Source organism: Plantactinospora sp. DSM 117369 (assembly GCF_053764795.1).
The window spans coordinates 1,181,057-1,237,709 of record NZ_CM132446.1; the positions used below are offsets into that span (position 1 = coordinate 1,181,057).

The window sequence follows — 56,653 nt, forward strand, 5'->3', positions numbered from 1 at the left end:
CTCGGTGTCGTCGGTGTCGGGGTCGTCCACGAGTTGCCGTGAGGAGAGGATCCGCAGGTTGACGTACGCCTTGGTCTGCAACAGACCCGGCACGATCACCGGGCTGTACTCGCGGATCTCCGCGCAGCCGGCCTCCAGTTCGGCGTAGCCGCGCTGCCGCGGCGTCATCGTCGCGTACGAGCGCAGCCAGCCCCGGATGTCGCCGGCCTCGTTGGTGATCGCGGTCAGCTCGTCCCGCAACGGCCCGGTGACCTTGTAGAGGTCCAGCAGGTCGAGGACGTCGCGCAGGTCGGGCCGGCTGCGGCCGTTCTCCAGCCGGGACAGTTTGGACGCCGACGCCCAGCCCACCGCCTCGATGACCTGGTCGCCGGTGAGCTTGGCGGACTCCCGCAGCTTGCGCAGTTCCGTGCCGAGCCTGCGCCGCCGCAGGATCGGGCTGGGTTGAGCAGGAGGCACTGGATCCTCGCTCTCGATCGCTTCGAGCCCGTCGCCGGGCAGGTGCGGACCGTCCAGGTCGCGCCCCCGGCGGTCCAGTATGCCGCCCGTTCTTCACGGCGTGCCGTCGGACGGTGACGGCGTGTCTAAATGGAGAGGGCTTTCCGGGACGCTTCCGGCCCTGCCGTCGGATAGCCGATCGAGCCCCGCGCGCGACCAGCCACCCCCACCACCATCGACTGCGACGAATGCTCACAACGACGACCGCGCCGTACGCCACCGGAGAGAACGCGCCCCCAAACCAGTACGGCGAACAGCCGCCGCGGGCGACCCGGCGTCCGCGATCCACCCGGCGGCGATCACGTTGACCTCCGGGTGTCCGCGGTCCCCGAGCGGCTCGCCGCCACCTCGAAAGGGACCCCTCGCATGCGAACCATCCTGCGTCGCCCCGACTTCCGGCTGCTCTTCGCCGGGCTCGTGTTCAGCATGACGGCAGAGTCGATCATGCTATTGGCGCTGGCTGTCTGGGTGAAGGACCTGACCGGTTCGGACGGCATGGCCGGCGCCACCATCTTCGCCATGGTCGCGCCGATGGCCCTGGCCCCGATCGTCGGCTGGGTGGTCGACCGGTTCCGGCGACGCCCGTTCTTCCTGGTCGCCAACCTCGCCACCGCGGTGGTACTCACCCCGCTGTTCCTGGTCCGGGACCGCACCGACGTCTGGATCATCTACGTGGTGGGCGCCCTGTACGGGCTCTCCTACGTCGCCCTCGGCGCGACGCTGAACGGGCTGATCAAGCAGATCGTGCCCGAGGAGCTGATGGCCCAGGCGAACGGCGCGCTGCAGACCGTCAAGCAGGGACTCCGGCTGGTCGGCCCGCTGGCCGGGGCGGCCCTCTACACCGGGGCGGGCGGCTGGACGCTGCCGACGGTCGGCATGATCGGTTTCGTCGCCGCCGCCTGCGCGGTCTCCGCGCTGCGGATCGCCGAGCGGAGGCCCGGTCCCGGCCAACTCCGTTGGGTGACCGAGGTCGGTGCGGGACTGCGACACATGCTCGGCGAGCCGGCGTTGCGCCGGGCGGTCGTCGGCGCCGCGCTGGCCGTACTGGTGATGGGGTTCAGCGAGTCGCTGATCTTCGCGTACGTGGACCAGGGGCTGGGCCGGGAACCGGGCTTCGTGGGGGTGCTGGTCACGGTGCAGGGCATCGGCGGGGTGCTCGGCGGACTCTCCTCCCCGGCCGTGGTGCGCCGGTTCGGCGAGCTGGCCGCGCTGGCCGTCGGGGTGGCGCTCTTCGCGCCCGGTGCGCTGCTGCTGGCGTACCCGACGATCTGGCTGGCCTTCGTCGCCCTGGTGCTGCTCGGCTTCGGCCTGCCGATCGCGTTCGTCGGGTTGAACACGCTGATCCAGCGCCGCACCCCGGGTCCGCTGCTCGGCCGGGTCGCCGCCGCCTCGGAGGCGCTGATCAGCGGCCCGCAGGCGATCTCGATCGGCACCGGCGCGCTGCTGGTCGGCTTCGTCGACTACCGGCTGCTCTTCGTGGTGATCGCGGTGGTGATGACGATGGCGGCCGGATACCTCTGGGCGGGTCGGGGGCTCTCCGCGCCGCCCGCCACGGGTACGGCGGCCCGACCCGGCGGGCCAGGGGGCGTGCCGGCTCCCGATGTGATCCTGCCCGACGTTCCACCCGCCTCGGGCGTGCCCGCCGTGGCGCCGATCGGCGACGGCGTGACCGCCGACCCGGTCAGGCCGCCGGTGCTGCCGGCCGACGGCCGGTCCTCGGAGGCGTCGCCGACCCCGGGACGCCGGCCCCGCTGAGTGACGCGCGGACGGCGGTGGGCCGCGCCGGGCCCACCGCCGACCGGGTCAGCTTCCGGCGAGCGCGGCCAGGTGCTTCTTGACGTCGACGATCGACGGGTTGGTCAGCGCCGAACCGTCGTCGAAGCGCACCGTCGGTACGGTCTGGTTGCCGCCGTTGACGCTCATCACGTACTCCGCGGCGGCCAGATCCTGCTCGATGTCCACCACCGTGTAGCCGATGCCCTCCCGGTCCAGCTGTGACTTGAGCCGGTGGCAGTAGCCGCACCAGGACGTGGAATACATCGTCAACATCGTCGAGACCTCCGCGGTGCTCAATCGTTCCCAGCCAGGCCCGGCCGGTTCGGCCCCGGTCGGACGTTGGATCGGACGGGTTGTCGATCACACAGGCTAAAGGTGCAACGTCGGGAGGGGCTGCCATGATTCCTACCTGTGGCGGCTGACTCTCGCGTGGAACGGATCCTGGCCGGACTCGACCCGGAACAGCGCACCGCGGTGACCGCTCCGGCCGGGCCGGTCTGCATTCTGGCCGGCGCCGGCACTGGCAAGACCCGGGCGATCACGCACCGGATCGCGTACCGGGTGACGGCGGGAGAGGTCGCCGCCCGGCATGTGCTCGCGGTCACCTTCACCGCCCGGGCCGCCGCCGAGCTGCGGGCCCGGCTCGGCGCGCTCGGCGTACCGGGGGTGCAGGCGCGGACGTTCCACGGTGCCGCGCTGCGCCAGGTGCGGTACTTCGCGTCCCGGCTGCTCGCCGGCCGGGAGATGCCCGAGCTGCTGGACAGCAAGGTCCGGCTGGTCACCCTGGCCGCCGCCCGGGCCGGGCTGCGCACCGACCGGGCCGCCGCGCGGGACCTGGCCGGCGAGATCGAGTGGGCCAAGTCGTCCCTGGTCGAGCCGGGGGAGTACGTGGTGGCGGCGGCCAAGGCGCTGCGCGAGACGCCGCACGATCCGGCAAAGGTGGCCGAGGTCTACGCCGGCTACGAGAAGGTCAAACGCGCCAACGGTGTGATCGACTTCGAGGACATGCTCCGGGCGGCGGTGTGGGGGATCGAGGAGCACCCGGACGTCGCGGAGCAGATCCGGGCGCAGTACCGGCACTTCGTCGTCGACGAGTACCAGGACGTCAACCCGCTCCAGCAGCGCCTGCTCGACGCCTGGCTGGGCGGCCGGGACGACCTGACCGTGGTCGGCGACGCCAGCCAGACGATCTACTCGTTCACCGGTGCCACCTCGGCGTACCTGATCGACTTTCCCCGGCAGCGCCGGGACGCTGTGGTGGTCCGGCTGGTCCGGGACTACCGCTCGACCCCGCAGGTGGTCGGGCTGGCCAACGCGGTGATCAAGCAGGCCCGGGGTGCCGAGGCGCGGCTGCGGCTGGAACTGGTCGGGCAGCGACCGCCGGGTGCCGAGCCGGACCTGCGGATCTTCCCGGACGAGCCGGCCGAGGCCGCTGCGGTGGCGGTGCGCTGCCGTGACCTGATCGCCGCCGGTACGCCGGCCCGGGAGATCGCCGTGCTGTTCCGGACCAACGCGCAGTCCGAGGCGTACGAGAAGGCGCTGGCCGAGGCGGAGGTGCCGTACCAGGTCCAGGGCGCCGAACGCTTCTTCGAGCGGGCCGAGATCCGGCAGGCGCTGGTCGCGCTCCGCGCCGCGACCCGGTCGACGCCCGGGGACATGCCGCTGGTCCCGGCCGTGGTCGAGGCGCTGTCCGCGGTCGGCTGGGCGCCCGACCAGCCCCCGCCGGGCGGCGCGGCCCGGGAGAGCTGGGAGGCGCTGGCCGCCCTGGTACAGCTCGCCGAGGAGTACGCCGCCACCCCGGTCGTGCTGCCGATCGGCGAGGCGGCCAGCGTGGAGCGGCCGGTGACGCTGGCGGACTTCTGCGCCGAGCTGTCCCGGCGGGCCGCCGCGCAGCACGTGCCGACGGTCGAGGGCGTGACGCTGGCCTCCCTGCACTCGGCGAAGGGGCTGGAGTGGGACGCGGTCTTCCTGGTCGGGCTCTCCGACGGCACGCTGCCAACCAGCTACGCCAAGACCGTCGAACAGGTGGAGGAGGAGCGCCGGCTGCTCTACGTCGGGGTGACCCGGGCCCGCCAGTGGCTCTGGTTGTCGTACGCCTCGGCGCGCTCGCCCGGGGGCCGGGCCCGGCGGCCGTGCCGGTTTCTGCCCCAGTTCGACCGTTCCGGCGGTGGACGCACCGTCGAGGCGCCCGGCGGCAGTCGGAAACCCGACCGTCGACGTACCCAGGTCCTCTCCTGCCGGGTCTGCGGGGCGACCCTGCTGGCCGGCGCGGACCGCAAACTCGGCCGCTGCGCCACCTGCCCGTCCGATCTGGACTCCGAACTCCTCGACCGGCTGCGTGACTGGCGGGCCCGGGTCGCCGGGGCGCAGAAGGTGCCCGCGTACGTGGTCTTCACCGACGCCACCCTGCTCGCGCTGGCCGAACGCCGCCCCAGCCGCCCGGCGGAACTGCTGGCCATCGCCGGGATCGGCCCCCGCAAGGTCGCCCTGTACGGCGACGCCGTGCTCGCCCTGATCGACGGCGTCCGGGTCGACGACGTGCTGCTGACGGCGGAGCCGACCGAGCCGGCGCCGGGCTGAGCCGAGGGGTCATCGGCGGGCGTCAGAAGAAAGTTGCGAGATCTCGCCGTAATTCGTTTGCCCTCGTGCCCGGAGGAGGAATAGCCTCATGGCACACCTCGCGAGCGGCGGCTTTCTGGCTGCTCAAGAGGGGGATGAGTCCGATGTTGGCGACGAGCGAGAGTCAGGAGGTGGCCCCAATGGGGACGACCTATGTCACCCAGCGACCGTGGGCGCTGCCTGCTGCCCCAGCTCCGGTGTCAGAGGTCGGCTGCATGCTGATCACTGAACTCCTCCAGCACTCGCAGGCGCACCAGGCCCTGATCCAGGCCGAGCTGGTTCAGGCCCCCGCGTCCGCGCAGCGCCAGGGGACCAATGGATTCACGGGCAATGGCATCCGCGTCGGCGTCAAGCGGATGGATGTCAGCGGGGTTCCACCTCGAGGGAGACCGGTCTAACACAGACCAGCCGGCTCACCTCGAGGCCGCGGACCCCGTACACCGGGATCCGCGGCCTTAGTCATTTCCGCACTGCCGAAGTAAGTCGGAACAGCGATCTACGAGATCGAAACGAGAGAGAGGTGACCGGGCGATGAGTCTGGCGTTGGCCCCCCTCGACGCGAACGTCGAGCTGGAGGCGAACCTGCCCTGCCGGAAGTTCGACCCCGACCTGTGGTTCGCCGACTCGCCTGCCGAGCTGGAGCTGGCCAAGTCGCTCTGCGGGGACTGCCCGCTGCGCGTCGAGTGCCTCGCCGGTGCGGTGGAGCGGGAGGAGCCGTGGGGCGTCTGGGGCGGCGAGATCTTCGAGCGTGGCGCGGTCGTTCCGCGCAAGCGGCCCCGTGGTCGCCCGCGCAAGGAGGACGTCGCCCGTGACGCGGCGCTGCGGGTCGAGGCCCAGGCGCGGCTGGCGGCCAGTGGCCTTGCCGAGTCGCGCAGTGCGGTCCGGTTGGCGGCCTGACATGAACCCGATCCGTACGAACGCCGGTCTGGTATCGGCGCCGGATACCGCGATGGCCGCGGTGTCGAAAACCATCACTGCCATGCCCATCCGAGACGGAGCCACCAAGATGCATCTCATCCACGAAGCGTTGTCACGGGCTCGAATGCGCCTGCCTCAGGCCGGTCGTAGCACCACGAGCACTGAGGCAACCCGATCCGCCCGCACCATCGCGCTGGAGGCCCGTCGCCGGGCCGCCCGCGAGCTGGGCATCCTGTGAGCCGTCGGCCGAGGCCGTCGGTAGGTAACCGAATCTGACATCCACACAGCCGGGCCGGTCCCGGCGGGGGTACGCCCTCCGCCGCGACCGGCCCGGCGTTGTTATGCGACTGCCGGTCAGGCCACCGGGGCGAACCCGGGCAGCCAGCGCTCCACGATGCCCCGGTAGGGCGCCTTCGCCTCCAGCTGGCAGAGCACCCCGATCGAACCGAGCGTCACCCGGTGGATCAGCAGATACGACGGCGGCAGGTTGAGCTGCCGCGAGAGCTGGTACGCCGGGGAGCGCGGATTGGCCAGCCGGGCCGCCTCGACCCGCAGCCACGCCCGGGTGAACTGGAACTCCTCGACCGAGAGCGGTTGCAGGATCGGCATCAGGAAGTCGAGTACCGCCTGGGCGTCGATCGGGGAGTCGAGCCGGATGAAGCCCTCCTCGCGCAGCCCGGCGACCACCGCCTCGGCGTCACCGGCCAGGGCGAGCCGGACCAGCCGGCCGATCGGCTCCGGGTGCCCACCGGGCAGCCGGGCCACCGCGCCGAAGTCGATCACGCCGAGCCGCCCGTCGGGCAGCAGCCGGAAGTTGCCGGGGTGCGGGTCGGCGTGCAGCAGCCCGGCGCGCATCGGCGCCGAGAAGTGCAGGGTGGCCATCAGCCGGCCGGCCTGGTCCCGGTCGGTCTCGGATCCCGAGTCGATGATCGCTGACAGCGGGGTGCCCTCGACCCAGTCCGTGACCAGCACCCGGGGCGCGGCCGCGACCACGCCGGGGACGAAGATCTCCGGATCGTCGGCGTACGCGGCGGCGAAGACCCGCTGCGACTCCGCCTCGAGCTCGTAGTCCAACTCCTCGCTGATCCGCTCGCGCAACTCGCTGAGCAGCGGTTTGATGTCCAGGCCGGGCTGGATCGCCCGGAACATGGCACCGAGCCGGGAGAGCTGCTTCAGGTCGGAGAGCAGCGCCGGGCCGGCGCCCGGGTACTGCACCTTGACCGCGACCGGTCGACCGGCCGGGGTCGGCGTACCCGTCTTGGCCGCCGCCTTCGCGCCGCGCCGCCGGACGGCCGGCGTGCCGCCGCCCTCGACCTTCCAGATCGCCCGGTGCACCTGGCCGATGCTGGCGGCGGCAGCCGGCTTGTCGTCGAACTCCACGAACAACGACCGCCAGTCCGGCCCGAGCTGCTCGGCGAGCACCTTGTGCACGCTGGCCGCCGGCAGTGGCGGGGCCGCCTCCTGGAGTTTGGTCAACGCCTGCCGGTACGGCGCCGCGACCTCCTCGGGCAGGGCCGCCTCGAACACGGACAGCGCCTGTCCGAACTTCATCGCCCCGCCCTTGAGCTGGCCCAGCACGCTGAAGAGCTGCTCGGCGGTGCGTTGCTGGATCTCGTTGGAGATCACCTCGGAGGCGAGGCCGGTGACCCGCTTGCCCACGCCGAGGACGGTCCGGCCAGCGAAGCCGAGCGGCAGAGCGGCGAGCTTGGCGGTCCGGGAGACGGCGCGGCGCGGGATGTCGGTCACCAGATCATTGTTACCGACTCGACGAGATCCGGTCCGCCGTCAGCGGGTGGCTCAGGCCACGTCCTGGTCGCCGTCGACCGGCCACCGCCCGATCCGGGCGGCGGAATCCGCCCCACCGTCCCCCGGCGTACCCGGCTGGGCGCGGCCGTCGCGCTGGTCCGGTGTTCGTGCGACCCGGTGCAGTTCCGCCCGGCTGGGCGGTTCCGCCGCTCCGGGAGCACCGCCGGTCTCCGCGGGCGGCGGACAACGTCGGGCGGTTCAGCCGGAGAGGGATTCAGTCGGGACCCGGGTCCGGGGATCCGGGTGGGGTTTCCGGAGCACGTGGGGCGCGACGGGGCGGCGTTCCGCGCCGACGCGCGGTGCAGCCACATGCCGGGTGCGGCGGCCAGGTGCGGCGGCGCAGCCGACCGGCACCGGTCACCTCGACCGCCCCGCCGACCGTCTCCGGGGTACCGCCGTCGAGGAAGGTGAGGACCTCGCCGACCGCGTAGCCGACCGCCGTGACCAGGGTCGCGGTGAGGCAGGGCTCCTGGCCGTCACCGCCGGCCAACTGGGCGGCGAGGCCGGGCCAGCCCGGGTCGCGGTCCTGCCGGTGCAGGTCGACGCAGTTCAGGCAGGGTGATCCGGCGGCCCGGACCAGCGGGCCGACGACCGGGACGCCGTCGCGCATGGTCAGCAGCAGGTGCGCCTGCCGGTGCTGGGCGTAGCCGGCGGCGAGCAGTCCGGCGGGGCGGTCCGCCCCGACCTGGACCACCAGGTCGGCACGACCGCGCCGGACGGGTCGGGTCGCGGTGCCGGGGGCGGCCCGGGCGATCGCGTCCGCGACGGCGGCGGCGCTCGGCCGGCGTACGTCGGTGGCCAGCAGCCCGCTGCCGGTGGTGTCCGCCGGCCGGACCCGGCCCCGCAGGTCCGGGTGCACCTGTCCGACGCCGGCCTGGGCCAGGGTCACCGCCACCGGGGCGGCGAGCCGGCCCAGACCGGTCACCACGATCCGGGCCGCGGCCCGCCGCCGGAGCAGTTGGGCGGGGGTGCCGGGCGAGTCCCGGCCGTGCAGGGCGAGCGCCGCCGCCTCGGCGGAGAGTCGCTGCCGGGCCGGCTCGGGTAGGTCGGTGGGGAGCAGGGTGTGCGCGGCGACCACCAGGCCGGCGGCGCGCAGGGTGTCGATCAGGGTACGGGCGTCGTCGCGGGACACGTTGATCGTGACGGCGTGGTCCAGGACGGCACGCTCGCTGCGGCTGCCGTCGAGCAGGTCGAGCAGCCGGGCGGCGGCCGGATTGGCGACCTCGAGCAGGACCGCGCGACGGGGGTCGAGGCCGAGTTGCAGGGTGTGCCGGTCACGCCAGAGTCGGGCGAGGCCGGGCAGCAGGGTGGGGCGGGGCAGCACGGTTCTGGTCATGGGGCAACACGCTGTCACCGCCCGGGTGCGGGCAGGCGGCGGTTGTCCACAGCGGGTGGACGCTGTGCACTGCCCTATCCACAGGATCTGGGGTGTTATCCACAACCCACGGGTAACTTTTGTCGCCGCGCGGACATCACAGCGGGTGTCCGCAGCGCGACAGTGAAAGCGGGAAGGGGTGGCGTCAGGCCACCCCTTCCCGCAGTTCCGCGTACTTCTCGATGATCAGACCTTGGCCTTGCCGAGGATCCGGTTGACGGTCGTGCCACAGACCGGGCACTTGCCCTTGGCCATGTTCATGCCCGTCTTGGAAACCTCGACGTTGCCCTCGAAGTCACGCTTTTCCTTGCACTTCACGCAGTACCCGTTGTAGGTCTGGGCCTTCTCGGCCACGGTGCCCTCCTCGTCTCATCCGCCGGCTCTCGCGAGCCTGACGTGCGCCCGGCGGCGGGCGGCCACGTAGGCGCCAGCGCTGGGGTTTCTCCGCGGTCACCGATGTGACCGCCGGTCCGCGGACCCTACCCAGTTCTGGGCAGTTCCATGTCAGCGATCTGTCGACACTGTGAGGAAGCCGACGCCCAGAGTGTGCATGCCGGAATAGGTCGGATAAGTCAGTTTCGCAGGGACACGCCGGATGAACCGCGTCAGATCGCTGATCGGGGGGTGCCTGGCGGGACCGGGGGATGATCGTTTACCGTTGCCTCCGGCGCTCGGCCGTACGCCTCCGCAGAGCCCGGAACCGGCTGATCATGGGTACGCAGACGATCACCGCAATGAATTTTTTCCGGACGGTTCACCGCCAACTGGTATTTTTCCGGCGGCTATCTGCGGGTTGACTCTTGCGGTGACCTGGTCAGTACGCATTAGTTTTCCATCGTGAACGAAACCCGGGGCTGCGCGGGCCGCTAATGGCGGGGTTGCGGAAGCCGGTCGTCGAGGTACGGCGCAGTCAGCGTCGGCGCCGGACGGTGTCCGCGTACCGGGACGGCGAGCGGGTCGTGGTGCTGATCCCCGACCAGTTCTCCCGCGCCGAGGAGACCGAGTGGGTGGACCGGATGCTCGCCCGGCTCGCGGCCCGGGAGGAGCGGCTCGGACGTTCCGACGAGGAGTTGCTGCTCCGGTCCCGCCGGCTGATCGACCGCTACCTGAGCGAGCACGGCCGGATGGCGGTACCGGCCAGCGTCCGGTGGGTGACGAACCAGAACGGCCGGTGGGGCTCCTGCACCCCGGCCGACCGGACGATCCGGATCTCGCACCGGATCCAGGAGATGCCGGACTGGGTGATCGACTACGTGCTGCTGCACGAGCTGACCCACCTCGTCGTGCCCAGTCACAACGCGCGGTTCTGGGAACTGGTCGGGCGCTATCCGAAGACGGAACGGGCCCGGGGCTACCTGGAGGGCGTCGCGGCGACCGCCGGGATCGTCCTGCCGGACTGAGCCCGTACCGGTGCGGCCGCGCGGGGTGCCGGGCCCGGCAGGTCGGTAAGGTCGGCGGGTGACCCGCCGTCTGATCGTGGTGATGCTCGGCCCCGTCGCCTGGTCGCCGCCCGGGACCGATCCGGCCCGCTGGCGGGCCGCGCTCGCCGAGGACGTGGTCGACCTGGTTGCCACCCTGGCCGAGGTGGAGCCGGCGATCGCCACCACCGCGCCCGACCGCCCGCTGGCCGAGGCCGTCGCCTGGCCCGGCATGCCGGTGTACGACCTGCCGGCCAACCGGGTCGGTGCCGCGCTGGACGCGGCGGCCCGGGACGGCTACGACCAGGCCGCCGTGCTGGTCGCCGACGCGCCCGACGTGCCCGGCCTGATCCTCGGCAAGCTGCTCCGCCCGCTGACCAGCCGTCGGATCGCGGTCGCCCCGGCGACGAATCCCGGTCCCGGGCTGCTCGGCCTGGCGGCCCGGCTACCCGTGCCGGACTGGCTGCCGGAACTCGACCTGGATACCGCCGAGGTCGACCAGGTGCGTGCCGCCGCGCCGCGACCGGCCGAGGTGGCGGTGGCCCCGGGCTGGCGCCGGCTCCGTACCCCGGCCGACCTCGCGACCCTCGATCCTGCGGTCGAGGGCTGGGACACCACCCGGGTGCTGCTCGGCGGCTGACCTCACCCCCGAAGGCGTGGGCCAGCCACGTCTCACGCCCCGAGGGCCGCGTGGGTCAGTCACTCCTCGCGCCCTGGAGCGTCGGTCACTCCGGGTCGCGCCGCTCCGAGCCTGGATCGGGTTCACCGGAGTCGCCCTCGGATTCCGGTGTGCCGAAGTCGAAGTCGTCCAGGTCGCCGAGGTCGAGTTGGGACCGGGCGAAGGTGTCCGGGTCGGCGAAGTCCTCCTCGGCGGGGAGCAGGTCCGGGTGTCCCCAGAGCGCGTCCCGGCCGGCGATGCCCCGGTGCTCGCTGAGCGCCGCCCAGAGCGCGGCGGCCTCCCGCAGCCGGCGGGGTCGCAGCTCCAGTCCGACCAGCGCGGCGAAGGTCTGCTCGGCCGGACCACCGGCGGCCCGGCGCCGGCGGAACGCCTCGGCGAGCCGGTTCACGTTCGGCAGCCGCTCGGCGGCGGCGGTGTCGACGACGTGGCACACCCAGCCCTCGACCAGGGCGAGCGTGGTCTCCAGCCGAGCCAGCGAGGCCTTCTGCGCCGGAGTGTCCTCCGGGGTGAAGATGCCCTCCACGGAGAGCGCCTGCACCGACTCCGGATTCATCGGGTCGAGCCGGCCCATCGCCTCCTCGATCGCCTCCCGGTTCACCGTGATGCCGGTGGCGTACATCTCGACGGTGGTCAGGACGTGGCCGCGCAGCCACGGTACGTGCTGGAAGAGTCGCTGGTGGGCGGCCTCGCGCAGGGCGACGTAGAGGCGTACCTCGTCCTCGGGGAGTTCGAGGCCCTCGCCGTACGCCCGGATGTTTGCCGGCAGCAGCGCGGCCGTGCCGGCCGGGCCGAGCGGCAGGCCGATGTCGCCGGCCGAGAGCACCTCGGCGGCGAGCGAGCCGAGCGCCTGCCCGAGCTGGCCGCCGAAGAGCGCCCCGCCCAGCGTGGTCAGCATCGACTGCATCGGGCCGAGCTGCGACCGGGCCTCCGGCGGCACCAGGTCGCCCATCGCGGCCACCATCCGCCCGGCCACCGGGTCGCAGAGCTTCTTCCAGACGTCCAGCGTCTTGTAGATCCACTCGTTCCGGTTCCACGCGACCGAGCTGCGGATCCCGGAGGGGTGTGCCGAGGTCGGATCGAGCCACAGGTCGGCCAGCCGGAGCGCCTCCTCCACGGCGTTGCGCTCGTACGGAGTCACGGCCGGATCGCCGGCCGAGGAGAGCTGGCTGGCCGCGACCTGGCGGGCCAGGTCCCAGTTGACCGGGCCGCTGCCCGGCGCGGCGAGCAGCTGCTGCAGCTGCGCCATGAACTGCTGCATCTGCTGCGGGTCGTTGGGGTCGGGCGGCTGGCCACCCGGCAGGGCGAAGCCGAACGGAATATCAGGCACCCGTCCACGGTACGCGCGCCAGGGGGTGCGCCGCCCGCCCAGGTGTCACGCCGAGGGCGAACCTGGGGGTTCACTGACCGGCCCGGAGGTGCCTTCTGGGTACGCTTGGCGGCCATGAGACGTCGCGGTGTCACGGTTCTGCTCGGCGCGGTGATCACCGCCCTGCTCAGTGTCGGCGTGCTCGCCGCCCCGATCCCGTACGTCGTGCTCGGTCCAGGGCCGACGGTGGACACGCTGGGCCGGCAGGACGACAAAGAGGTGATCCAGGTTTCCGGCCGGGAGACCTCGACGTCGGCCGGACAACTCCGGCTGACCACGGTCGGCGTGCAGCCCGACGTCAAGCTGCTCTCCGCGATCGCCGGCTGGTTCTCCTCCGACGAGGCCGTGGTGCCGTACGAGTTGATCTACCCGCCGGGGCAGACCCAGCAGCAGGTGGAGGAGCGCAACGCGGAGGACTTCGCCGCCTCGCAGACCAGCGCCGAGACCGCGGCGCTGCGCGAGCTCGGCTATCCGGTGCAGGTCGTGGTCAAGGCCGTCACCGCGGGTGCCCCGTCGGAGGGGATCCTCAAGGTGGGTGACGTGATCACCTCGGTCGACGACAAGCCGGTGGTGGTGGCGAGCAGCCTCACCGACCTGATCCGGGCCCGCCCGGCCGGCTCGGCGCTGAAGATCGGCTATACCCGGGACGGCAAGCAGGCCACCGCGACCATCGTCAGCGCCGCCACCGACAACAACCCGCCGCGGATCGGCGTGGAGATCGAGCAGCGGCAGCCGCACCCGTTCGAGCTGAAGATCGACCTGGGGGACATCGGCGGGCCGAGTGCCGGGCTGATGTTCGCACTCGGCATCATCGACAAGATCCGGACCGAGGACCTGACCGGCGGAAAGATCATCGCTGGCACCGGCACCATCAACGACCTGGGTGAGGTCGGCCCGATCGGTGGTATCCCACAGAAGCTGGTTGGCGCGAAGAAGGCGGGCGCGAAGTATTTCCTGGTACCGGCCGGCAACTGCGAGGAGGCCGTCCGCAACGCCCAGTCGGGGCTGCCGATGGCCCGGGTCGGGACCCTCGACGAGGCGCTGAGCGCACTGGAGACGATCAGCGCCGGGGGCGAGCCGCCGAAGTGCTGAATCGTCGCGCAGCGTCAGGGTCGGGCTACTGTCCGGCGCCGATGTGACCGCTCCGGCGACCGCGAGTCCCGCCCGGTTGACCGGTCGTTGCCGGCTGCCCCGACGGGGGACCGATCGGACTCAGGAATACCCCGTAGTCTAGGTGCTCTGATCAGAGCCGGTCATTGCCGAAGGTGCGGAGCCAACAGTGGTCATGCGTAGCAGCCCCCTACCAAGAATGAGTCGACGCGGTCGCGTCACGGTCGGCGTACTCCTCGGGGTGTTCCTGCTCCTCACCCTGCTCGGCTGGGGCGTGCAGGCGTGGACCGACTGGCTCTGGTTCGACGAGGTGCAGTACACCCGGGTCTTCAGCGGAGTGCTGGTCACCCGGATCCTGCTCTTCGTCGGGATCGGTCTGGCCATGGCCCTGCTGGTCGGCGGCAACATGTGGCTGGCCTACCGACTGCGGCCGGTGCTCCGGCCGAATTCGCCGGAGCAGGTGACCCTGGAACGTTACCGTTCGGTGCTGGCGCCCCGGATCGGCACCTGGCTGGTCGCGATCGGGGTGATCGTCGGACTCTTCGCCGGTCTCTCCGCACAGACCCGTTGGGGTCAGTGGATGCTATTCCGCAACTCGCAGAGCTTCGGCATCGAGGACCCGGAATTCAAGATCGATATCGGGTTCTACGTCTTCCAGTTCCCGTTCCTGCGCTATCTGCTCGGCGTCGGCTTCACCGCCGTGGTGCTGGCCGTGATCGGCTCGCTGGCGATGCACTACATCTTCGGCGGGGTCCGGCTACAGGGCGTCGGCGACCGGATGACCAGCGCCGCCCGGGCCCACCTGACCACGCTGGTCGCGGTCTTCGTGCTGCTCAAGGCGCTGGCGTACGTGCTCGACCGGCGGGCGATGCTGCTGGAGTTCAACGAGGGCGTCAACCTGTACGGCGCCGGCTACGCCGACATCAACGCGCTGCTGCCGGCCAAGGAGATCCTGGCGTACATCTCGGTGGTGGTCGCGCTGGCGATCATCCTCTTCTCCAACGCCTTCATCCGGAACCTGGTCTGGCCCGGCATCTCGCTCGCCCTGCTCGGCATCTCGGCCGTGGCGATCGGCGGCATCTACCCGTGGGCGGTGCAGACCTTCGAGGTCAAGCCGAGTGTCAAGGACAAGGAAGCCGCGTACATCGAGCGGAGCATCACGGCCACCCGGGACTCGTTCGGGCTCGCCAACACCGTGATGGCGCCGTACAACGCGGCGAACCTGAAGCCGCCGGAGTCGCTGGCCACCGACACCTCGGTGGTGCCGAACATCCGGCTGCTGGACCCGCAACTGGTCTCCGAGACCTACACCCAGCTCCAGCAGGTGCGCGGCTTCTACGACTTCGGCCCGAAGCTCGACATCGACCGTTACCAGGTCAACGGCGAGACCCAGGACTACGTCGTCGGGATGCGGGAGATCAACTACCTGGAGCTGACCGACCAGCAGAGCAACTGGATCAACCGGCACACCGTCTTCACCCACGGGTACGGCCTGGTTGGCGCGCCCGCCAACCAGGTGGTCTGCGGCGGGCAGCCGTACTTCGTCTCCGGCTTCCTCGGTGAGCGCGCCGAGGAGGCGTGCTCCTCGTCGACCGAGACGATCCCGGCCACCCAGCCGCGGATCTACTACGGCGAGCAGATGGACGGCAGCGACTACGCGATCGTCGGGCAGACCGAGGGGAACAACCCGGTCGAGTTCGACCGGCCGACCGGCCGGGACGGTGGCGAGCAGTACTACACCTACACCGGCTCGGGCGGGGTCGAGATCGGCTCCTTCGGGCGCCGGCTGCTCTACGCGATCAAGGAGCAGGAGCCGAACTTCGTGCTCTCCGGCGCGATCAACGACAACTCCAAGCTGCTCTACGTGCGTAACCCCCGGGAGCGGGTGGAGAAGGTCGCGCCGTTCCTCACCCTGGACGGCGACCCCTACCCGGCGGTGGTCGGCGGGCGGATCCAGTGGATCATCGACGGCTACACCACGGCGGCCACCTACCCGTACGCGGAGCAGGTGAATCTCCAGGAGCAGACCGCCGACGAGCTGACCGGGCTGGGCACCTTCGAACTCGCCCGGGAGGACGTCAACTACATCCGGAACTCGGTGAAGGCGACCGTCGACGCGTACGACGGCACGGTGAACCTCTACGAGTACGACGAGACCGACCCGGTGCTGAAGGCCTGGAACAAGGCGTTCGGCGGCGACCTGGTGAAGCCGAAGTCGGAGATCCCGGCCGACCTGGCGGCACACTTCCGCTACCCGGCCGACCTGTTCAAGGTGCAGCGCAACCTGCTGGCGAAGTTCCACGTCACGGACCCGTCCGAGTTCTTCTCCGGGCAGGACTTCTGGGAGGTGCCGAACGCGCCGGACGCGCCGGACTCCGGTGAGAAGCAGCCGCCGTACTACCTCTACACCCAGTTGCCGGGGCAGGAGGCGCCACGCTTCCAGCTCACCTCGGCGGTCACCCCGGCCGGCCGGCAGAATCTCGCCGCGCTGATCAGCGGGTCGTACCTGAACGGCCAGCCCCGGTTGGAGGTGCTGGAACTGCCCGACCAGACGGCGGTCTCCGGGCCGGTCCAGGTGCACCAGAAGATGACCAACAACGCCAACATCCGGCAGGAACTCAACCTGCTCTCCTCGAACCAGGCCCAGGTGCAGTACGGCAACCTGCTCTCGCTGCCCTTCGGTGACGGCATGCTCTATGTCGAGCCGGTCTACGTGAAGAGCAACCAGACGAACGCCTATCCGCTGCTGCAACGGGTGCTGATCTCGTACGGCGACGGCGGCCAGTACGTCGTGCTGGCGAACAGCCTCGAAGAGGGCATCAAACAGCTCGTCGAGCAGGGCAAGAAGGCCGCCCCGACGACGCCGACACCACCACCGCCACCGACCGACGGCGGCACGAACCCGACGCCCAGCCCGACGGCACCACCGGCGGACACCAATCCGCAGCTCACTCCGGAACTGGCCGCCGCGGCGAGCAAGGTGCAGGCCGCGATCGTCGAGGTGAAGGCCGCCCAGACCGCCGGTGACTTCGAGCGGTACGGGCGCGCGCTGAAGGCGCTCGACGACGCGATGACCGAGTTCCAGAACGCCCAGCGGGCGGCGACCGGCAACCGGGCACCGGGCGGGTCTCCGGCCCCGGCCGGCTCACCGGGGGCGAGCGGCGGCACACCCAGCCCGCCACCGGCGTCTCCGAGCGGCTGACCAGGTCGTACGCGGCTTCCCGGCGGCGACGGTATGGTCGCCGCCGGGTAGTTCGCCCCCTGTTTTGCGGGGCGTGGGCGGTGTGCGCTAGTGTTAACGAGCCGACGCGGGGTGGAGCAGCTCGGTAGCTCGCTGGGCTCATAACCCAGAGGTCGCAGGTTCAAATCCTGTCCCCGCTACCACAGAACCATCAGTTAGAACCCGGTTCCCGACTATGGGGCCGGGTTCTTGCTTTTCCGAATGTTCTTTCCCTCCGACGCGCGGCGCTCCGGGATTGCGACATCTCGGAGGGCGGCGCCGACCGAGGGCTTTTCAAGTTGGAGTTGAGCCGCAGTTGGGCTAGGGTTCATCCGGCGACGCGGGGTGGAGCAGCTCGGTAGCTCGCTGGGCTCATAACCCAGAGGCCGCAGGTTCAAATCCTGTCCCCGCTACCAGGGAAATCGGCCCCTCGGAGATCATCCGAGGGGCCGTTTCGCGTATGGGTGCAACCAGAAACGTAACCGGCGCTGGTGTAGCTGTCCGTCGGATCAGGCCGCGTCTGTGTCGTCCGGTCGGGCAATGGCGCTGTCGAGGCATACCTGGCCGCGATGACGGAGCTGAGCGTGATACCACCGAGTCATCGTGATGACATGGTGGTATCACGCGGTCCGGGGTTGGTGGACGGGCGCGATCGGCCCGAGTGTCTGCACCGGCAAGCGCCCTGATCGGAGCGGACGGCCTGCGCTGCGAATCAGCAGCGGAGGCAGCTCGCGTTGACGCGGCGTGCCGGCGTGCTTAACTGTTGAGCGATGACGCTGAGCTCGCGCGAGGTTGATCTGTTCGAGCGCTCCAGGGGCCGCTTGGAGGCGATCGCCTACCGCCTGCTGGGCTCGGCGGCCGACGCCGAGGACGCGGTCCAGGACACGTTTCTGCGTTGGCAGGCGGCCGATCGGGAACACATCGAAACGCCCGAGGCGTGGCTGACGAAGGTACTCACCAACGTGTGCCTCAACCAGCTCACGTCGGCGCGGACCAGGCGCGAGACGTATGTCGGGCAGTGGCTACCGGAGCCGGTTCTCGCCGGAGACCGGATGCTCGGTCCGGCCGAGACCGCCGAGCAGCGTGAGCTGGTCTCGATCGCGGTGCTCACCCTCATGGAGCGGCTGTCGGCCAACGAGCGCGTGGTGTACGTGCTGCGCGAGGCATTCGGCTATTCGCACGGCGAGATCGCCCAGATCCTCGACATCACCGAGACGAACTGCCAGCAGATCTACCGGCGGGCCAAGCAACACGTCGCCACCGACCGGACGCGCGTGGAGATCGACGCTGCCGCCGCAGGAAAGATCGTCGAGGAGTTCCTCGCTGCGGCCCGGAGCGGCGACACCGAGCCACTGGTCAGGCTGCTGACCGACGACGCGCTGAGCATCGCCGACGGCGGCGGCCGGGTCCCGGCCCGTGGCACGCCGATCATCGGCGCGCTCGGTATCGCGCGATTCCTGCGGGGCGTGTTCACCCCGACCGACGCCAAGCGGGCGATCTTCCGGAGCATCGTCGGCGGCAGCTTCGCCATGTACGGCGCCGTCGTCAACGGCGGCCCCGCGGTGCTGGTGGTGGCCGGTGACCGGGTGGTCGGTGTGATGGCGCTCGACCTGACGCCCGACGGCGTGGCTGCCATCCATACCCAGGCCAACCCCGACAAGCTGGAACGCATCACGCGGCACTGGGCCGCATCCGAGCACGGGGAGCCACTCGCCACCGACTGGTGACCCAGGTTACAAGCAACTCCTGTCAGGGATCGCGGCGCTGTCCGGTTCAGGAAGCGAGCAGGCCACACCAGACAGGAGGCGGAACATGAAGCACCGCATCGTCGTCCTCGGGGCCGGATATGCCGGAGCCCACGCCGCCGGGCGTCTCGCCCGGCGACTGCACTCCGACGACACCGAGATCACCCTGGTCAACGCCGAACCGGAGTTCGTCGAGCGGATCCGGATGCACCAGCTCGCGGCCGGGCAGGACCTGCGGCGCCGGCCATTGCGGGACGTCTACGCGGGTACGGGTGTCGCGGTGCGACCGGCGTGGGTCACCGCCGTCGATGTCGACCGCAAGACCGTCGATCTCGTCGACCAGCACGGCGCCGACGGGATCGGGTACGACACCCTGGTTTACGCCCTCGGCAGTACCGCCGCCGACGACAGTGTTCCCGGGGCCGCCGAGCACGCCTACCACGTCTCCGGCGAACAGGGTGCGCTGCGGCTGCGCGAGCGGCTGCACGACCTCGCCGCGGGCGGGACCGTGCTGGTGGTCGGCGGTGGCCTTACCGGCATCGAGGCAGCCACCGAGATCGCCGAGAGCAGGCCGGACCTCGACGTCGCGATCGCCGCCCGCGGTGGCGTCGGCGACTGGCTGAGTGACAAGGCCCGGCGACACCTGCGCACGGTTTTCGACCGGCTCGGCATCACCGTCCACGAGCACACCGACATCACGCGCGTGGACGAGACCGGCGTACTCACCGGCGCCGCCGGGCGGATCCCGGCCCAGGTGACCGTGTGGACAGCGGGCTTCGCCACGCACCCGATCGCCGCCGCCACCACCCTGGAGGTCGCCGCCACCGGGCAGATCGTCGTCGACGGCACCATGCGCTCGGTCTCGCATCCCGACGTCTACGCCGTCGGCGACGCCGGGATCGCCCAGGGAGCGGGCGGCAAGCCACTGCGGATGTCCTGTGCCTCGGGGATCCCGATGGCCTGGCAGGCCGCCGACGCCATCGCCGCGCGCCTGACCGGTCGGCAGGTTCCGGAGAAGACGATCGGCTACTTCCTGCAGTGCATCAGCCTCGGCCGCCGCGACGGCATCATCCAGTTCGTGACCCCCGACGACCAGGCCAAGCCGTCCGCCATCACAGGCCGGCCGGCCGCCCGGATCAAGGAGTTCGTCTGCGCGGGCGCGGCCTGGAGCATCGCCCACCCGACGGTCATGGTGCCGACCCGCCGTCGTCATGTCAGCGCGACCGTCGAGACCGAGGTACTCCCGGTAACTGCCCGCTGAGCCACCCTGCTCGGATCGGGCGTCTTCCCCGGCCCTCCAGCGATCATCTGGAGGGCCGGCGCCGAACGCGCCGACTCGCCGAGCGGCGCGATGCCGGCCCGGTCCGGCCGGGCACGTCGCCGGGCGGTTGAGCCGGCTGGCGGACGGTTGGCCGGGCGATGACCGTAAATTGAAAGGGTCGCCTGTTCTGCTCTTCCCACACGTCCGGCCAGCGGGGAGGGGTGCGGTGCTGGGACCACCACCGGGGACGCCGGCGGAACCGACGGGAGGCGGGCGAATGTTGACCGGGCTGGTGCTGGGGGCCGCCGCGATGACCGCCGGGCTGGTGGCCGGGGTGTTCATCCTGTACGCACACACGATCATGCCCGGGCTGGGCCGCACCGACGACCGTACGTTCGTGGGCGCGTTCCAGGCCGTCGATCGGGCGATCATCAACCCGTGGTTCATGTCCTGCTTCTTCGGGGCGCTGGTCCTCACCGGTGTCTCCGCCGCCCTGCACCTGCGGGCGGACGGGCACGGCGGGCTGCCGTGGATCGCCGTCGCGTTCCTGCTCTACCTGATGGTGGTCGTGATCACGCTGACGGTGAACGTACCGCTGAACGACGCGATCAAGGCAGCCGGCGACCCGGACCGGATCGCCGACCTCGCCCGGGTACGCCGGGACTTCGGCGAGGCGAGGTGGCGGGCGTGGAACCTGGTCCGCGTCGTACTCAGCTCCACGGCGTTCGGCTGCCTGCTCGTCGCGCTCGTCATGTACGGCCGTCGGCGCTGATTCCCCGGCATCCCGGCGAGCGGGCGTCCCGATGATTGGCCGCGTTGCCGGCGGGACTTGCGAGTAGCCCCGAGGATGTAGCCATGGAGATTTTCCGGAACTGGTGGGTCCGCCTGACCGCAGTGCTCGGTACGGCGGCGTTGACAGTGTTCGTACCGGCCGTGGCCTGGGCGTCGAGCGGGCCCGGCGAGATGGTACTGGAGGCGGCCCGGGGGCGCCGGGCCCGGGGCAGCTTCGGGATCTGGGGGCTGGTCTGCTGCCTGATCGTGGTCGGCGTGATCGTCGCCGTCCTGGTCGTCGTGATGCGCAACCGCAGGTCAGGGGGGAAGGGCTGAGCAGCCCAATCGGGTGACCCGACCTGGCGCTCCGGCTGCTCGTCGATCGCCGGGCGGGTCCCTTCCCGGCGGCTCAGCTGGTCAGCGCGGCGTTCGCCTGGCTGATGAAGGACGCCGCGGCCGTACGCGGGGAAGCCCTGCCGAACTGGACGTTCTCGGCCGCCTGGATCAGCAGTTGCTTGACCGTGGCGTGCCCCTTCGGCGGCGGCACCGGAGCCGGTCCGAACTTCTCCGTCATGGTGGTCTCGAAGGCGACCGACTGCTTCATGCTCTCGTCGGTCAGCGACGCCTCCACGGCCCGCCGTACGTCCAGGTTGGCGCTCAGCCCTCGCTCGGTGCCGAGGATCTCGCCGGCCACGGCGTCGTTGACCAGGAAGTCGATGACGTGCACGACGGTCTCCGGATGGCGGGTACCCCGGAAGGCGGCCCAGTAGAGCGAGGCCCGGGCCCACTGCGCGGCCGGCTTGCCGGGATAGCTGACCACCTTGAGCCGGTCCTTGGTGAGCTTCTGCAATTCGGGGAGCTGGTTGGACCAGACGAACGAGGTCGCCGCCTGTCCGGTGGCCACCAGTTGCTTGGTCACGTCACCGCTGTTCGCCGGCTGGGTCACCTGGGCCGGCGGGGCCGCCCCGCGCTCCCGGGCATCCGCCCACAGCTCGAACCAGCGGGCCAGGTCGCTCTCGGTGAAGCCCACCTGCCGGCCCCGGTAGAGTTCCTTGCCCTGGGAGCGCAGCCAGACCCAGAGCGCCTTGTAGTCCGCGGACGGGTCCATGGTGCCGTAGACCTCGCCGTCGGTGCGCTCGGTGATCCGCTCGGCCCACTCCAGATAGTCCTCGTAGGACATCCCGATCTGCGGTTCCGGCAGGTCGTGCCGGTCGAGCAGGCTCTTGTTGTAGATCAGGCCGGGGGTGTTCTCCGCCGCCGCGGCGGCGACCGTACGGCCGGTCACCTGGCTGGACTGGGCGAGACCGGTGGGCAGCTTCCGCATGTCCAGCACGTCGGCCCGGACGTAGTCGGTCAGGTCCAGCAGGATCTTCCGCTGCGCGTACTCGGTGAGGTAGTTGTCGTCGATCTGGAAGATGTCCGGGGCGTTCCCGGCGGCGGCCTCGGTGGAGAGCCGGTCGAAGTAGCCGGCGTTGCCCTGGTAGGTGAACTTGAACGTGACGTCCGGATAGCGCTTGGTGTAGATCGCCAGCGCCTGCTTGGTCAGCTCGGCCCGGCGGTCGCCGCCCCACCAGAAGACGGAGAGTTCGACCTTGTCGTCCTGTGGTGCGGTGTTCTCGGCGGTGCAACCGGAGAGCGCGGTGACGACGACGAGCAGCGCGGCACCCAGACGCCGGCCGAGCCGGCCGGCCGGCGGTCTCTGGGCCACGGGGGAGGGGAGGGGAAGAGGCACGACAACTCCTGACGACACCGGGTCAGCTGTGACGGCAACCGGATCATTTACACAGCCGACCTCGGCGGGTGTCAACGCCCGTACGGGCAAGATCGTCCCAACCGCTGCCCGGAACGGCCCGGGTGTCGGGGTCGGGCCGGCGACCCGGGCCGACTCGGGCCGCACCCGGCCCGGCCCGGCGACCGTGATGTACTTGGGCACGTGGAACTGCTGCATTCGGGCAAGGTCAGGGACGTCTACGCCGACGGCGACGACCTGATCCTGGTCGCCTCCGACCGGGTGTCGGTCTACGACGTGGCGCTGCCGACCCCGATCCCGGACAAGGGCAAACTGCTCACCGCGCTGTCGCTCTGGTGGTTCGAGCAGCTCGCCGACCTGGTGCCCAACCACGTCATCTCGGCCACCGACGTGCCGGCCGAGTGGGCCGGGCGGGCGATCCGGGTCCGCCGGCTGGAGATGATCCCGGTCGAGTGCATCGCGCGGGGCTACCTGACCGGTTCCGGCATCAAGGAATACGACAAGACCGGCGCCGTCTGCGGCGTACCGCTGCCGCCGGGGCTGGTGGAGGCGTCGATCCTGCCCGAGCCGATCTTCACCCCGACCACCAAGGCACCGCAGGGCGAGCACGACGAGGCGATCACCTTCGCCGACGTGGTGGCCAAGGTCGGCGCCGAGACCGCCGAGCGGCTCCGCGAGGTCACCCTCGCGGTCTACCGGCGCGGCGCCGAGCTCGCCGCCGACCGGGGCATCCTGGTCGCCGACACCAAACTGGAACTCGGCTGGGCGCCGGACGGCACCATGGTGCTCGGCGACGAGGTGCTGACCTCCGACTCGTCCCGGTTCTGGCCGGCCGCCTCCTACCAGCCCGGCCGCGACCAGCTCTCCCTGAGCAAGCAGTTCGTCCGGGACTGGGCGGTCGGCACCGGCTGGGACAAGACCGGACCGGCCCCGGAGATGCCGCCGGAGGTCGTCGAGGCCGCCCGGGCCCGCTACGTCGAGGTGTACGAGCGGCTCACCGGCCGCCGCTGGTAGCCGGCACCTCGGCCGGCTGGACGCGTACCGGAAGGTCGTGTGCGGCCAGGAAGCCTGCCACCGCCGCCGACCACGGAAAGCGTTCGGCCTGCCGGCGGGCCGCCGCCCGGCGTTCCGGGCCCGGCCGGCCCGCCAGCTCCAGCACGGCGTCGGCGTAGCCCGGTCCCTCGCCCGGTGCGGCCAGCCCGGCCGGGCCGACCACCTCCGGCAGCGCGCTCTCCGCGCTCGCCACCACCGGGGTACCGCTGGCCAGCGCCTCCAGGGCGGCCAGGCCGAACGTCTCCACCGGCCCCGGCGCCAGCACCACGTCGGCGGTGGCGAGCAGCCGGGCCAGCAGGTCGCGGTCGGCGACGTAGCGCAGGAACCGGACCGGCAGGTCGTCCCGGGCGGCGGTCGCGCGCAGCCGCTCCCGGCGCGGGCCGTCGCCGACCACCACCAGCACCGCGGGTACGCCCCGGTCCCGCAACCCGGCCAGCGCGGCGAGGGACCGCTCGGGCCGCTTCTCCGGCGACAGCCGGCCGCAGTGCAGCAGGAGCAACTCGTCCGGCTCGGCGTAGCCGGCGCGCAGCCGGGGGTCGTACCGGTCCGGCCGGAAGTGGTCGAGGTCGACGCCGAGCGGTACCTGGCGGAGGTTGCCGGCGCCGATCCGCCGGAACTCCGCCGCCGCCCACGAGGTGGTGCAGACGATCTGGTCGTGCCCGGCGACGGTACGCAGGTTGAGCCGGTCGGCCACCCGGCGGAGCTGGCCACCGGGGAGCAGCCGGAGCAGCCCGTCGAGGCTCTCGTGCGACACCATCATGCTGCGTACGCCGTGTCGGCGGGCCCAGGCGCCGGTCCAGCGCAACGTCGTACGGTCGGAGATCTCCAGCCGGTCCGGGCGCAGCTCGCGCAGCAGCCGGGACAGCCGTACCCGGTCGACGATCACCCGGTAGCCGCCCATCCCGGGTACGGGCGGACTGGCCAGTGTGATCACCCGGCCCTGCTCGGTCTGCTCGTCGGTGTCGCGCCGGCCGGGCGTCACCAGCACCGGTTCGTGCCCGGCGGCGGCGTACCCGGCGCCGAGCTGGCGCAGTGCGGTACGCAGCCCGCCCGAACTCTCGGTGATGAAGTTGGCCAGCCGTACGATCCGCACGCCGTCTCCCTGCTCTGTCCGTCGGCGGCCCGAGGTTCCACACCGAAGAGATCGATCCGCTCGCCGCCCTGCCCGGAGGTCACCGGTTTCCCCGTCCAGAGGCCCGGTCACGCGGCCGCCTGCCGCAGCCGGACCAGCAGGCCCGGCCGGGGACTGCCCACCGCCGGCGCCTCGGCGAGTACCGCCGTGTAGTGCCCGATCAGCTCGTCACCGATCGCCGCCCAGGTACGCCCGCGCACCGCGGCGCGCCCCGCCCGGCCGTACTCCGCCCGGCGGTCCGGGTCGGCGACCAGCCCGGCGATCGCGGCGGTGAACGCGTCCGGATCGTCCGGCCGGACCAGGTGACCGGTCCGGCCGTCCCGCACCAGGTCGAGCGGCCCACCGGCGGCCGGGGCCACCACGGGCAGCCCGCTGGCCATCGCCTCCTGCACCGTCTGGCCGAACGTCTCGTACGGGCCGGTGTGCGCGAAGACGTCGAGGCTGGCGTAGATCCGGGCGAGCTGCCGGCCGTGCCGAGGGCCGACGAAGAGCGCCTGTGGCAGGGCGCGGCGAAGCGCCGGCCCGGCCGGACCGGCGCCGACCACCACCACCCGGACCCCGGGCAGCGTGCTCGCCCCGGCCAGCAGATCCACCCGCTTCTCCACGGCCAGCCGGCCCACGTAGCCGACCAGCACCTCCCCGCCGGGGGCGAGGGCACGGCGTAGCGCGGCGCTGCGCTGCTCCGGCCGGAACCGCTCGCTGTCCACGCCGCGCTGCCACAGCCAGATCCGCTGGATGCCGTGCTCGTCCAGCGCGCTCGCGGTGGCGCTGGACGGGGCCAGGGTGCGGTTCGCGCCGTTGTGCACCCGGCGCAGCCAGCGCCACGCCGCCGCCTCGGTCAGCCGTACCCGGTACGCCCGCGCGTACGCGGCGACGTCGGTCTGGTACACAGCCACCGAGGGCAGCCCCATCGCCCGGGCCACCGCGACGCCCCGGGCGCCGAGCACGAACGGGCTGGCCAGGTGCACCACCTCGGCGTCGTGGGCGCGCAGCGCCGCCGCCAGCTCCCGCCCGGGCAGGCCGAGCCGGAACTGCGGGTAGCCGGGCATGGGCACCGACGGCAGCCGTACCACCGGGTAGGGCAGCGCGTCGGTACCGTCCCGGGCGCCGGCCGCCGGCTGCGGTGCGATCACCAGGGGCCGGTGACCACGCCGTACCAGGTGCTCGGCGACCCGTACGACCGAGTTCGCCACCCCGTTGACATCCGGCGGAAAGGACTCCGTGACGATCGCGATCCGCATGCGCTCACCGTCGTGCAGGTCCCCACCGTCCAGGTCACGGCATCATGACCTGCCGGCGAACTGTCAGCGACGAAGCGTGGAGCCGGCTGCCGGGCGGCGGATCAGCTCGACCCCTCCGGGCTGCCGGCGCTGGCTCAGGGCTGGCCGGCTGCCGGCACGGCGGTGGGGAGCGGTGCGGCGCTGGAGACCGGTGCGGCGGTGGGCGACGGGCGGCCCCTCAGCCCTGGTCGGACCGGTCGCCGTCGAGCAGGAACGTCCGCCGCTCGTCCGGGGTGAACGGCCGGGTGGCCCGGGCGGCCGCCGTGCCGAGCAGCTTCTCGACCGGACCGCAGACGTCACAGCTCCAGATCCGTACCGAGCCGTCGGAGTGCACGGTGGCGACCCGTTCGCCGTCCGGGGCGAACGCGAAGCCGAGCGGCCCCGGGCCGAGGGTACGCAGGGCCACCGGCTCGGTGGCCCCGCCAGCGGCCCAGAGCTGGATCCCGGTCAGCTCTTCGCCGCCGCCGAGGATCGCCAGGTGCCGCCCGTCCGGGGTGTAGCCGAGCCGGGTGGTGGCGGCGCCCTGGCCGGCGGAGGCGAGCACCACCCGGGCGGCCCCGCCGGTCGCCGGCCAGATCCGGATGGTGCTGTCCCGGCTCAGCCCGGCCACCGAACCGCCGTCGGGGCTGAACGACACCGAGCTGACCGGATCGGCCCCGCCGTGCAGGGTGGTGACCTCGTCTCCGGTGACGGTCCGGATCCGTACGCCGCCGTCCTCGGCGCCGGTCGCCACCCGGGCGCCGTCCGGGCTGAACGCCGCACCCGAGCCGGTCGGCGCGAGGTCGACGGCGACCGGTTGGCCGTCGAGCCGGTCCCAGAGCCGGATTCCGCCGCTGCCACTGGTCAACAGCCGCCGGCCGTCCGGCCCGAACGCGACCCGGGTCGCCCGGCCGGCCTCGAAGGCGACCAGTTGCCGGCCGGACGGCCAGTCCCAGAGCCGGACCGTACCGGCCGCGTCGAGGCTGGCCAGCCGCCGCCCGTCCGGCGCGAACGCGACGTCCATGGTCATCCCGGCATGCCCGGGCAGCACGACCGGGGCGGCGGCACCGGTGGCGAGGGTCGGGCCGGCCCGGTCGACCGGTACCGGCCAGATCCGGACCGTACCGTCGAAGATGCCCGCGCTGGCCAGGTGGCTGCCGTCCGGGCTGAACCGCGCGGCGTGCACCAGGCCGTCGTGCGGTTGCACGATCGTCGGGTCGAACGGGCCGCCGATGTCCCAGCGCCGGACGGTGCCGTCCTGCCCGACGCTGACCAGCCGGCCGTCCGGGGTCAGCGTGACCGCGCAGACCGTACCGGCGTGCCCGCGTAGCGGCAGCGGGTCGAAGGCACCGGTCGGGTCCCAGATCGTGATCACGCCGTACGCGTTCTTGGTGACCAGCCGGCGCCCGTCCGGGCTGAACGCGGCGGGGAAGGCGCTGCGCAGCCGGCCCAGTACCGTCGGCTGGCCGCCGGAGGTCGGCCAGATCCGCAGTACGCCGCCGTCCTCGGTGGTGGCGTTGTCGACGCCGACGATCCGCTCGCCGTCCGGGCTGAACAGCAGGCCGTCGGCGGTACCGGTGGAGTCGGCGAGCAGGGTCGGCGCCCGGCCCGGCTCGGCCGTCCGCCAGATCCTAGTCGGGGCGTCGGTGGTGGCCGCGGCCAGCCGCCGCCCATCCGGTGACCAGGCCAGCGAGTGCACGGCACCGGTGGCTGCCGGCAGCGGGCGGGCTCGGGGCGGGCCGGCCAGATCCCAGATCCGGACCACGCCGGCCGCGTCGCCGGTGGCCAGCCGCCGGCCGTCCGGGCTGAACGCGACGTCGCGGACCGGCTTGTGATGACCGGAGAGCAGCAGCGGGGCCCGGTCGGGGTCGGCGGTGTCCCAGAGCTGTACCGAGGCGGACTCGCCGGCGCTGGCGACCCGCCGGCCGTCCGGGCTGATCGCCAGCGCGGTCAGCACCTCCGGGCCCGGGTGCGCCAGCGTCACCGGGGGCCGGTCGGGCGCGGCCGGCTGCCAGAGCTGGATCGACTTCCGCTCCCCGGCGGCGACCGCGTACCGGCCGTCCGGGGTCAGCGCGGCCTGCTTGACCGGCGCGGCGAAGACCTGCCGCCCCTCGATACCGCGCCAGCTCAGCGTCGCCTGCCGCAGCACCGTCTCGGCCTCGGCGTCCGGCCGCACCTCGAAGGCCCGCCGGGCCAGCAGGAACGCCAGTTGCGGATCGCGGGACATCTGGGCCCGCGCCCCGGCGACCAGTTGCCGGTGTACGGCGAGATCCCGCTGCCCCCGCGCCTGCCGGGCCTGCACCACCGCCACCGAGGCCAGCACGGTCACCACCGAGACGACGGCCGCCAGCGCGGCCCCGAACAGCCGTCGGCGCCGCCGCCGACCGGCCGCCCAGCGGTCCTCGGCCCGCCGGCTGGCGTCGAGGTAGTCCCGTTCCGCGCTGGTCAGGCTCTCCGGGTGCGCCTGCGCCCATGCCTGGGCCCGGGACAGGGCCAGCCCCCGGTAGAGCCCGCCCGGGTCGTGGCCGAGCGACCGCCACCCCGCCGCGGCCTGGGTGAGCTGCCGGTGCACGCGTACGCCGTCGAGGTCCTCCTCCAGCCAGCGGTGCAGCCGGGGCCAGGCGTCGAGCAGCGCCTCGTGGGCCAGCCGTACCGAGCGGTCGTCCAGGGTGACCAGTCGGGCGGCGGCCAGCCGTTCCAGTACGCCCGAGGTCAGCGCGTCCGTCTCGGCCAGTTCGGCCCGGTCCACCCGGCGGGCGGTCGGCAGCCCGGGCCGGTCCAGCGGTGCCGCCGGCTCGTCCCCGGTGCCGATCTCCACCATCCGGAGCAGTACGTGCCGGGCCGCCTGCCGCTGCCCGGGGTCGAACTCCTGCCAGACCCGTTCGGCGGTCTGCGCCACCGCGCCGTCGATCCCGCCGGCCGCCTGGTAGCCGGCCAGGGTCACCGCGCTGCCCCGGCGCCGCCGCCACGCCTCCAGCAGGACGTGCGAGGCGACCGGCAGCGCCCCGGCCCGGCCGGCGACCTGGGCCACGATGGTGGAGACCAGGGCACCCTCGACCATCGCCCCGGCCCGCTCGGCGGGGCGTACCACCGCGTCCCGGACCTGGGCGGCGGTCATCGGCCCGACCAGGACCTGGGCGTCGGCGAGCGCCGCCACCAGCTCGGGCAGCTCGGCGCAGTGACCGTAGAAGTCGGCGCGTACCCCGAGGACCACCCGCAGCCGGCTGTCCGGTGCGGTGACGGCGGCCAGCAGCGCGGCCACGAACCCGGCCCGGGCGCCGGCGTCCCGGCAGAGCGTGAAGACCTCCTCGAACTGGTCGACCACCAGCCACAGGTCGGCCTCGGCGGGGGCGTCGGCCAGCAGTTGCCGGACGGTCAGGTGTAGCCGTGCCGGGTCGGCGGCGAGGTCCGCGCGGAGCGCACCGGCCGGGATCCGGAGCAGCCGGGCGAGCTGCACCGCCAGCTCGCCGAGCGGATCCGTCCCGGGGGTCAGCACCAGCACCGGCGGCCGTTCCGGGCGGGCCGTCACGCTGGGCACCAGCCCGGCCCGGAGTACCGAGGACTTGCCGCTGCCAGAGGCGCCGAACAGCGCCACGAACCGCCGGCCGGCGAGCCGCTGCCGCAGGTCGCCGACGACGTCCTCGCGGCCGAAGAACCACTCCGCCCGCTCCGGCCCGTACGCCAGCAGGCCCTGGTAGGGGGCGTCGTCGGGATGGGGTGGGCTGGGGGTCGGCGGCTCGTCCCGGGCGATCCGGCGCCAGCGGGCCTCCCACTCGGCCGGGTCACCGCCACACGCGGTGACGTACGCCAGGGTGACGGCGAGGGTCGGCAACCGCCGCCCGCCGGCCGCCTCGGAGAGGGTGGTCGCGGAGAAGTGTGCCCGGCGGGCCAGTTCCCGGTAACCGGGGAGGCCGGCCTTCTCCCGCAGCAGGCGCAGCCCGGCGGCGAACTCCCGCACCTGGGGAGTTCCCGGCCCCAGTACGCCCTCTGGTCGCGGCACTTTCGTCCTCGCTCCTCGTCGTCCGTCGGTCGACTGTCCGGAGTTGATTGTCCGGGTCGGCGGGCCGAAGCCGGACAACGAGTCGGCGACTAGACATCTCCTCAACGGGGGTGCGACAGGCGCCCCACCAGCCAGATCACGAGGTGATCAGTAATGCGATCCATCTTCTTCCGCAGTCCGCTCCGCCAGCTCTTCGTGCGGTCGCCGGGTGCGACAGTTTCCCGGGCGCCGGGCCGGCGGATCGGGGCGGTCGCGGTCCTGCTCGGACTGACCGCGGCCCTGCTCGCCGGTACGGCATCGCCGGCCAGCGCGGCGATCATCACCGTCCAGGACGGCTTCGAGGGCAACCAGGCGGCGAACTGGAGCTTCACCCATGTCGGTGACGGCACCGGCGGGATCAGTTCGCTGCAGACCCACAACGGGGTCAAGGACGGCTTCATCTCGATGCGCAGCGCCGGCTTCTCCTCGGTCGGCCGGCGGGTCTTCCTGCCGCCGACCACGAGCTGCACGGCGGGCATCTGGGTGAATCCGGTGCTGGCCACCCAGCAGATCAACTTCGAGATCATCGAGCCGAACAGCTTCACGTACGTGGCGCTGAAGACGGTGGTGCTGAGCGGGGCGGCCCCGTACACCTTCGTCTCCACCTCGTGGAACCACGGCCCGACGGACATCCTGGTCCGGGTCTCGCTGATCGGCGTCAACGGCGTGACGCTGGGGACCTGGGTCGACGACCTGGGCATCCTCTGCCACACCTGAGCCATCGCCGCGTGACGCAATCGGGTGCCGTCCCTGCCAGGGGCGGCACCCGCCGTCGGTCGACTGTCGAGCTGCCCCGTCCGTGCGCCCAGCCGCCCGGCTCACCGGGTGGTCAGTCCGGTATCCCGGCCGCGACCCAGCGCCGGATCTGGACGGCGGCCTGATCGGCGACGGGGTTGCCGGCAGGGCGGGTCACCAGGTCGCTGAGCGCGAACATGTCCAGGATCCGGCCCAGGTACGCCCAGTCGTCCGGCAGCGGCAGGTCGGCCGGCTGGTGACCGGCGAAGCCGGCCCGGAAGCCGTCGACGAACTCGGCCGGATAGTCGGGGCCGAACCGCAGCATGTTGCCGGCGTCGGCGTACGGGCAGCCGGCGTAGCTGAACTCCCAGTCCAGTACGGCGGCCACCCGCCAGCCTCCACCGTTGACGCTGACCAGGATGTTCTTCGGGTTGATGTCGGCGTGCACCAGTCGGGCGTGCGCGTCCACCCGGGTCAGCGCCGGGGCGTGCTCCGCGCAGAGCTTCACCCAGTCATCCCGGGTGGCCCGGTCGAGCCGATCCGCCTGAACCGCGTCCATGCAACTCGCCGCGACCTCGGGCAACTGCGCCGACCACGGGCGTTCGCCGCGTACCGTGAGCTGCCCGTCGGCGAAGAACCCCGGCCGGTCGTACGGCACCGTGCCGATGCCGGCGACCACCCGGCCCACCTCGGCGCCGAGGTCGCCCAGCGGTGGTCCGGTCGACCCGTCGGCGCCGAGCACCTGCTCCAGCGGGGTGCCCGAGACGTATTCGAGCACCATCGCGGGGCGGCCGTCCGGCTCCCCGGCGGCGGCCGGTACGACGAGCAGCACCTCGGGTACCGGGACGTGCCGACGGGCCGTCGCCATCACCGCCGCCTCGACGGCCGGGTCCGGGCCGCCCAGCCGGACGACGACCTGGCCGTCGGAGAGGGTGACCAGGCAGGTCTCGTGGGAGAAACCGCCGGCCAGCCGCCGGGTGGTCAGCACCGTGCGGCCCAGCGCATCGGCGATCGTGTGGATCTCGTCCCCGGTCTGTCGACGGCGGCTGGGCTTCCGCGCCGTCACTCGTCCTCGACCCAGTCCAGGGTGCGGGCCACCGCCTTGCGCCAGTTGCGCAGCTCGCGCTCCCGGTGCGCCGGGTCCATCGCCGGGGCCCAGTCGGCGTCCTGTCGCCACTGGGCCCGCAGCGTCGCCAGGTCCGGCCAGAAGCCGACCGCCAGGCCGGCAGCGTACGCGGCACCGAGGCAGGTGGTCTCGCTGACCTTCGGGCGGACCACCGGTACGTCGAGCACGTCGGCGAGGAACTGCATCAGCAGGTTGTTGGCGGTCATCCCGCCGTCGACCCGGAGCCGGCGCAGCGCCACGTCCGAGTCGGCGTTCATCGCGTCGACCACCTCGCGGGTCTGCCAGGCGCTCGCCTCCAGCACGGCCCGGGCGAGGTGGCCCTTGGTGACGTAGCCGGTCAGGCCGGCGATGACGCCCCGGGCATCGCTGCGCCAGTGCGGCGCGAACAGCCCGGAGAAGGCCGGTACGACGTAGCAGCCGCCGTTGTCCTGCACGGTCCGGGCCAGTTTCTCGATCTCCGGTGCGCTGGAGATCAGCCCGAGGTTGTCCCGCAGCCACTGCACCAGCGACCCGGTGACCGCGATCGCCCCTTCCAGGGCGTACGTCGCCGGCTGGTCCCCGATCCGGTAGCCGACCGTGCTGAGCAGCCCGTGCCGGGAGGTCACCGGGCTCTCGCCGGTGTTGAGCAGCAGGAAGCTCCCAGTGCCGTACGTGCACTTGGCCTCGCCGGGGTGGAAGCAGGTCTGCCCGAACAGCGCCGCCTGCTGGTCGCCGAGCGCGCTGGCCACCGGCACCCCGGCCAGCGACCCGGTGCCGGAGGGGCCGTCGGCGGTGCCGGAGAGGCCGTCGGCGGTGCCGTAGACCTCCGCCGACGAGCGGATCTCCGGCAGCATCCCGGCCGGGATGCCGAGCACGTCGAGGATCTCCGGATCCCAGTCGAGGGTCCGCAGGTCCATCAGCAGCGTCCGGCTGGCGTTGGTCACGTCGGTGACGTGCCGCCCGGTCAACTTCCAGATCAGCCAACTGTCCATCGTGCCGAAGAGCACCTCGCCCCGGCCGGCCCGGTCCCGCAGACCGTCGACGTTGTCGAGCAGCCAGCGCAGCTTCGGCCCGGAGAAGTAGGTGGCCAGCGGCAGCCCGGTGCGGTCCCGGAAGCGCTGCTCGCCGTACTCGGCGTCGAGCCGGCGCAGCAGCGGCGCGGTGCGGGTGTCCTGCCAGACGATGGCGTGGTGCACCGGCCGACCGGTGGCCCGGTCCCACACCACCGTGGTCTCCCGCTGGTTGGTGATGCCGATCGCGGCGAGCCGGTCGGCGCCGATTCCCGCCTCGGCCAGCGCCTCCGGCACCACCTGGCAGACCGCGGCCCAGATCTCCTCGGCGTCGTGCTCGACCCAGCCCGGTCGGGGAAAGATCTGCCGGTGTTCCCGCTGGGCCATCGACACGACGCCGCCCTCGGCGTCGAAGACGATGCAGCGGGACGAGGTGGTGCCCTGATCGATCGCGGCGACGAACTGACCGGTCATGCGCAGCACCGTACCCGCCGCCGGAGCCGCCGTCACCCGGCCCCGGAGCCGCCGTCACGCGCTGCTGGAGCCGCCGTCACGCGCTGCTGGAGCCGCCGTCACGCGCCCGGAGCCGGCGCCAGCCGGCCGTGTCATCGCCCGCGCCGGAGCTGGCCGCAGCTGCGGGAGGCGGAGTCACCCCGTCGGCTGTGCGGGGCCGGCGGGGCTCAGGTTGGCGCTGATCCGCACGGTGGTGCCCTCCGGACCGCTGCGCACCAGCATCTCGTCGCTGAGCTGCCGGGCCAGCCAGAGCCCCCAGCCGCCGGCGATCTCCGGGACGGGTCGCCGCCGGTCGTCGAGCCGGTCGGCCCCGATGCCGGACCCGGTGTCGGAGACGAGGCAGTAGAGAACCCCTCCGGTACGCCACAGCCGCAGCCAGCCCCGCCCGCCGCCGTGCCGTACCGCGTTGGTCATCAGTTCGTTGATGGCGAGCACGAAGTCGTCCAGCCGCGCGCCGCCCAGACCGGCTGCCTCGGCGCAGCCGGCGACAGTGTGTCGGACCTCGGTCACCCGGTCGCCGTCGAAGGTCTCGGCGAGCAGTGGCGGGGATCCGCTCGACGCGACAGCGGTGGGCGCGAGGGGATCTATGTCGCTCATGGCCGTCCCACCGCTGGTCGTCGAGTCCTTTCGTGGCTTTCCCACCCTACGTCAGGGTATGTAGCTGCGCATCCGAGCGCCGAGGTCGGCGCGGCCGGGTGTGCGGGGTCGTCCCGCCGGGGAGGCTGTGCGATGGTCGGTCGGTGCCGGACTCGTCGAGCGACGCGCCGGGCGGCCGCCGCCGCGACCCGCCGGGCAGTCTCCAGGCGCCGCTGTGGCGGTCCATCGCCGTCTACCGGTTCGCCGCCCTGGCGTACGTCGCGGTGCTGGCGGTACGGAACCTGAACGACTACACCCATCCGGTGTCGGGTGCGGTGCTGCTGCTGGCGATGACCGGCTGGACGGTGTTCAGCGGCTACGCGTACGCCGATCCGGTCTGGCGGCGCTGGCCACTGCTCCTGGCCGACCTGGCCGTGGTGCTGGCGGTGGTGGTCGCCGCTCCCCTGGTGGTCGGCCGGGACGTCATGGACGACGGCGGGATACCCCCGCCCAGCGTCGCCTGGCTGGCCGGGCCGGTACTCGCCTGGGCGGTCTCCGGCGGCCGGCGGCGCGGCGTGGTGGCGGCACTGGTGATCGGCGGTACCGACCTGGTGGCCCGGGAGCGGTTCGCCCAGGCGTCGCTGACCGGCGCCGCGCTGATGCTGCTGGCCGGGATCGCCGTCGGGCACGTCGTCCGGCTCGCCGTGGTCGCGGAGGAGCGGTTGCAGCAGGCCGTCGAGTTGGAGGCGGCGACCCGGGAGCGGGAGCGGCTGGCCCGGGGGATCCACGACTCCGTTCTCCAGGTGCTGGCCCTGGTCCAGCGCCGGGGCGCACACCTCGACGGCGAGGCCGGTGAGCTGGCCCGGCTCGCCGGCGAGCAGGAGGCGGCGCTGCGGTCGCTGATCGCGAGCCGGGCGCCGACCGGGCTGGACCGGCAGGAGATCGACCTGCGCTCGCTGCTCGGCCGGTACGCCTCGGCCACGGTTTCGATCGCCGCCCCGGCGACGCCGGTGCCGCTGCCCGCCGGAGTCGCCGGCGAGATCGCGGCGGCGGTGGGCGCGGCCCTGGACAACGTGGCCCGGCACGGCGGCGGGCGGGGCTGGGTGCTGGTCGAGGACGACCCGGCGGCGGTCACCGTCTCGGTCCGCGACGACGGGCCCGGGATCCCGCCGGGGCGGCTCGACGAGGCAGCCGGTCAGGGGCGGCTCGGCGTGGTCCAGTCGATCGAGGGGCGGATCGCCGACCTCGGCGGTACGGTCCGGATCAGCACCGCCCCGGGCGAGGGGACCGAGGTCGAACTGCGGATACCCCGTGGCCGCGCGATCCCGGAGCAGCGCACGGACCGGTGACCACTCGGCCGGACGGCCCCCGAGCAGCGCACGGACCGGTGGCCGTACGGCCGGACGGTGCCGGGGCGGTGGACGGATTCGTGACGGCGTGGACAGGTCGGGCTCGTCTAGGCTCGCCGGTGTGACCGACGAGGGCGTGCCGGCAGTCCGGGTGATGGTGGTCGACGACCATCCGATGTGGAGGGAAGGGGTGGCCCGCGACCTCACCGAGGCCGGCTACCACGTCGTCGCCACCACCGGTGAGGGGAGGCAGGCGGTCCGGGTCGCCCCGGCCACCCGGCCCGACGTCGTCGTACTCGACCTGCAACTGCCGGACGTCTCCGGCGTCGAGGTGCTCCGGGCCCTGCTGGCCGAACTGCCCGGGGTGCGGGTGCTGATGCTCTCGGCCAGCGGCGAACAGCAGGACGTGCTCGACGCGGTGAAGGCCGGGGCCACCGGCTACCTGCTCAAGTCGGCCGGGCCGGTGGAGTTCCTGGACGCGGTCCGGCGTACCGCCGCCGGGGACGCGGTCTTCACGCCAGGGCTGGCCGGTCTGGTGCTCGGGGAGTACCGGCGGATCGCCGCCGCGCCGGCACCCGGCGACGACCTGCCCCGGCTGACCGAACGGGAGACCGAGGTGCTCCGGCTGGTCGCCAAGGGGTTGTCCTACAAGCGGATCGCCGACCGGCTCGGTCTGTCGCACCGCACGGTGCAGAACCACGTGCAGAACACGCTCGGCAAGCTGCAACTGCACAACCGGGTCGAACTCACCCGCTACGCCATCGAGCAGGGGCTCGACGACTGAACCTTTTTCCACCTGGACCGCGCGGCGCTTACGCACCGCGTCCGGCCTTGCGGTCCGATCGGACCGCATGGGGAGGTTGAAAAAGGTTCACTGATCTGCGGGGCGAGGCCGGGCACGGCGGTCCGCGCGGGAGGCCGGGTCACGGCGGCGGCTGGGTCTCGTTGATCGCCAACTCCTCGGCGCTCGCGCCGCCGCCCGCCGCACCCCGGTCGAAGGCGACGGAGTCGGTCTCGTCGTCGTCCCGGGCGCCCTCGTCCGGTTCCACCAGCCGGCCGATCGGACCGCCGCCCGGTGCGTCGCCGAGGTTGCCGTGGTCGTAGATCGAGACCGCGGAGTGCGGGTCGGAGGTGGGACCGGGATCCATCACATCCGCGTCGAGCTGTGCCTCGGCGGCGGCCTCGTCACTGTCCGCCTCGCCGGAGATCGCCTGGTCGACCGGGCCGGCCCGCGGATCGTCGACCGGCAGTTCGGGTTGCTCCTGGGCGAGCTTGTAGTCCAGCGGCTCGCCGTCGGCCTGCTCCTCGGCGGTGTTGCCGTACCGGTCCAGCGCCAGCGGCCGGTCGGTCGGAAGCGCGGCGGGATCCCAGCCGTCCGCCTCTCGACCGGTCGCGACGTCGTCACCGGCCGTCGAGTCGTCGTCGGCGGTGCCGGGCAGGCCCTCCGCCTCCGGGTCGGACACGGGCGTCGGAAACTCGTCATCGCGCATGACAGATCACTACCCGCTCCCGGGGTAACCGTAACCGGGCGAAGGTGGACCAGGCGCCCGGCCGACCGCTGCCGCCGCGCGCCGTTTCCCGGATCGGCGGGCGGGGATGGGATCGGCGACCGCTGGCGTCCGGCCGACGCGGACCGGGCGGGCGGGTGCGGACAGGCGGGGTGGGCCGGCGGATCCGGTGCGAGCTGATCCGGTGGGAATCGCGCGCTTCACGGTCGGCCGGCCCGGTGCGGATTAGCCGGCGACGAAACGGGAAGGACGGCGACGGCACGGTCGGTGACCGGCTCCCGCGACGCCGGCCGTCGGCGACGGGTGGCCGGGCCGGTGGGGTCGGCGGACCGGTTTGCCAGGTTTCCGCTCGGTCCGCCGTGGTTAATGGGAGCCTCTGATCGAACGGCCCTAGCCCGCCCTAGCCGTCGCTGGAGGTGACCCATGCGCGTTGGCCTCGTCTGCGCACACGCCGGCCCGCCGCAGGAGCGTCGCGGCCAGTTCGCCGGCACGCACCAGCACGTGGCCCGGGTGGCCGCCGAGCTGACCGGACGCGGCCACGACGTACGGGTGTACGAACGGCTCGACGACCCCGACGCACCGCCGACCACCGAGATCGGTGGGTACCGGGTGGAACGGGTGCCGGTGGGTCCGTCCCGGCGTACCGCCACCGGCGAACTGGTGCCGCACGTGCCGGAACTCGGCCGCTGGCTGACCGACCGCTGGGCCGGGGACTGGGCACCCGAGGTGGTGCACGGGCACTTCTGGATCGGCGGGCTGGCGGCGGCGAGTGCCGTCCGGGACACCGTCATCCCGGTCGTGCAGACCTTCCACTCGCTCGGCGTCGAGCAGCTCCGCCACCTCGGCGAGGCGTACCGCGGGCCGGGCGAGCGGATTCCGCTGGAGCTGGCGCTGACCCGGGCGGTCGACATGGCGGTGGCGCAGTGCACCGACGAGGTCGACGAGCTGACCCGGATGGGGTTGCAGCGCGCCTCCGTGGTGGTGGTGCCGGCGGGCGTGGACACCGAACTGTTCGCCCCGGAGGGCGAGGCGGTGTCCCGGGACCGACGACCGCGCATCCTGGCCGCCGGCGGCCTGGAGCCGGGACACGGGCAGGAGGATCTGATCCGGGCGTTGCGGCTGGTCGGGGACGTCGAGCTGGTCATCGCCGGCGGCCCGCCCGCCGACAACCTGGGCAACCACGCCGAGGCCCGGCGGCTGCGGGAACTCGCCGAGCAGAGCGGGGTCGCCGACCAGATCAGGCTGGTCGGCTCGGTGCCGCACGACCAGATGCCCGCCTGGTACCGCTCCGCCGACGTGGTGGCCTGCACTCCCCGGTACGCCTCTGCCGGCCGCATCCCGCTGGAGGCGATGGCCTGCGGGGTGCCGGTGGTGGGCTACTCGATGGGCGGCATCGTGGACACCGTCGTCGACGAGGTCACCGGCCGGCTCGTCCCGCCCGGCGACGTACGCGGGCTGGGCGTGACGCTGCGCCGGCTGCTCGCCGCCGACGCGGAGCGGTTCGCGTACGGGCACGCGGCGGTGGACCGGGTGCGGTGCAGCTACACCTGGGACCGTACGGCCGGCGCGCTGGAGCGCCTCTACGAGCGGGTGGTACGCCGCCGCCAGCCCGCGCCGAGCTGATCGACCGGCCCGGACCGTAGCCGCCGGCCGATCGGGCCGGAGGGTCGCCGCTGGCTGGCCCGCGGCGAGCCGACGGTCAGCGCCGGGGGACCGGTGCGATCGAGGTGGACCGGGCCCGGCTCGGCGCGGTCGACCTCGGCGGTCGTGCGGCGGGGAGGGCCGGCAGCGCGGCCGGGGACCGCGCGGGCAGTTCCCTGCCCCGCTGGTCGGGCAGCAGGGTGTGCTGGTGCTGCGGCTCGGCGTACCGGGTCAGGCCGAGCACCGCGACCAGGGTGATCAGGAAGCCGACCCCGGCCAGCCACTCCCGGCCCGGCCAGATCCGGTCACCGAGCAGCAGCAGGCCGACGATCGCCGCCGGTACCGCCCCGGCGGCGTCCATCGCGGCCACCGCCGCGGTGGTCGAGCCGCGCTGCATCGCCAGGCCGAGCAGCAACTGGCCGACGATCGAGTGCACGATCAGCAGGTAGAGCAGGGGATCCTGGAGGAAAGCGTCGAACGAGTGCACCGAGGCGAGCGGCCGGGCGGCGACTGCGGCGGCCGAGAACGCCAACCCGGCCAGCGCGCCGAGCGCCACCGAACCCGGCACGCCGTGCAGGCGTACGGCGGGAAAACCGAGCGCGCCGATCACGCCGAGCGCGGCGACCAGGGCGACCACCCCGGCGGTCCCGAGCTGCCGGGACGGCGCCGGTTTCGCGGCCAGCACCAGCGCGGTGATCCCGGCCAGCAGGAGTACCAGCAGCAGAACCTCGGCGGCCGGCAGCCGCCACTTGAGCACCAGCACCCCGAGCAGGGCGGTGACGCCGAGCCCGGCCGCCACGCTCGCCTGGACCAGGAAGAGCGGCAGGTCGCGCCGGGCCAGGAAGGCGAGGACGAAGCCGAGCATCTGGCAGGTCAGCCCGACCAGATAGCTGCGGTGCCCGACCAGCCGCAGCAGCAGCCCGGGGTCGAAGGTGTGGTGCAGGGTCGTCCGGGTCGCGGCCACCGACTGGAGCAGGTTGGCCACGCCGTACGCGGCGATCATGGCCGCGAGGAAGCACCAACCGGTGGACACCACCTGGCGAGGATAGAGGCTGCCGCGCCCCTTCGCTCGGCCGGCTAGCCGAGCCGGTCGAGCAGATCCTGGTGCAGTTTGCCGTTGCTGGCGATCGCGCTGCCGCCGCCCGGGCCGGGGCGTCCGGCCAGGTCGGTGAAGGTGCCGCCGGCCTCGGTCACGATCGGGATCAGTGCGGCCAGGTCCCACAGCGACAGCTCCGGCTCGACCATCGCGTCGACCGCCCCCTCGGCGACCAGCATGTAGCCGTAGAAGTCTCCGTACGCCCGGCTCCGCCACACCGTCCGGATGATGTCGAGCATCGGGTCGAGCCGGCCGGTCTCCTCCCAGCCGTTCAGCGAGGAGTAGCAGAAGCTGGCGTCGGCGAGCCGGCCCACCCCGGAGACCCGGATCGGGGTGGCCGCCGCCTGGTGCTTGCCCGCGTACGCCCCGAGGCCGGTCGCCGCCCACCAGCGGCGACCGAGGGCCGGTGCGGAGACCAGGCCGACGACCGGGACGTCGCCGTCCATCAGCGAGATCAGGGTGGCCCAGATCGGCACTCCTCGGACGAAGTTCTTGGTGCCGTCGATCGGGTCGATCACCCACTGCCGAGGGCCGGCTCCGGCGGGCGCGGCGGAGGCGCCGTACTCCTCGCCGAGCACGCCGTCCCGGGGCCGGGTGCGGGCCAGGGTGGCCCGGACGGCCCGCTCCACGGCGGTGTCGGCGTCGGTGACCGGCGTCAGATCCGGTTTCGCCTCCACGTGCAGATCCAGGGCCCGGAACCGGGCCATCGAGATCGAGTCGGCGGTGTCGGCGAGCATGTGCGCCAGGGACAGGTCGTCCGCGTACCGGGCCATGGCGGAAACCTACTCGATCCGATCCAGCCGGGTGCGTTAGCATCCCGCGCCGTGGCCACCGAACCGATTTCCGACGCGTCCCCCGAAATGCTGATCGGCCTGCTGGCCGAGCCGGACCGGCTGGCCGCCTTCGCCGCCGTGGTGCTCGGCGCGGGCGAGGTGGCCGAGGTGGCGGAGCGGACTGGGCTGCCCGCCCGGACCGTGCTCGCCGCGCTGCGCCGGCTGGAGTCCGGCGGCCTGGTCGAGACGGTGGACGGCCGGGCGGTAGCCCTGGTCGGGGCGTTCAAGGAGGCGGTACGCGCGCATCCGCCCGCCTCCGGTGAGCCCGACGCGGAGTTGGACCCGGATCGGGCCACCGCGACGGTGCTCCGGGCCTTCCTCCGGGACGGCCGGATCTCCCAGATGCCGGCCGCACACGGCAAGCGCCGGCTGCTGCTGGAACACGTGGTGACGACCTTCGAGCCGGGCGTGCGCTACTCCGAACGGGAGGTGAACGCCCTGCTCCGGGCCTGGTACGACGACTACGCCGCGCTGCGCCGCTATCTGGTCGACGAGGTGCTGCTGACCCGCCGGGACGGCGTCTACTGGCGCAGCGGCGGCCCGGTCGACCTCGACCCGGGCCCGACCGCGAGCGACCCGGACGGGCTGCCCGGCTAGCCGCCCCGGCGGAGCCCCTCGATGTCGGCGGAACTACTCGATTTCGCCGGCCCGGGAGGCCAGCAGCCGGCGGTACGACGCCAGCCGGCGCGGGTCGGCGTTGCCGGCCGCCACCCAGGCGTCCAGCGCGCAGTCGGCCTCGTCCGGGGTGTGCTCGCAGTTCGGCGGGCACTCCACGGTCCCCTCGACCAGGTCGGGGAAGCCGTGCAGCAGGCTCTCGGCCGAGACGTGCGCCAGGCCGAAGCTGCGGATCCCCGGAGTGTCGACGATCCAGCCGGGATGCACCCGCCGGTTGCCCCGCAGCGACGGTAGGCGCAGCGCGACGGCGCTGGTGGAGGTGTGCCGGCCCCGCCCGATCGCGCTGACCGTGCCGACCGCCCGGTCCGCCTCCGGCACCAGCCGGTTCACCAGCGTCGACTTGCCCACCCCGGAGTGCCCGACCATGACCGAGATCCGCTCGGCGAGCAGCCCGCGCAGCTCGTCGAGGTCCGAGCCGGGTCCGACGAGTACGTGTCGCAGGTCCAGCTCCGTGTAGTAGCCGAGCACCTCGTCGGGCGGCGCCAGATCCGCCTTGGTCAGGCAGAGCAGCGGCTCGATGTCGGCGTCGTACGCCGCCACCAGGCACCGGTCGATGAACCCGGTCCGCGGCGGCGGGTCGGCCAGCGAGCTGACGATCACGAGCTGGTCGGCGTTGGCCACGACGACCCGTTCGAGCCGCCCCTCGGCGGTGGTCTCGTCGTCGTCGGCGGTACGCCGCAGCACGGAGGTCCGCTCGGCGATCCGGACGATCCGGGCCAGTGCTCCCGCCGCCCCGGAGGTGTCCCCGACCAGTGCGACCCGGTCGCCGACGACCACCGACTTCCGGCCCAGTTCGCGGGCTCGCATCGCGGTGACCGTCCCGCCGTCGGTCCGGTCGCCGCGCCCGGCCCCCGGGTCGTCACCGACCACGCAGGTGTAGCGGCCCCGGTCCACGGCGATCACGAAGCCGTCGACCGCGTCGGAGTGCCGGGGCCTGGTCCGGGTACGCGGGCGCGACGAACGTCCGGGTCGTACCCGTACGTCCTCCTCGTCGTACTCCCGCCGTTTGCCCGCCAGCTCCGCTCCCCGTCTCGTCTTCCGGCGGCGGCGATCAGCGCGGGGACGGATCGGTCCCGGCTACCGGCGCCCGTCGCCGCCGGTCACCATCGTCGACCATAGTGCCGGGAACTCGGGCATGGTCTTGGAGGTACACGCCACATCGTCCAATTCGATACCCGGCACGGCGAGCCCGATCACCGCCGCCGCGTGGGCCATCCGGTGGTCGGCGTAGGTCCGGAAGGCGGCGCCGCGCAGCGGCCGGGGCCGGATCTCCAGCCCGTCGGCGGTGTCGGTGACGTCGGCACCGAGCCCGTTCAGCTCCCGGGCCAGCGCGGCCAGCCGGTCGGTTTCGTGGCCCCGGATGTGTGCCACGCCACGCAGCCGGGACGGCGAGTCGGCCAGTACGGCGAGCGCGGCCAGCACCGGCGTGAACTCGCTGACGTCGGAGAGGTCGGCGTCCAGCCCCCGGATCACCCCGGTGCCGCGTACGGTGAGGCCGTCGGTGCCCAGGATCACCTCGCCGCCCATCCGGGAGAGCAGTTCGCGCAGCGTGTCGACGGGTTGCAGGCTGCTGCGCGGCCAGCCGAGCAGGGTCACCGCGCCCCCGGTGACCAGCGCGGCGGCGAAGAACGGCACCGCGCCGGAGAGGTCCGGCTCGATGTCCCAGCCGCGCCCGGAGAGCCGACCCGGCTCCACCGCCCAGACGTCCGGGCTGGCGTCGTCGACCGCGGCACCGGCGGCCCGGAGCATCTGCACGGTCATCCGCAGGTGTGGCGCGGACGGGACCGGCGGGCCGACGTGCCGGACCACGATCCCGTGCGTGAACCGGGCCCCGCCGAGCAGCAGCCCGGAGACGAACTGGCTGGACGCCGAGGCGTCGATCACCACCTCGCCGCCGCGCACCTGGCCGGCGCCCTGCACGGTCAGCGGCAGGCTGGCGCCCTCGGTGGTGTCGATGCGTACCCCGATGGAGCGCAGCGCCTCGACCAGCGGGCCGAGCGGGCGGAGTCGCGCGTGCGGGTCGCCGTCGAAGGTGACCGGCCCCTCGGCCAGCCCGGCGACCGGCGGGACGAACCGCATGACCGTGCCGGAGAGGCCGACGTCGACGTGCGCCGGGCCCTGGAGCGGGTGGGGCCGGACCAGCCACCGCTCGTCGTCCACGGTGGAGACGTGCGCGCCCATCGCACGCAGCCCGCCGGCCATCAGCTCGGTGTCCCGGGCGCGCAGCGGGTGACGCAGCGTGGAGGGGCCGTCGGCCACCGCGCTGAGCACCAGCGCCCGGGCCGTCAACGACTTGGAGCCGGGCAGCCGCAGCGTCGAGGCGACCGGGTCGGTCGCGGTCGGCGCGGTCCAGGGCTCGAGCGGGCGGACCGCCGTCAGGTTCGGCACCGGTACATTCTGCCCCGACAGCGGGCGTACCGGATCGGAGCCTCGGCCCCTCCCGCCTGACGGGACGGCCGGCCGGCACCGGAGGCGGGCTGAGCGGGACGGACGGCCGGCGCCGGAGGCGCTAGCGTGGCCACCATGTGCGGCAGGTACGCGACCACCCGCAGCGCGGCCGATCTGAGCGCTCTCTTCGAGGCGTTCGACGAGACCGGTGGCCGGCTCGCGGCCGACTACAACGTCGCGCCGACCGATCCGGTGCCGATCGTGCGCGTCTGCGCCGACTCGGGCGGTTCGCTGCTCTCCGTGGCCCGTTGGGGCCTGCTGCCGCACTGGGCCAAGGACACCCGGGGCGCCGCCCGCATGATCAATGCCCGCGCCGAGACGGTCGCCACCACCCGGGCGTACGCGCACGCGTTCGCCCGGCGTCGCTGCCTCGTCCCGGCCGACGGCTGGTACGAGTGGGTCCGCCAAGATGGCGGCAAGCAGGCGTACTTCATGACTCCGCGCGACGGCGGGGTGCTCGCCTTCGCCGGCCTCTGGTCGGTCTGGCACGGTGCCGGCGACCCGCTGCTCACCACCAGCGTGGTCACCACGGCCGCGCTCGGCGAACTGGCCCTGGTGCACGACCGGATGCCGCTGCTGCTGCCCCGGCAGCGCTGGTCCGACTGGCTCGACGGCGACGACGACCCGGCCCTGCTACTCGCACCGCCGGACGAGAAAACGCTGGCCGCGATCGAGATCCGGCCGGTCGGCAGGGCTGTCGGAGACGTCCGGAACGACGGCCCGGAACTCGTCGCCCGGGTCACCGCCGCGCCGCTGCGGGCGTTACCAGAAGAGCCGGTCGCATCGACACTGTTCTGACTCCGGAACCGGGTATTTGCCTGCACCGATTTGCCACTGTTCGGGGTGGATCGTCAGCCGGAGTTTTCCACACCTTTGCTGAGAGCCCTTGTCACGCATAGTGGTGGTGCGATAGAACACAGCGCCGGCAGTGGGTGTCGGCTCGCACCGGGCGAGCGGCACTCATCGATCTTCGTCGGTCCCACGGGGGAGGTGGGTGAATGACACGGGCGCGGATGCCACGCCCGCACGAGGTCGCCGCGGCGCGTCGAGACCCGAGGTTGCTTCGGGCACTCAGCGAGCGGCGCCTGGACGATGCCTGGCGTACCCGGGGGGTGTGCCAGAGCGTGGACCCGGAGACATTTTTCCCGGCACCCAGCGAGCCGGCCGACTCGGCCGTCGCGCTGTGCCGGACCTGTGACGTGCAGGGACCCTGCCTCGCCTGGGCGCTTGAGGTGGGTGACTGCCACGGGGTATGGGGAGCGACCACGCCGCGTGAACGCCGGGCGATGCTGGTCGCCTGGCGAGACCAGGTGGAGCGTGACCCGGACGCGGTCGTCGACGCCGGGCCACCGGTCCGGGACCGCCTGCTGACCCTCGTACCGCTCAGCTCCAGCCGCCGCTGACCCGGCCACCGACCGGGCAGCACCGGTCGCCGGCCGGTCAGGTCGGGCCGGACCGGGTCGACACCGTCGACCGGGCGCGGGTGGTGGCACCGGACCAGCTAACCGGTGGTGGCACCGGACCGGCTACCGGTGGTGGCACCGGACCGGCTAACCGGTGGTGGCACCGGACCGGCTAACCGGTGGTGGCACCGGACCGGCTACCGGTGGTGGCACCGGGCGACCCGGCCGGGTTGCCATACAGTGGCGCCGTGCGGTGCGGAGACGAGATCGACACTCCACGCGGCCCCGCCCGGGTGGACGTCGACCTGCCGCGTCCCGAGCCGACCACCCTGCTGGTGCTGGGGCACGGCGCGGGCGGCAGCGTGGACGCACCGGACCTGGTCGCGCTCCGGGACGCGGCGGTCGGGGCCGGGGTCGCGGTGGCCAGGGTGACCCAGCCGTACCGGGTCGCCGGGCGGCGGGCACCGGCCCCCGCCGGCCAGCTCGACGAGGCCTGGGTGGCGGTCGTCACCGAGCTGCTGGGCCGCCACCACGCGGCACCCACCCTGGTCGTCGGCGGCCGGTCCAGCGGTGCCCGGGTCGCCTGCCGCACCGCCGGCATCCTCGGCGCGTCCGGGGTCGTCGCGCTCGCCTTTCCGCTCCATCCGCCCGGCCGGCCCGAGCGGTCCCGGGCGGCGGAGCTGCGTACCGGAGTACCGACCCTGGTGGTGAACGGCGATCGGGACCCGTTCGGCGTACCGGCCGCGGAGCCCGGGGTCCGGGTGGAGGTACGGCCGGGCGAACGGCACGACCTGCGCGTCGACCCGGCGGGAACGGCCGAGCTGGTGCTCGGCTGGCTGCGCGAGCGCGGCTGGGCGGGCTGAGGCGGTGGCCGACCGGCCGTTTCTGTCCTGCCGGCGTGATCGTTGCTCCAACTGATGCCGGACACCGCCTGCGATTCTGCGAATCGGACGTGGCGCCCGGTTTCGTCCTCCCAGGCCCTTCCTGGTCCCAGTCGTGGGTAGTCCGAACGGATTGGCCACGGCCGGGGCCAGGGATGGGCGGTGGACGGAATGCCTCGCCCGGTACGGCGGTTACAACTCCCGGAAGCAAGTGGAGCCACAAGGGGGTTTGCCCGGTGTCGACCGAGACACGGAGCCTGGAGCACGACCGCGAGGCGCGGTGGCCCGACCGGAGGCGGAACGGTCCTCCCTCCCGGTCGTCGGGTGACCGGCCCGGGGTGGGTACCGCCACCGCCCGAACCGAGTCGCCGGGCCGCGCTTTCCGCGTATCCTCGGCGGGACAGCCGAATAACGCTGCGGTGGTGGGGAAGAAGATCACCGCGCCGGTTCGGTACCGAGGCGAGGGAGACGGCCGGTTGACAGCGGAGAAGACGGACGAGCGTAGGGCCCGGTTCGAACGTGACGCGCTGCCCTTCGTCGACCAGTTGTACGCCGCCGGCCTGCGGATGACCCGCAACCCCGCCGACGCGGAGGATCTGGTCCAGGAGACCTTCCTGAAGGCGTTCGCCGCGTTCCACCAGTTCGAAGAGGGTACGAACCTCAAGGCGTGGCTCTACCGGATCCTGACCAACACCTACATCAACTCCTACCGTCGGCGGCAGCGGCAACCCGTGCAGGCGCCTACCGAGGAGATCACCGACTGGCAGCTCGCCGAGGCGGAGTCGCACACCTCCAGCGGGCTGCGCTCGGCCGAGACGGAGGCGCTGGACCGGCTTCCGGACAGCGACGTGAAAGAGGCGTTGCAGCAGCTTCCGGAGGAGTTCCGGCTCGCCGTCTACCTCACCGACGTCGAGGGGTTCTCCTACAAGGAGGTCGCCGACATCATGGGGACGCCGATCGGCACCGTGATGTCCCGGCTGCACCGTGGCCGGCGGAACCTACGGAAGCTGCTTGAGCGCTACGCTGCCGAGCGGGGCTTCTCGTCCGCCCCGTCGACCAGGTCCGCTGCCGCTGGCCGGGAGGTGTGAGCGAATGAGTTGCGGTGAACCGCACGAGACGGACTGCCGTGAGGTCCTCACCGAGGTATATCTCTACCTCGACCTCGAATGCGCGGACGAGCGGCGCAACCTGATCCGGGACCATCTCGACGAGTGCTCGCCCTGCCTGCGCGAGTACGGCATCGAGCAGGAGGTCAAGGCGCTGGTCGCGCGCTGCTGCGGCAACGAGACCGCGCCGGCCGACCTTCGGGAACGGCTGCGGGTCCGACTGGCCGAGCTGGTCTTCGAGACCGACTCCCGGGAATATCTCGCCGACTGAACCGTTCTGAACCTGAACCGTGCGGCGGTTACGCACTGCGTCCGACCCTGCGGTCCGCCGGACCGCAGGGGGAGGTTGAAGGGTTCACTGAGCGGGCGATCTGTCGGGGCACTGCCGTCGTGGCGGATCGCCGGGCGGGCCGGGATCTGGCGAGCGCGATGTCGCGATCGCCGACGGTCCCGTGCCCCGCCCGGCCGCCCAGGCTGGCGCCGAGCTCAGGAGTTGGGGCGCTTGCCGTGGTTGGCGGCGCTCTTCTTCCGCGCCTTCTTCTTCCGTGACTTCTTCGCCATGCTGACCTCCGTCCGTTTTCGTGGGCGGCGCCGACCACCGTCGTCGACCGCCCGTTTCCGCTCGCGCCGGGCAATCCTCCCATGGTCGCCGCGCGGCCCTGCCGAGGCGGTGTGCCCGGCACACCCCGCGGGTGCACGCCCGCCCGCGAACGCACGCCCTTTCGGTAGCGCCCGCCCCCTGGTGCTCGGCGGACCCGGCCGGCGACTGACCGCCGCCGTGCCGGCCTTGACGGCGATCAGTCGCATGATTGGATACGTCGCAGGGCAACAGTCACGACGAGGGGGAACCCATGGCCGAGGAGATCCGCGCCGAGATGGTGGCGAACGTCTGGAAGGTCGTGGCCGCGGCCGGCGACACGGTGTCCGAGGGCGACACGCTGGTGATCCTCGAATCCATGAAGATGGAGATCCCGGTGGTGGCCGAGTCGGACGGGGTGCTCCGGCAACTCGCCGTGCACGAGGGCGACGTCGTGCAGGACGGCGACCTGATCGCCGTGATCGAATGAACCTTCTTCAACCTCCCCCTGCGGTCCGTCGTGGCCGCAGGGGGAAGCCGGGGCGCACGCGCCGCGCGGTTCAGGTTGAAAAAGGTTCAATGACCGGCCGCCGGGCAGGTCGCCCGGCGGGACCCGTCCGGGGCAGCGACCCGGGCGACGGCATGACCCGACGGAGCGAGGAAGCGGCATGACCAACCTGGTGGTCCGGATCGCCGAGCCGGCCGACTTCGACGCGATCGCCCGGCTCACCGTGGCGGCGTACCGGGCGGACGGGCAACTCGACGGCGACCACACGTACGAGCAGGTGCTCACCGACGTACCGGCTCGGGCCGGCGCCGGCGAGCTGCTGGTCGCCGCCGACGAGGCCACCGGTGAGCTGCTCGGCGCCGTGCTGTTCGTGCTCCCCGGTTCGGCGTACGCCGAGCTGTCCGGGCCCGGCGAGGCGGAGTTCCGGATGCTGGCGGTGGACCCGGGCGCGCAGGGCCGGGGTGTTGGCAAGGCGCTGGTCCGGGCCTGCCTGGACCGGGCGAGGTCGCTCGGCTGTGCCCGGGTGGTGATCTGCACCCGCAGCTTCTCCACCCCCGCGCACCGGCTCTACGCGGGGTTCGGTTTCGTCCGTACGCCGGACCGGGACTGGTCACCCGCCCCCGGGGTGGACCTGCTCGCGCTCCGCCTCGACCTGACCCCCGCGCCGACCGTGCTGCGGGAGCCGAGCCGGGGCTGAGACCCGGAGCCGGAGGTTAGCCGGCTGCGGCGGTCGGAATGCTGTCCGCCCCGGGTTCCGGCTCGTCGGGCCGGGTGGGGTCCTCGCCGATCCGGTCGAGCAGCTCGTTGGCGATCTCCAGCGCGAGTTCCTGCCGTTCCCTGGAGCTGATCTCGCCGCGTAGCGCGAAGAGACTGCCGTGTACGGAGAAGAGCGCCAGCGTCGCCCGGAGCTGTCCGGCCGGCGACGGGTCGGCCCGGGAGAGCAGCTCGGCGATCCGCAGCATCCGGTCCCGCATCATCTGGCCGGCGGGATGGTGCTTGACCACCGTCCGGTTCTGCTCGAAGAACTGCATCACGTTGCGACCGTCGTCGCCGAAGAACTCCTCGCAGTAGCGGCGCAGCGTCGTCCGGCGGCCGACCGCGTCGACCGGCTGCTCCGCAGCCCACTCGATCAGCCGGTCCAGCCGCTCGACTCGGTCGGACACGAAGCTGTCGACGATGTCGTCCTTGCTCTTGAAGTGGTAATAGAGGGCCGCCTTGGTGACGCCCAGCCGTTCGGCGATCTCCCGTAGTGAGGTCTTCTCGTAGCCCTGCTCGGTGAAGAGTTCCAGGGCCACGGCCTGGATCCGGGACCGCGTGTCACCTGTGCTGCCGGTCACCCGGACCACCTCTCGTAATCGCTTGACGTGAACCCGGCGCCCAGCTTACCGTGCGGCAGGTAGAATCACTAGCCGGTCGGCAAGTAAGCGGTTGCACCCAGGGGGAGAGCCTACCGATGACCACGATGGCGGATGCGCCGCAACGACCAGTCAACATCAGAGTCGTCCTCGGCGGCCTGATGATCGCGATGATGCTCGCGATGCTCGACAACATGATCGTCAGCACCGCGCTGCCGAGGATCGTCGGCGAGTTCGGCGGACTCAACCACTTCACCTGGGTGGTCACGGCCTACGTGCTCGGGTCGACCGTCTCCACCCCGATCTGGGGCAAACTCGGCGACCTGTACGGCCGCAAGACCATCTTCCTCAGCTCGATCGTGCTGTTCCTGTTCGGGTCGGCGCTCTGCGGGATGGCCGGGTCGGCGATGCTCGGTGGCCCCGGCGACGGGATGATGGAGCTGATCGCCTTCCGCGCGGTGCAGGGCCTCGGCGCGGGCGGCCTGATGGTCGGCGTGATGGCGATCATCGGTGACCTGGTCCCGCCCCGGGAGCGGGGTCGCTACCAGGGCATGATCGCCGGCATCATGGCCATCGCCATGGTGGCCGGTCCGCTGGTCGGCGGCTTCATCACCGACCACCTCTCCTGGCGGTGGGCGTTCTACGTCAACCTGCCGCTCGGCGGCGTGGCGCTGATCCTGCTGGCCACCAGGATGCACCTGCCGAAGTACCGCACCGAGCACCGGATCGACTGGGTCGGCGCCGCGCTGCTCTCGGTCGGGATCACCGCGATCGTGCTGGTCACCACCTGGGGCGGCAACGAGTACGACTGGATCTCCGGCCAGATTCTCGGCCTGGCCGCCGTCGCCGCGCTGTCGCTGATCGCCTTCGCCGTGGTCGAGCGGCGGGTGCCGGAGCCGATCCTGCCGCTGAGCCTCTTCGCCAACCGCAACTTCGCGGTGATCTCGGTGATCGGCTTCCTGCTCGGCTTCGCGATGTTCGGCTCGATGAACTTCCTGCCGCTGTTCCAGCAGACCGTGCAGGGCGCCTCCGCGACCAACAGCGGGCTGCTGCTGCTGCCGCTGATGTTCGGCATGCTGGTGGTGTCGATCGTGGTCGGCCGGGCGATCACCAGGACCGGCCGCTACCGGGCCTTCCCGATCGTCGGCGGGATCGTGATGACTGCCGGGATGGCGCTGCTGGCCATGCTCGACGTCGACACCGGCAAGCTGGAATCCTCGCTCTACATGATCGTGCTCGGTGTCGGGATGGGCTTCCTGATGCAGACCTCGATGCTGATCGCGCAGAACAGCGTGGAGCAGAAGGACCTCGGTGCGGCGAGCGGTGCGGCCACCTTCTTCCGGTCGATCGGCGGCTCGTTCGGGATCTCGCTCTTCGGGGCGGTCTTCGCCAACCGGCTGGCCGACTCGCCCGCCGGGCCGATGATGGCCGGCGGCGAGGGCGCCGGAGTCGACCCGGCCGCGTTGCGGGCGCTGCCGCCGGAGCAGCAGCACGCGGTGCTCAGCGGTCTCGCCGACGCGATCGGGGTGGTCTTCGTCTGGGCGGTACCGTTCGCGTTGGCCGTGGCCGTGCTGGCCTGGTTCGTCAAGGAGATCCCGCTGCGCGGCGGTCCCGCCTCCGCGGCCGACACTCCCGAGGAGCAGGCGGAGACCGCCCTGGCCAGCCCGCCCGTACGCTGACCTCCGCCCCGGCGCCGTCCCTGTCGACAGGGACGGCGCCGCCTTCGTCGCCCAGACCCGACCCGCCCTGCGGAACTCGGGCCCCGGCGACCGGCCGTGCGGAGTTTCGGCCGTGGGACGCGGCCGGCTGTGCGGAGTTTCGGCCGTGGAACCCGGCGCGCTGTGCGGAGTTTCAGCCGTGCCGGGTGAACCGCCGCCACATCCGGTCCAGCAGCCGGCCGAACCGGCGCTGCCGGGGCGCCACCGCAGTGCCGTCCCGGCCGAGCAGCAGCCGGGCGGTGTCGACTGCGGTCGGCTCGGCGGCCGGGGTGGCCAGCACGAGCTGGGCCAGCGAACGCAGCACGGTGACCGGCCGCCGCTGTGCCACCTCGACCGCGTCACCGAACCGACCGGCGGCGACCCGGGCCACCTCGGTACGCACCGACGGGTCCACCCAGGCGGCGGTGACCAGGGCGAACAGGGCCGCCTCGGTGACCCAGTCCTCGACGCCCCAGATCAGGTCGAGCAGTACTCTGCGCCGGGTCGAGTCCGGCCACGGCTCGTCGGTGCGGTGGTGCAGCAGCCCGAGGCAGACCCAGACCTGGACACAGCGCACCCAGAGTGTCGGGTCGTGCCGGCTCAGCGTACGGCCCAGTTCGGTCGGTGGCGGTGCCGGCGGATGGGCCAGCAGGCCGAGCAGGTCGTCGAGTTCGAGCGTGGCGAGCCCGACCGCCGCGTCGTAGGCGGCCGGCGGATGCGGCCAGGCGGGGTGAGCCAACTGCTGGATCCGACGTACCGCCGCGTCGGTCGGCTCCGGCACGGCCGGTACGGCGGTGATGCCGGCGTACCGCCAGAGCTGGTGCCCGACCGGGCGGCGTGGCTCGCGCAGATCCGGCTCCGGGGTGGCGGCGACGGTGACGACCAGGGCCGAGGCCGCCCCGTGCAGCGTACGCATCGCGCTGGGCGGCTCCAGCCCGTCCAGCGGCAGCCGGGCGCCGTCGGCCGGTTCGCCGGTGGCCAGCCGCTGCCGCAGCGCCACCGCCACCGTCTCGGTGGCTGGCGGGACCCGGCCCAGCCACGGCTGGTTCTGGCAGCACTCGGCGAGGTCACTGTGCTCGTGCGAGTCGTCCGGATGGTCCCGCTGGAAGTCGGCCAGCGCCACCAGGTGGCCGAGGTCGCCGTCCCGGCGGTAGCGCAGCCGGTGACCGGTGTGCACCGCGCAGTCGAAGGACGGGTCCCGGGCCAGCGCCCGGTCGATCCAGTCCAGCGCCTCGCCGAGCCGGCCGTGGTCGGCGAGGGTGCCGGCGATGTCGGCGTACACCGAGAGGTCGTCGGGGTCGTGATCGACGGCCCGGCGCAGCGCGGCGAGCGCCTCGGTGGTCCGCCCGGCGCTGCGGTAGGCGTAGCCGAGCCACACCTCGGAGAGCTTCGACGGCAGTTCCCGGGCCCCCCGGCCGGCCCATTCGACGGCCTGGCCGACCGCGCCGACCCGGCGGGCCAGCGCGGATGCCGCGCCGAGCAGCAGGCCGTGCCGGGGATGTGCCGCCACGGCGTGCCGGGCCAGCCGCAGGTAGGGCCAGAGCGGTTCGCGGGCGGTCTCCGGCACCGGGTCGGAGATGCCGGCGCAGACCTGCATCAGCACCCGGGCGATCCGGTCCGGATCGAGCAGGCCGGGGAGTTCGGGGGCGCTCACCCAGGGCACGCCGGCCCAGTCGGCCGAGGGGACGTGACCGGTGGCGGCGGCGAGCAGTTCCAGCCCGTCGCCGGGGCGCCCGGCGGCGGCGAGCAGGTGCGCACGGGCCACCACGGTACCGATGAACGGGTGCTGGTCGAGCGGGAAGAGCTCGACCCCGCCGCCGGACCGGGCGGCGAGCTGGGCGAGCGCCTCGTGCACCTCCGGCATGGTCGGGGCGTACGCGATCGCTCCGGCCAGGTGACCGGCGGCGTGCCGGAGGTCGCCCTCGTCCAGCGCCAGCCGGGCCAGCGCGAGTTCCCCCTCGGCCGAGAGCCGGGGGTCGTCCGTTCCCTCGGGCACCGAGTCGACCCTTCGTACGTGGAATTTCCCCTGGGTTGGGGAGCCTAGGGCATGGTGACGGCGGTTGGTGATCTACTGCGCAAAGCTGATCGTTAGATTGCTCTGAAGCGTCCAATCGTGCAAAGCTGAGCATGGAACGCGCGGGAAACGCGCATGAGGAGGTCATCGTGGCGCAACCGGGAGCCGGCATGGCGGCGGACATCGCCGAGCAGCCGGAAGGCTTCGCGCGACTGCTGGAACCGGCCTCGACGGCCGCGATCGCGCAGGTGGCGGCCGTGATCGCGGAACGCCGGCCGAAGCACGTGGTGTTCACCGCACGCGGCACCTCGGACCACGCGGCGCTGTACGCGGCGTACCTGACCGAGATCCGGCTCGGGCTTCCCGCCGGGCTCGCCTCGCCGAGCACCATCACCGTCTTCGGCGCCCGGCCTGACCTGTCCGAGGCTCTGGTCGTCGGGGTGAGCCAGAGCGGCGGGTCACCCGACCTGACCGAGGTGCTGCGGGTGGCCCGGGAGGCCGGTGCGCTGACCCTGGCGGTGACCAACGCCCCCGACTCCCCGCTGACCGGCGCGGCCGAACTCGCGATCGACGTGGCCGCCGGGCACGAACGGGCGGTCGCCGCGACCAAGACGTACACCGCCGAACTGCTCGCGCTGCTGCTACTGGTCGAGGGGATCCGGGCCGGGGACGGGGTGGTGCCCGCCGAGGAGCGGGCCGGGCTGGCGGCGCTGCCGGAACTGGCCGCCCGTACCCTCGCCGACCCGGCGCCGGGGCAGCTCGCCGCCCGCTACCGCTTCGCGGACCGGATGGTCACCACCGGCCGGGGGTACGCGTACCCGACCGCCCGGGAGGCGGCGCTGAAGCTGATGGAGACCTCCTACCTGCCGGCGCTCGCCTTCTCCGGCGCCGACCTGCTGCACGGCCCGCTGGCGATGACCGATCCGGACGTACCGGTGCTGGCCGTCGTCGGTGCCGGGCCCGGCGGCACCGCCATGCGCGAGGTGGTCGCCAAGGTCGGCGAACGCGGCGCGGACCTGGTGGTGGTCGGGCCGGCCGGGGTCGCCGGAGCCGCCGCCCAGCTACCCGTGCCGGAGGTCGACGAGCGGTACGCCCCGCTGCTGGACATCCTGCCGGTGCAGCGGCTCGCCCTCGCGCTGGCACTGGCCCGGGGCGAGGATCCCGACGCCCCGCGCGGACTGCACAAGGTGACCGCGACGCTCTGACCCGCTCGGCGAACCCGTGCTGCCGCCGGTCTCTGGAGCGGGTCGGGCGCGCGCCCGCCGGTGCGGGCATCCGGTGGTGATACCCGCACCGGGCGTGGTCGTGGCAGGCTTGCCCCGTGTCCACGCTGCGCGATCTCGCCGAGGAGCACACCGGCCTGCGACCGGTCGACATCGACCACCTGCACCGGGTGGCCGGCGACTGGCAACTCCTCTCCGACCTGTCCTTCGCCGACCTGCTGCTCTGGGTACCGGTCAGCGACACCGACGGGTTCGTCTGTGTCGCCCAGGTGCGCCCGACGACCGCGCCGACTGCGTACCAGGACGACCAGGTGGGGCGGATCGTCGGCGGACCCGAGGTGGCGCACCTGGCCATCGCGTACACCCAGGGGCGGATCTGGCGGGAGGGCGACCCGGTCTGGTATGGCGACACCCCGGCCCGGCACGAGGCGATCCCGGTCCGGCTGCGCTCCGGCGACGGCGAGTCGGGCGAGGTGATCGCCGTGGTGGGCCGGGACACCAACCTCTCCACCGCGCGTACCCCGAGCCAGCTCGAACTGAACTACCTGACCACCGCCGACGACCTGGCCCAGATGCTCTCCGACGGCACGTTTCCGCCGGTACGCCACCCCGGCGAGACCACCACGGCACCCCGGGTCGGCGACGGGCTGGTCCGGCTGGACGCCAACGGCAAGGTCACCTACGCGAGCCCGAACGCGCAGTCCGCGTACCGGCGGCTCGGGTTCGCCTCGCACCTGGTCGGCGAGGACCTGGCGGCGCTGAACGGCCGGCTGGCCGCCGATCCGCTGGAGGGCACCGAGGCGGCCAACCGGGTGCTCGCCGCGCTGCGCGGCGAGGCGCCGCCGCGCCGGGAGATCGAGGCTCGGGGCGCGACCGTGCTGACCCGGGCCCTGCCGCTGATGCCCGCCGGGGTGCCGATCGGCGCGCTGGTGCTGGTCCGGGACATGACCGAGGTACGCCGCCGCGATCGCGCCCTGATCACCAAGGACGCCACCATCCGGGAGATCCACCACCGGGTGAAGAACAACCTCCAGACCGTCGCCGCGCTGCTCCGGCTCCAGGCCCGCCGGGTCGGCATCCCGGCCGCCCGGGCCGCGCTGGAGGAGTCGGTACGCCGGGTCGCCTCGATCGCCCTGGTGCACGAGACCCTCTCGATGTCCAGCGACGAGGCGGTCGAGTTCGACGGCATCGTGGACCGGGTGGCGGCGGCCGCCGCCGAGGTGGCCGCGACCGAGGTCCCGGTACGGGTACGCCGGCAGGGCAGCTTCGGCGTGCTGCCGGCGGAGATCGCCACCTCGCTGGTGATCGTGCTGAACGAGCTGCTGCTCAACGCGGTCGAGCACGCCTTCCCGGAGCAGGGCGAGAACGGGGCGGTGCCGCCGACCGCCGTCCTGGACGGGGTCGCCCTGGACACGCCCGCCCCGGACGAGGCCGCCCCGGCGGAGCAGCGGCCGGCGGGCGCCGAGGAGAAGCCGGACCGGCCAGCCGAGCCGGCCGAGGTGGTCGTCTCGGCGCACCGGTTCCGCAAGCAACTGCACGTCACGGTCGCCGACAACGGCCAGGGCCTGCCGGAGGACTTCGACGCCGACCAGGGCAGCCGGCTCGGCCTCCAGATCGTCCGCGCGCTGGCCACCGGGGAGCTGCGCGGCACCATCGAGCTGCGCAACCGGGCCGGTGCCGGCACCGAAGCGCTGCTCGTGGTCCCACTGGCCCGATAAAGCAGCTGTGCGTATCTTCGACAGATCTTGACGACTTGTTGTCGTCCCAGGCGCAAGAAGTCGTCAAGATCTACTCGTGTACGTCGGGCTAGGCCGAGCGGCGGACCAGCAGGTCCACGGTGAGACCTCGCACCGTCCAGTGCCGGTTGATCCGGAAGGCGGCGCGCAGTGGGTCCGCTCGACCGGCGGGCATCGCGGCCAGCGAATCCGCCTGTGCTCCCCAGGAGAGCAGCCAGAGTCGGTCGACTGGGGCCAGGCACTCCGCCGGCCGGGTGCACTCGGTCGCCCAGAAGTCGGCCCGGCGGATCTGGTCCTCGGCCAGCAGGACGTCCCGGGGGCGGTCAGTCCGCAGGTAGTACGCGGTGGCCAGGTCGAGGAACGCCCAGCCGTCCCGAGGCGCGTACACAATGCCGTCACCCGGTCGCTGATGTGCGGCGATGATGCGTACCGCTGCCGGGTAGTCCACCGGGGCGGTGCGCGGCCACTCGTGTGTGCGCCGTAGCGCCGCCTGCTCGGGTGCGCCGAGCAGGCCGGCGACCAGCACGATCGTCAGCGCGGCGGCCGGCCGGAGCGGGGCCAGGGTCGCGGCGGCCAGCAGGCAGGCGAACGGGACCACGAAGAGCAGGTAGCGCGGTACGAAGAGTGGGGTGACCTGCCCGGCGACGAAGAGCAGCAGCGCCGGCAGCAGGACAGTCAGGCCGAGTACGACACCCCAGCGCCCGCGGGCAGCGACGGCGACGGCGGCGAGCCCGACCAGCAGCCCGCCGACCACCCCGGCCTGCACCACACTGCCGGGCAACCCGAGCAGGTCGCCGAACCCGGGGCGGCCCACCCAGTCGAGCTGCCGGCCCTGCTGGCTCCGGCCGAGCACGGCCAGCGGCACCAGCAGC

General features: G+C 72.9%; 51 protein-coding genes and 2 tRNA genes (2 of these 53 cut by a window edge). 31 read left to right on the forward strand and 22 right to left on the reverse strand.

Features of this window, described 5'->3' with window-relative positions:
• A protein-coding gene (locus tag ACSMXO_RS05430) for a helix-turn-helix domain-containing protein (RefSeq protein ID WP_346262057.1) crosses the window boundary here: on the reverse strand, positions 1-456 show its start. 519 nt of this gene lie to the left of the window's left edge; the window shows 456 of its 975 coding nt (coding positions 1-456); the start codon lies at positions 454-456; the stop codon falls past the left edge of the window.
• A gap of 405 nt (positions 457-861) precedes the next feature.
• Between ACSMXO_RS05430 and ACSMXO_RS05435 the strand changes: the two genes are divergently transcribed.
• Positions 862-2,250: an MFS transporter gene (locus tag ACSMXO_RS05435; protein WP_455416911.1), complete on the forward strand. Its 1,389-nt coding sequence runs from the start codon at positions 862-864 to the stop codon at positions 2,248-2,250.
• A gap of 48 nt (positions 2,251-2,298) precedes the next feature.
• Here the strand turns inward: ACSMXO_RS05435 and ACSMXO_RS05440 are convergent, their stop codons facing one another.
• Positions 2,299-2,544 (reverse strand): mycoredoxin, encoded by a 246-nt coding sequence (locus ACSMXO_RS05440; protein ID WP_278058540.1) that lies wholly within the window; start codon positions 2,542-2,544, stop codon positions 2,299-2,301.
• 138 nt (positions 2,545-2,682) lie between these two features.
• Between ACSMXO_RS05440 and ACSMXO_RS05445 the strand changes: the two genes are divergently transcribed.
• The 4 genes from ACSMXO_RS05445 to ACSMXO_RS05460 all read left to right on the forward strand — a co-directional run bounded on the left by ACSMXO_RS05445 (position 2,683) and on the right by ACSMXO_RS05460 (position 6,046).
• Complete coding sequence (locus ACSMXO_RS05445) at positions 2,683-4,851, forward strand: ATP-dependent DNA helicase UvrD2 (RefSeq protein ID WP_455416912.1); 2,169 nt, start codon at positions 2,683-2,685, stop codon at positions 4,849-4,851.
• A gap of 254 nt (positions 4,852-5,105) precedes the next feature.
• Positions 5,106-5,288: a hypothetical protein gene (locus ACSMXO_RS05450; protein ID WP_455416913.1), complete on the forward strand. Its 183-nt coding sequence runs from the start codon at positions 5,106-5,108 to the stop codon at positions 5,286-5,288.
• Between the two features lie 133 nt (positions 5,289-5,421).
• Entirely contained in the window at positions 5,422-5,787 is a 366-nt protein-coding gene (locus ACSMXO_RS05455) for a WhiB family transcriptional regulator (RefSeq protein WP_101369728.1), read from the forward strand.
• A 1-nt stretch (position 5,788) separates the two neighbouring features.
• Positions 5,789-6,046 carry a hypothetical protein gene (locus ACSMXO_RS05460; RefSeq protein ID WP_346262054.1) on the forward strand — a complete coding sequence of 86 codons (258 nt, stop codon included), beginning with the start codon at positions 5,789-5,791 and terminating at the stop codon, positions 6,044-6,046.
• Between the two features lie 116 nt (positions 6,047-6,162).
• Here ACSMXO_RS05460 and ACSMXO_RS05465 read toward each other — a convergent pair whose 3' ends face one another.
• The 3 genes from ACSMXO_RS05465 to ACSMXO_RS05475 form a co-directional block, all read right to left on the reverse strand.
• Positions 6,163-7,554, reverse strand: coding sequence for an ABC1 kinase family protein (locus ACSMXO_RS05465; protein ID WP_455416914.1), 1,392 nt, complete (start codon positions 7,552-7,554; stop codon positions 6,163-6,165).
• Between the two features lie 274 nt (positions 7,555-7,828).
• A complete protein-coding gene (locus ACSMXO_RS05470; RefSeq protein WP_346262052.1) occupies positions 7,829-8,950 on the reverse strand; it encodes a hypothetical protein in 1,122 nt (373 codons plus the stop codon).
• Between the two features lie 225 nt (positions 8,951-9,175).
• Positions 9,176-9,343, reverse strand: coding sequence for a DUF5679 domain-containing protein (locus tag ACSMXO_RS05475; protein ID WP_165436864.1), 168 nt, complete (start codon positions 9,341-9,343; stop codon positions 9,176-9,178).
• A gap of 515 nt (positions 9,344-9,858) precedes the next feature.
• On the opposite strand from ACSMXO_RS05475, the gene ACSMXO_RS05480 reads away from it, so the two are divergent.
• Complete coding sequence (locus ACSMXO_RS05480; protein WP_346262051.1) at positions 9,859-10,389, forward strand: M48 metallopeptidase family protein; 531 nt, start codon at positions 9,859-9,861, stop codon at positions 10,387-10,389.
• A gap of 58 nt (positions 10,390-10,447) precedes the next feature.
• On the forward strand, positions 10,448-11,047 hold the full coding sequence (locus ACSMXO_RS05485) for a hypothetical protein (RefSeq protein WP_455416915.1): 600 nt from the start codon (positions 10,448-10,450) through the stop codon (positions 11,045-11,047).
• An 85-nt stretch (positions 11,048-11,132) separates the two neighbouring features.
• Here the strand turns inward: ACSMXO_RS05485 and ACSMXO_RS05490 are convergent, their stop codons facing one another.
• The gene (locus tag ACSMXO_RS05490) at positions 11,133-12,344 is read right to left on the reverse strand and encodes a zinc-dependent metalloprotease (protein ID WP_346262107.1); all 1,212 of its coding nucleotides are present in this window, start codon (positions 12,342-12,344) and stop codon (positions 11,133-11,135) included.
• Positions 12,345-12,527: 183 nt separating this feature from the next.
• Here ACSMXO_RS05490 and ACSMXO_RS05495 point away from each other — a divergent pair, with 183 nt between their 5' ends.
• From ACSMXO_RS05495 to ACSMXO_RS05530, 8 genes are all read left to right on the forward strand, one after another.
• Positions 12,528-13,544: a YlbL family protein gene (locus ACSMXO_RS05495; RefSeq protein ID WP_346262049.1), complete on the forward strand. Its 1,017-nt coding sequence runs from the start codon at positions 12,528-12,530 to the stop codon at positions 13,542-13,544.
• Positions 13,545-13,731: 187 nt separating this feature from the next.
• Positions 13,732-16,764, forward strand: coding sequence for a UPF0182 family membrane protein (locus ACSMXO_RS05500; protein WP_455416916.1), 3,033 nt, complete (start codon positions 13,732-13,734; stop codon positions 16,762-16,764).
• 105 nt (positions 16,765-16,869) lie between these two features.
• A tRNA-Met gene (locus ACSMXO_RS05505) sits at positions 16,870-16,946 on the forward strand.
• Positions 16,947-17,121: 175 nt separating this feature from the next.
• Positions 17,122-17,198: transfer RNA gene (locus tag ACSMXO_RS05510), tRNA-Met, on the forward strand.
• Positions 17,199-17,552: 354 nt separating this feature from the next.
• Entirely contained in the window at positions 17,553-18,509 is a 957-nt protein-coding gene (sigJ, locus tag ACSMXO_RS05515) for an RNA polymerase sigma factor SigJ (RefSeq protein WP_455416917.1), read from the forward strand.
• Between the two features lie 85 nt (positions 18,510-18,594).
• The gene (locus ACSMXO_RS05520; protein WP_455416918.1) at positions 18,595-19,788 is read left to right on the forward strand and encodes an NAD(P)/FAD-dependent oxidoreductase; all 1,194 of its coding nucleotides are present in this window, start codon (positions 18,595-18,597) and stop codon (positions 19,786-19,788) included.
• A gap of 277 nt (positions 19,789-20,065) precedes the next feature.
• Positions 20,066-20,560 carry an anthrone oxygenase family protein gene (locus ACSMXO_RS05525; RefSeq protein ID WP_455416919.1) on the forward strand — a complete coding sequence of 165 codons (495 nt, stop codon included), beginning with the start codon at positions 20,066-20,068 and terminating at the stop codon, positions 20,558-20,560.
• Between the two features lie 83 nt (positions 20,561-20,643).
• On the forward strand, positions 20,644-20,895 hold the full coding sequence (locus tag ACSMXO_RS05530; RefSeq protein ID WP_346261701.1) for a hypothetical protein: 252 nt from the start codon (positions 20,644-20,646) through the stop codon (positions 20,893-20,895).
• Between the two features lie 73 nt (positions 20,896-20,968).
• On the opposite strand, the gene ACSMXO_RS05535 is transcribed toward ACSMXO_RS05530, so the two are convergent.
• Positions 20,969-22,267: an ABC transporter substrate-binding protein gene (locus ACSMXO_RS05535; RefSeq protein WP_455416920.1), complete on the reverse strand. Its 1,299-nt coding sequence runs from the start codon at positions 22,265-22,267 to the stop codon at positions 20,969-20,971.
• Between the two features lie 225 nt (positions 22,268-22,492).
• On the opposite strand from ACSMXO_RS05535, the gene ACSMXO_RS05540 reads away from it, so the two are divergent.
• Entirely contained in the window at positions 22,493-23,323 is an 831-nt protein-coding gene (locus ACSMXO_RS05540) for a phosphoribosylaminoimidazolesuccinocarboxamide synthase (RefSeq protein WP_346261699.1), read from the forward strand.
• Here ACSMXO_RS05540 and ACSMXO_RS05545 read toward each other — a convergent pair.
• The 3 genes from ACSMXO_RS05545 to ACSMXO_RS05555 all read right to left on the reverse strand — a co-directional run bounded on the left by ACSMXO_RS05545 (position 23,304) and on the right by ACSMXO_RS05555 (position 29,753).
• On the reverse strand, positions 23,304-24,455 hold the full coding sequence (locus ACSMXO_RS05545) for a glycosyltransferase (protein WP_346261698.1): 1,152 nt from the start codon (positions 24,453-24,455) through the stop codon (positions 23,304-23,306). The genes ACSMXO_RS05540 and ACSMXO_RS05545 overlap by 20 nt on opposite strands.
• 107 nt (positions 24,456-24,562) lie before the next feature.
• Positions 24,563-25,735, reverse strand: a complete 1,173-nt coding sequence (locus tag ACSMXO_RS05550; RefSeq protein ID WP_455416921.1) for a glycosyltransferase family 4 protein — start codon at positions 25,733-25,735, stop codon at positions 24,563-24,565.
• Positions 25,736-25,952: 217 nt separating this feature from the next.
• Positions 25,953-29,753, reverse strand: coding sequence for an nSTAND1 domain-containing NTPase (locus ACSMXO_RS05555; protein ID WP_455416922.1), 3,801 nt, complete (start codon positions 29,751-29,753; stop codon positions 25,953-25,955).
• A gap of 153 nt (positions 29,754-29,906) precedes the next feature.
• Here ACSMXO_RS05555 and ACSMXO_RS05560 point away from each other — a divergent pair, with 153 nt between their 5' ends.
• On the forward strand, positions 29,907-30,509 hold the full coding sequence (locus tag ACSMXO_RS05560) for a hypothetical protein (RefSeq protein WP_346261695.1): 603 nt from the start codon (positions 29,907-29,909) through the stop codon (positions 30,507-30,509).
• A gap of 112 nt (positions 30,510-30,621) precedes the next feature.
• Here the strand turns inward: ACSMXO_RS05560 and ACSMXO_RS05565 are convergent, their stop codons facing one another.
• The 3 genes from ACSMXO_RS05565 to ACSMXO_RS05575 all read right to left on the reverse strand — a co-directional run bounded on the left by ACSMXO_RS05565 (position 30,622) and on the right by ACSMXO_RS05575 (position 33,752).
• A complete protein-coding gene (locus tag ACSMXO_RS05565) occupies positions 30,622-31,593 on the reverse strand; it encodes a phosphotransferase (RefSeq protein WP_455416923.1) in 972 nt (323 codons plus the stop codon).
• Complete coding sequence (gene glpK, locus ACSMXO_RS05570; RefSeq protein WP_455416924.1) at positions 31,590-33,116, reverse strand: glycerol kinase GlpK; 1,527 nt, start codon at positions 33,114-33,116, stop codon at positions 31,590-31,592. Before glpK ends, ACSMXO_RS05565 begins: the two co-directional genes overlap by 4 nt.
• Positions 33,117-33,290: 174 nt before the next feature.
• Positions 33,291-33,752: an ATP-binding protein gene (locus ACSMXO_RS05575; RefSeq protein ID WP_346261692.1), complete on the reverse strand. Its 462-nt coding sequence runs from the start codon at positions 33,750-33,752 to the stop codon at positions 33,291-33,293.
• 143 nt (positions 33,753-33,895) lie between these two features.
• Here ACSMXO_RS05575 and macS point away from each other — a divergent pair, with 143 nt between their 5' ends.
• Positions 33,896-35,080, forward strand: coding sequence for a MacS family sensor histidine kinase (gene macS, locus ACSMXO_RS05580; RefSeq protein WP_346261691.1), 1,185 nt, complete (start codon positions 33,896-33,898; stop codon positions 35,078-35,080).
• Positions 35,081-35,234: 154 nt separating this feature from the next.
• Positions 35,235-35,864, forward strand: coding sequence for a response regulator transcription factor (locus tag ACSMXO_RS05585; protein WP_346261713.1), 630 nt, complete (start codon positions 35,235-35,237; stop codon positions 35,862-35,864).
• A 139-nt stretch (positions 35,865-36,003) separates the two neighbouring features.
• Here the strand turns inward: ACSMXO_RS05585 and ACSMXO_RS05590 are convergent, their stop codons facing one another.
• The gene (locus ACSMXO_RS05590) at positions 36,004-36,570 is read right to left on the reverse strand and encodes a DUF5709 domain-containing protein (RefSeq protein WP_455416925.1); all 567 of its coding nucleotides are present in this window, start codon (positions 36,568-36,570) and stop codon (positions 36,004-36,006) included.
• Between the two features lie 441 nt (positions 36,571-37,011).
• On the opposite strand from ACSMXO_RS05590, the gene ACSMXO_RS05595 reads away from it, so the two are divergent.
• Positions 37,012-38,211: a glycosyltransferase gene (locus ACSMXO_RS05595; RefSeq protein ID WP_346261689.1), complete on the forward strand. Its 1,200-nt coding sequence runs from the start codon at positions 37,012-37,014 to the stop codon at positions 38,209-38,211.
• 76 nt (positions 38,212-38,287) lie between these two features.
• Here the strand turns inward: ACSMXO_RS05595 and ACSMXO_RS05600 are convergent, their stop codons facing one another.
• Positions 38,288-39,232, reverse strand: coding sequence for a hypothetical protein (locus tag ACSMXO_RS05600; RefSeq protein ID WP_455419179.1), 945 nt, complete (start codon positions 39,230-39,232; stop codon positions 38,288-38,290).
• Between the two features lie 74 nt (positions 39,233-39,306).
• A complete protein-coding gene (gene hisN, locus ACSMXO_RS05605) occupies positions 39,307-40,098 on the reverse strand; it encodes a histidinol-phosphatase (protein ID WP_455416926.1) in 792 nt (263 codons plus the stop codon).
• 51 nt (positions 40,099-40,149) lie between these two features.
• Here hisN and ACSMXO_RS05610 point away from each other — a divergent pair, with 51 nt between their 5' ends.
• Complete coding sequence (locus ACSMXO_RS05610; protein ID WP_455416927.1) at positions 40,150-40,755, forward strand: DUF2087 domain-containing protein; 606 nt, start codon at positions 40,150-40,152, stop codon at positions 40,753-40,755.
• A 33-nt stretch (positions 40,756-40,788) separates the two neighbouring features.
• Here the strand turns inward: ACSMXO_RS05610 and rsgA are convergent, their stop codons facing one another.
• Both rsgA and aroA read right to left on the reverse strand, forming a co-directional pair.
• Positions 40,789-41,736, reverse strand: a complete 948-nt coding sequence (gene rsgA / locus ACSMXO_RS05615; RefSeq protein WP_346261686.1) for a ribosome small subunit-dependent GTPase A — start codon at positions 41,734-41,736, stop codon at positions 40,789-40,791.
• Positions 41,737-41,910: 174 nt separating this feature from the next.
• A complete protein-coding gene (aroA, locus tag ACSMXO_RS05620; RefSeq protein WP_455416928.1) occupies positions 41,911-43,221 on the reverse strand; it encodes a 3-phosphoshikimate 1-carboxyvinyltransferase in 1,311 nt (436 codons plus the stop codon).
• Between the two features lie 135 nt (positions 43,222-43,356).
• Between aroA and ACSMXO_RS05625 the strand changes: the two genes are divergently transcribed.
• The 5 genes from ACSMXO_RS05625 to rsrA all read left to right on the forward strand — a co-directional run bounded on the left by ACSMXO_RS05625 (position 43,357) and on the right by rsrA (position 46,942).
• Positions 43,357-44,079: an SOS response-associated peptidase gene (locus tag ACSMXO_RS05625; RefSeq protein ID WP_346261684.1), complete on the forward strand. Its 723-nt coding sequence runs from the start codon at positions 43,357-43,359 to the stop codon at positions 44,077-44,079.
• A 200-nt stretch (positions 44,080-44,279) separates the two neighbouring features.
• Positions 44,280-44,684, forward strand: coding sequence for a WhiB family transcriptional regulator (locus tag ACSMXO_RS05630; protein WP_346261683.1), 405 nt, complete (start codon positions 44,280-44,282; stop codon positions 44,682-44,684).
• 248 nt (positions 44,685-44,932) lie between these two features.
• A complete protein-coding gene (locus tag ACSMXO_RS05635) occupies positions 44,933-45,547 on the forward strand; it encodes an alpha/beta hydrolase family protein (RefSeq protein ID WP_455416929.1) in 615 nt (204 codons plus the stop codon).
• A 254-nt stretch (positions 45,548-45,801) separates the two neighbouring features.
• A complete protein-coding gene (locus ACSMXO_RS05640; protein WP_346261681.1) occupies positions 45,802-46,653 on the forward strand; it encodes a sigma-70 family RNA polymerase sigma factor in 852 nt (283 codons plus the stop codon).
• 4 nt (positions 46,654-46,657) lie between these two features.
• Entirely contained in the window at positions 46,658-46,942 is a 285-nt protein-coding gene (rsrA, locus tag ACSMXO_RS05645) for a mycothiol system anti-sigma-R factor (protein ID WP_318402708.1), read from the forward strand.
• A 215-nt stretch (positions 46,943-47,157) separates the two neighbouring features.
• On the opposite strand, the gene ACSMXO_RS05650 is transcribed toward rsrA, so the two are convergent.
• A complete protein-coding gene (locus ACSMXO_RS05650) occupies positions 47,158-47,232 on the reverse strand; it encodes a 50S ribosomal protein bL37 (protein ID WP_369814844.1) in 75 nt (24 codons plus the stop codon).
• Positions 47,233-47,522: 290 nt separating this feature from the next.
• Between ACSMXO_RS05650 and ACSMXO_RS05655 the strand changes: the two genes are divergently transcribed.
• Positions 47,523-47,738, forward strand: a complete 216-nt coding sequence (locus ACSMXO_RS05655; protein WP_318402703.1) for a biotin/lipoyl-binding carrier protein — start codon at positions 47,523-47,525, stop codon at positions 47,736-47,738.
• 178 nt (positions 47,739-47,916) lie between these two features.
• Positions 47,917-48,453, forward strand: a complete 537-nt coding sequence (locus ACSMXO_RS05660) for a GNAT family N-acetyltransferase (protein ID WP_346261680.1) — start codon at positions 47,917-47,919, stop codon at positions 48,451-48,453.
• A 16-nt stretch (positions 48,454-48,469) separates the two neighbouring features.
• Here the strand turns inward: ACSMXO_RS05660 and ACSMXO_RS05665 are convergent, their stop codons facing one another.
• Positions 48,470-49,093 (reverse strand): TetR/AcrR family transcriptional regulator, encoded by a 624-nt coding sequence (locus ACSMXO_RS05665; protein ID WP_455416930.1) that lies wholly within the window; start codon positions 49,091-49,093, stop codon positions 48,470-48,472.
• Between the two features lie 116 nt (positions 49,094-49,209).
• Between ACSMXO_RS05665 and ACSMXO_RS05670 the strand changes: the two genes are divergently transcribed.
• Positions 49,210-50,790, forward strand: coding sequence for an MDR family MFS transporter (locus ACSMXO_RS05670; protein WP_455416931.1), 1,581 nt, complete (start codon positions 49,210-49,212; stop codon positions 50,788-50,790).
• Positions 50,791-50,962: 172 nt separating this feature from the next.
• On the opposite strand, the gene ACSMXO_RS05675 is transcribed toward ACSMXO_RS05670, so the two are convergent.
• Positions 50,963-52,804 carry a tetratricopeptide repeat protein gene (locus ACSMXO_RS05675; protein ID WP_455416932.1) on the reverse strand — a complete coding sequence of 614 codons (1,842 nt, stop codon included), beginning with the start codon at positions 52,802-52,804 and terminating at the stop codon, positions 50,963-50,965.
• Between the two features lie 188 nt (positions 52,805-52,992).
• Between ACSMXO_RS05675 and ACSMXO_RS05680 the strand changes: the two genes are divergently transcribed.
• Complete coding sequence (locus tag ACSMXO_RS05680) at positions 52,993-54,027, forward strand: SIS domain-containing protein (protein ID WP_346261710.1); 1,035 nt, start codon at positions 52,993-52,995, stop codon at positions 54,025-54,027.
• Positions 54,028-54,143: 116 nt separating this feature from the next.
• The gene (locus ACSMXO_RS05685) at positions 54,144-55,763 is read left to right on the forward strand and encodes a histidine kinase N-terminal domain-containing protein (RefSeq protein WP_455416933.1); all 1,620 of its coding nucleotides are present in this window, start codon (positions 54,144-54,146) and stop codon (positions 55,761-55,763) included.
• An 88-nt stretch (positions 55,764-55,851) separates the two neighbouring features.
• Here the strand turns inward: ACSMXO_RS05685 and ACSMXO_RS05690 are convergent, their stop codons facing one another.
• Positions 55,852-56,653 carry the 3' portion of a glycosyltransferase family 39 protein gene (locus ACSMXO_RS05690; RefSeq protein WP_455416934.1) on the reverse strand. It continues 422 nt past the right edge of the window, so the window shows 802 of its 1,224 coding nt (coding positions 423-1,224); its start codon lies off the right edge, out of view; it ends in the stop codon at positions 55,852-55,854.

What these genes read in the sequence shown, in the direction of transcription:
- ACSMXO_RS05435 (WP_455416911.1), top strand. Translation starts at nt 862, where the DNA reads ATGCGAACCATCCTGCGTCGCCCCGACTTCCGGCTGCTCTTCGCCGGG.
- ACSMXO_RS05440 (WP_278058540.1), bottom strand. Translation starts at nt 2,544, where the DNA reads ATGTTGACGATGTATTCCACGTCCTGGTGCGGCTACTGCCACCGGCTC.
- ACSMXO_RS05450 (WP_455416913.1), top strand. Translation starts at nt 5,106, where the DNA reads ATGCTGATCACTGAACTCCTCCAGCACTCGCAGGCGCACCAGGCCCTG.
- ACSMXO_RS05455 (WP_101369728.1), top strand. Translation starts at nt 5,422, where the DNA reads ATGAGTCTGGCGTTGGCCCCCCTCGACGCGAACGTCGAGCTGGAGGCG.
- ACSMXO_RS05460 (WP_346262054.1), top strand. Translation starts at nt 5,789, where the DNA reads ATGAACCCGATCCGTACGAACGCCGGTCTGGTATCGGCGCCGGATACC.
- ACSMXO_RS05470 (WP_346262052.1), bottom strand. Translation starts at nt 8,950, where the DNA reads ATGACCAGAACCGTGCTGCCCCGCCCCACCCTGCTGCCCGGCCTCGCC.
- ACSMXO_RS05480 (WP_346262051.1), top strand. Translation starts at nt 9,859, where the DNA reads ATGGCGGGGTTGCGGAAGCCGGTCGTCGAGGTACGGCGCAGTCAGCGT.
- ACSMXO_RS05490 (WP_346262107.1), bottom strand. Translation starts at nt 12,344, where the DNA reads ATGCAGCAGTTCATGGCGCAGCTGCAGCAGCTGCTCGCCGCGCCGGGC.
- ACSMXO_RS05495 (WP_346262049.1), top strand. Translation starts at nt 12,528, where the DNA reads ATGAGACGTCGCGGTGTCACGGTTCTGCTCGGCGCGGTGATCACCGCC.
- sigJ (WP_455416917.1), top strand. Translation starts at nt 17,553, where the DNA reads ATGACGCTGAGCTCGCGCGAGGTTGATCTGTTCGAGCGCTCCAGGGGC.
- ACSMXO_RS05520 (WP_455416918.1), top strand. Translation starts at nt 18,595, where the DNA reads ATGAAGCACCGCATCGTCGTCCTCGGGGCCGGATATGCCGGAGCCCAC.
- ACSMXO_RS05525 (WP_455416919.1), top strand. Translation starts at nt 20,066, where the DNA reads ATGTTGACCGGGCTGGTGCTGGGGGCCGCCGCGATGACCGCCGGGCTG.
- ACSMXO_RS05530 (WP_346261701.1), top strand. Translation starts at nt 20,644, where the DNA reads ATGGAGATTTTCCGGAACTGGTGGGTCCGCCTGACCGCAGTGCTCGGT.
- ACSMXO_RS05550 (WP_455416921.1), bottom strand. Translation starts at nt 25,735, where the DNA reads ATGCGGATCGCGATCGTCACGGAGTCCTTTCCGCCGGATGTCAACGGG.
- ACSMXO_RS05560 (WP_346261695.1), top strand. Translation starts at nt 29,907, where the DNA reads ATGCGATCCATCTTCTTCCGCAGTCCGCTCCGCCAGCTCTTCGTGCGG.
- glpK (WP_455416924.1), bottom strand. Translation starts at nt 33,116, where the DNA reads ATGACCGGTCAGTTCGTCGCCGCGATCGATCAGGGCACCACCTCGTCC.
- ACSMXO_RS05575 (WP_346261692.1), bottom strand. Translation starts at nt 33,752, where the DNA reads ATGAGCGACATAGATCCCCTCGCGCCCACCGCTGTCGCGTCGAGCGGA.
- ACSMXO_RS05585 (WP_346261713.1), top strand. Translation starts at nt 35,235, where the DNA reads ATGGTGGTCGACGACCATCCGATGTGGAGGGAAGGGGTGGCCCGCGAC.
- ACSMXO_RS05590 (WP_455416925.1), bottom strand. Translation starts at nt 36,570, where the DNA reads ATGCGCGATGACGAGTTTCCGACGCCCGTGTCCGACCCGGAGGCGGAG.
- ACSMXO_RS05595 (WP_346261689.1), top strand. Translation starts at nt 37,012, where the DNA reads ATGCGCGTTGGCCTCGTCTGCGCACACGCCGGCCCGCCGCAGGAGCGT.
- ACSMXO_RS05600 (WP_455419179.1), bottom strand. Translation starts at nt 39,232, where the DNA reads ATGATCGCCGCGTACGGCGTGGCCAACCTGCTCCAGTCGGTGGCCGCG.
- hisN (WP_455416926.1), bottom strand. Translation starts at nt 40,098, where the DNA reads ATGGCCCGGTACGCGGACGACCTGTCCCTGGCGCACATGCTCGCCGAC.
- ACSMXO_RS05625 (WP_346261684.1), top strand. Translation starts at nt 43,357, where the DNA reads ATGTGCGGCAGGTACGCGACCACCCGCAGCGCGGCCGATCTGAGCGCT.
- ACSMXO_RS05630 (WP_346261683.1), top strand. Translation starts at nt 44,280, where the DNA reads ATGACACGGGCGCGGATGCCACGCCCGCACGAGGTCGCCGCGGCGCGT.
- rsrA (WP_318402708.1), top strand. Translation starts at nt 46,658, where the DNA reads ATGAGTTGCGGTGAACCGCACGAGACGGACTGCCGTGAGGTCCTCACC.
- ACSMXO_RS05655 (WP_318402703.1), top strand. Translation starts at nt 47,523, where the DNA reads ATGGCCGAGGAGATCCGCGCCGAGATGGTGGCGAACGTCTGGAAGGTC.
- ACSMXO_RS05660 (WP_346261680.1), top strand. Translation starts at nt 47,917, where the DNA reads ATGACCAACCTGGTGGTCCGGATCGCCGAGCCGGCCGACTTCGACGCG.
- ACSMXO_RS05670 (WP_455416931.1), top strand. Translation starts at nt 49,210, where the DNA reads ATGACCACGATGGCGGATGCGCCGCAACGACCAGTCAACATCAGAGTC.
- ACSMXO_RS05680 (WP_346261710.1), top strand. Translation starts at nt 52,993, where the DNA reads ATGGCGGCGGACATCGCCGAGCAGCCGGAAGGCTTCGCGCGACTGCTG.